The 57,671-nt window shown below is 64.5% G+C and carries 58 protein-coding genes (2 of these 58 running past the window's edge); 34 read left to right on the top strand and 24 right to left on the bottom strand.

Annotated features, from left to right (window positions below):
* Both M1247_RS23275 and M1247_RS23270 read right to left on the bottom strand, forming a co-directional pair.
* A protein-coding gene (locus M1247_RS23275) for an aromatic ring-hydroxylating oxygenase subunit alpha (RefSeq protein ID WP_317158752.1) crosses the window boundary here: on the bottom strand, positions 1–395 show its beginning. 910 nt of this gene lie to the left of the window's left edge; 395 of the gene's 1,305 nt are visible here — the first part of the coding sequence; the start codon lies at positions 393–395; the stop codon falls past the left edge of the window.
* Positions 396–399: 4 nt separating this feature from the next.
* Positions 400–966, bottom strand: coding sequence for a carboxymuconolactone decarboxylase family protein (locus tag M1247_RS23270; protein ID WP_317158751.1), 567 nt, complete (start codon positions 964–966; stop codon positions 400–402).
* Positions 967–1,223: 257 nt separating this feature from the next.
* Between M1247_RS23270 and M1247_RS23265 the strand changes: the two genes are divergently transcribed.
* The 8 genes from M1247_RS23265 (at position 1,224) to M1247_RS23230 (ending at position 9,335) form a co-directional block, all read left to right on the top strand.
* Entirely contained in the window at positions 1,224–2,519 is a 1,296-nt protein-coding gene (locus tag M1247_RS23265; protein WP_317158750.1) for an amidohydrolase family protein, read from the top strand.
* 33 nt (positions 2,520–2,552) lie between these two features.
* Positions 2,553–3,719 (top strand): acyl-CoA dehydrogenase family protein, encoded by a 1,167-nt coding sequence (locus tag M1247_RS23260; protein WP_317158867.1) that lies wholly within the window; start codon positions 2,553–2,555, stop codon positions 3,717–3,719.
* A gap of 16 nt (positions 3,720–3,735) precedes the next feature.
* Positions 3,736–4,494 carry an SDR family NAD(P)-dependent oxidoreductase gene (locus tag M1247_RS23255; RefSeq protein ID WP_317158749.1) on the top strand — a complete coding sequence of 253 codons (759 nt, stop codon included), beginning with the start codon at positions 3,736–3,738 and terminating at the stop codon, positions 4,492–4,494.
* A 5-nt stretch (positions 4,495–4,499) separates the two neighbouring features.
* Positions 4,500–5,732, top strand: a complete 1,233-nt coding sequence (locus M1247_RS23250; protein WP_317158748.1) for a CaiB/BaiF CoA transferase family protein — start codon at positions 4,500–4,502, stop codon at positions 5,730–5,732.
* A gap of 21 nt (positions 5,733–5,753) precedes the next feature.
* The gene (locus M1247_RS23245) at positions 5,754–6,902 is read left to right on the top strand and encodes a thiolase family protein (protein ID WP_317158747.1); all 1,149 of its coding nucleotides are present in this window, start codon (positions 5,754–5,756) and stop codon (positions 6,900–6,902) included.
* A 13-nt stretch (positions 6,903–6,915) separates the two neighbouring features.
* Positions 6,916–8,064: an acyl-CoA dehydrogenase family protein gene (locus M1247_RS23240; protein WP_317158746.1), complete on the top strand. Its 1,149-nt coding sequence runs from the start codon at positions 6,916–6,918 to the stop codon at positions 8,062–8,064.
* Positions 8,065–8,202: 138 nt separating this feature from the next.
* Positions 8,203–8,817: a TetR/AcrR family transcriptional regulator gene (locus M1247_RS23235; protein WP_317158745.1), complete on the top strand. Its 615-nt coding sequence runs from the start codon at positions 8,203–8,205 to the stop codon at positions 8,815–8,817.
* A gap of 14 nt (positions 8,818–8,831) precedes the next feature.
* Positions 8,832–9,335: a hypothetical protein gene (locus tag M1247_RS23230; protein ID WP_317158744.1), complete on the top strand. Its 504-nt coding sequence runs from the start codon at positions 8,832–8,834 to the stop codon at positions 9,333–9,335.
* Positions 9,336–9,458: 123 nt separating this feature from the next.
* On the opposite strand, the gene M1247_RS23225 is transcribed toward M1247_RS23230, so the two are convergent.
* A complete protein-coding gene (locus tag M1247_RS23225; protein ID WP_317158743.1) occupies positions 9,459–10,646 on the bottom strand; it encodes a cytochrome P450 in 1,188 nt (395 codons plus the stop codon).
* A gap of 276 nt (positions 10,647–10,922) precedes the next feature.
* Between M1247_RS23225 and M1247_RS23220 the strand changes: the two genes are divergently transcribed.
* The 9 genes from M1247_RS23220 to M1247_RS23180 all read left to right on the top strand — a co-directional run bounded on the left by M1247_RS23220 (position 10,923) and on the right by M1247_RS23180 (position 20,207).
* Positions 10,923–12,332 (top strand): amidohydrolase family protein, encoded by a 1,410-nt coding sequence (locus M1247_RS23220; RefSeq protein ID WP_317158742.1) that lies wholly within the window; start codon positions 10,923–10,925, stop codon positions 12,330–12,332.
* A gap of 57 nt (positions 12,333–12,389) precedes the next feature.
* Positions 12,390–13,244 carry a phytanoyl-CoA dioxygenase family protein gene (locus M1247_RS23215; protein ID WP_317158741.1) on the top strand — a complete coding sequence of 285 codons (855 nt, stop codon included), beginning with the start codon at positions 12,390–12,392 and terminating at the stop codon, positions 13,242–13,244.
* An 11-nt stretch (positions 13,245–13,255) separates the two neighbouring features.
* Positions 13,256–13,789: a VOC family protein gene (locus M1247_RS23210; RefSeq protein WP_317158740.1), complete on the top strand. Its 534-nt coding sequence runs from the start codon at positions 13,256–13,258 to the stop codon at positions 13,787–13,789.
* Positions 13,790–13,791: 2 nt separating this feature from the next.
* Positions 13,792–15,447, top strand: coding sequence for a class I adenylate-forming enzyme family protein (locus M1247_RS23205; protein WP_317158739.1), 1,656 nt, complete (start codon positions 13,792–13,794; stop codon positions 15,445–15,447).
* Between the two features lie 23 nt (positions 15,448–15,470).
* Positions 15,471–16,460, top strand: coding sequence for an enoyl-CoA hydratase/isomerase family protein (locus tag M1247_RS23200; protein ID WP_317158738.1), 990 nt, complete (start codon positions 15,471–15,473; stop codon positions 16,458–16,460).
* An 18-nt stretch (positions 16,461–16,478) separates the two neighbouring features.
* Positions 16,479–17,777 carry an amidohydrolase family protein gene (locus tag M1247_RS23195; RefSeq protein WP_317158737.1) on the top strand — a complete coding sequence of 433 codons (1,299 nt, stop codon included), beginning with the start codon at positions 16,479–16,481 and terminating at the stop codon, positions 17,775–17,777.
* Positions 17,778–17,804: 27 nt separating this feature from the next.
* Positions 17,805–18,557 (top strand): SDR family oxidoreductase, encoded by a 753-nt coding sequence (locus M1247_RS23190; RefSeq protein ID WP_317158736.1) that lies wholly within the window; start codon positions 17,805–17,807, stop codon positions 18,555–18,557.
* 23 nt (positions 18,558–18,580) lie between these two features.
* Positions 18,581–19,789: a cytochrome P450 gene (locus M1247_RS23185; protein WP_317158735.1), complete on the top strand. Its 1,209-nt coding sequence runs from the start codon at positions 18,581–18,583 to the stop codon at positions 19,787–19,789.
* Positions 19,790–19,850: 61 nt separating this feature from the next.
* On the top strand, positions 19,851–20,207 hold the full coding sequence (locus tag M1247_RS23180) for a limonene-1,2-epoxide hydrolase family protein (protein WP_317158734.1): 357 nt from the start codon (positions 19,851–19,853) through the stop codon (positions 20,205–20,207).
* Here M1247_RS23180 and M1247_RS23175 read toward each other — a convergent pair.
* The 4 genes from M1247_RS23175 to M1247_RS23160 are packed head-to-tail and all read right to left on the bottom strand — an operon-like array spanning position 20,204 to position 24,172.
* A complete protein-coding gene (locus tag M1247_RS23175; RefSeq protein WP_317158733.1) occupies positions 20,204–21,184 on the bottom strand; it encodes an NADPH:quinone oxidoreductase family protein in 981 nt (326 codons plus the stop codon). The genes M1247_RS23180 and M1247_RS23175 overlap by 4 nt on opposite strands.
* The gene (locus M1247_RS23170) at positions 21,181–22,164 is read right to left on the bottom strand and encodes a phosphotransferase family protein (RefSeq protein ID WP_317158866.1); all 984 of its coding nucleotides are present in this window, start codon (positions 22,162–22,164) and stop codon (positions 21,181–21,183) included. The genes M1247_RS23175 and M1247_RS23170 overlap by 4 nt, the downstream gene beginning before the upstream one ends.
* 32 nt (positions 22,165–22,196) lie before the next feature.
* Positions 22,197–23,498 (bottom strand): acyl-CoA dehydrogenase family protein, encoded by a 1,302-nt coding sequence (locus M1247_RS23165; protein WP_317158732.1) that lies wholly within the window; start codon positions 23,496–23,498, stop codon positions 22,197–22,199.
* Positions 23,499–23,515: 17 nt separating this feature from the next.
* Positions 23,516–24,172, bottom strand: coding sequence for a TetR/AcrR family transcriptional regulator (locus M1247_RS23160; protein WP_317158731.1), 657 nt, complete (start codon positions 24,170–24,172; stop codon positions 23,516–23,518).
* Positions 24,173–24,361: 189 nt separating this feature from the next.
* Between M1247_RS23160 and M1247_RS23155 the strand changes: the two genes are divergently transcribed.
* Genes M1247_RS23155 through M1247_RS23140 form a run of 4 tightly spaced genes read left to right on the top strand, consistent with a single transcriptional unit; the run spans position 24,362 to position 27,076 of the window.
* Positions 24,362–25,642, top strand: coding sequence for a cytochrome P450 (locus M1247_RS23155; RefSeq protein WP_317158730.1), 1,281 nt, complete (start codon positions 24,362–24,364; stop codon positions 25,640–25,642).
* Positions 25,642–25,836, top strand: coding sequence for a ferredoxin (locus tag M1247_RS23150; protein ID WP_317158729.1), 195 nt, complete (start codon positions 25,642–25,644; stop codon positions 25,834–25,836). The genes M1247_RS23155 and M1247_RS23150 overlap by 1 nt, the downstream gene beginning before the upstream one ends.
* Before the next feature lie 15 nt (positions 25,837–25,851).
* A complete protein-coding gene (locus tag M1247_RS23145) occupies positions 25,852–26,151 on the top strand; it encodes a DUF1330 domain-containing protein (RefSeq protein WP_317158728.1) in 300 nt (99 codons plus the stop codon).
* A gap of 4 nt (positions 26,152–26,155) precedes the next feature.
* Positions 26,156–27,076 (top strand): LLM class F420-dependent oxidoreductase, encoded by a 921-nt coding sequence (locus M1247_RS23140; protein ID WP_317158727.1) that lies wholly within the window; start codon positions 26,156–26,158, stop codon positions 27,074–27,076.
* Positions 27,077–27,169: 93 nt separating this feature from the next.
* On the opposite strand, the gene M1247_RS23135 is transcribed toward M1247_RS23140, so the two are convergent.
* From M1247_RS23135 to M1247_RS23100, 8 genes are all read right to left on the bottom strand, one after another.
* Positions 27,170–27,370 (bottom strand): ferredoxin, encoded by a 201-nt coding sequence (locus tag M1247_RS23135; RefSeq protein WP_317158726.1) that lies wholly within the window; start codon positions 27,368–27,370, stop codon positions 27,170–27,172.
* Between the two features lie 28 nt (positions 27,371–27,398).
* Entirely contained in the window at positions 27,399–28,601 is a 1,203-nt protein-coding gene (locus tag M1247_RS23130) for a cytochrome P450 (RefSeq protein WP_317158725.1), read from the bottom strand.
* A gap of 125 nt (positions 28,602–28,726) precedes the next feature.
* Complete coding sequence (locus M1247_RS23125) at positions 28,727–29,533, bottom strand: NAD(P)-dependent oxidoreductase (protein WP_317158724.1); 807 nt, start codon at positions 29,531–29,533, stop codon at positions 28,727–28,729.
* Positions 29,533–30,363, bottom strand: a complete 831-nt coding sequence (locus tag M1247_RS23120; protein WP_317158723.1) for an NAD(P)-dependent oxidoreductase — start codon at positions 30,361–30,363, stop codon at positions 29,533–29,535. Before M1247_RS23120 ends, M1247_RS23125 begins: the two co-directional genes overlap by 1 nt.
* Positions 30,363–31,235, bottom strand: a complete 873-nt coding sequence (locus M1247_RS23115; protein ID WP_317158722.1) for an alpha/beta fold hydrolase — start codon at positions 31,233–31,235, stop codon at positions 30,363–30,365. Before M1247_RS23115 ends, M1247_RS23120 begins: the two co-directional genes overlap by 1 nt.
* Positions 31,236–31,241: 6 nt before the next feature.
* The gene (locus M1247_RS23110) at positions 31,242–32,897 is read right to left on the bottom strand and encodes a thiolase C-terminal domain-containing protein (protein ID WP_317158721.1); all 1,656 of its coding nucleotides are present in this window, start codon (positions 32,895–32,897) and stop codon (positions 31,242–31,244) included.
* Between the two features lie 68 nt (positions 32,898–32,965).
* Complete coding sequence (locus M1247_RS23105) at positions 32,966–33,193, bottom strand: ferredoxin (protein ID WP_317158720.1); 228 nt, start codon at positions 33,191–33,193, stop codon at positions 32,966–32,968.
* Positions 33,190–34,473, bottom strand: coding sequence for an NADH-ubiquinone oxidoreductase-F iron-sulfur binding region domain-containing protein (locus M1247_RS23100; protein ID WP_317158719.1), 1,284 nt, complete (start codon positions 34,471–34,473; stop codon positions 33,190–33,192). The genes M1247_RS23105 and M1247_RS23100 overlap by 4 nt, the downstream gene beginning before the upstream one ends.
* Positions 34,474–34,506: 33 nt before the next feature.
* On the opposite strand from M1247_RS23100, the gene M1247_RS23095 reads away from it, so the two are divergent.
* Complete coding sequence (locus M1247_RS23095; protein ID WP_317158718.1) at positions 34,507–34,980, top strand: hypothetical protein; 474 nt, start codon at positions 34,507–34,509, stop codon at positions 34,978–34,980.
* Positions 34,981–35,000: 20 nt separating this feature from the next.
* Here the strand turns inward: M1247_RS23095 and M1247_RS23090 are convergent, their stop codons facing one another.
* The 4 genes from M1247_RS23090 to M1247_RS23075 are packed head-to-tail and all read right to left on the bottom strand — an operon-like array spanning position 35,001 to position 38,638.
* Positions 35,001–35,942: an alpha/beta fold hydrolase gene (locus M1247_RS23090; RefSeq protein WP_317158717.1), complete on the bottom strand. Its 942-nt coding sequence runs from the start codon at positions 35,940–35,942 to the stop codon at positions 35,001–35,003.
* Positions 35,939–36,367: a Rieske (2Fe-2S) protein gene (locus M1247_RS23085; protein ID WP_317158716.1), complete on the bottom strand. Its 429-nt coding sequence runs from the start codon at positions 36,365–36,367 to the stop codon at positions 35,939–35,941. The genes M1247_RS23090 and M1247_RS23085 overlap by 4 nt, the downstream gene beginning before the upstream one ends.
* On the bottom strand, positions 36,367–37,509 hold the full coding sequence (locus M1247_RS23080; protein ID WP_317158715.1) for an amidohydrolase family protein: 1,143 nt from the start codon (positions 37,507–37,509) through the stop codon (positions 36,367–36,369). The genes M1247_RS23085 and M1247_RS23080 overlap by 1 nt, the downstream gene beginning before the upstream one ends.
* A gap of 19 nt (positions 37,510–37,528) precedes the next feature.
* Complete coding sequence (locus M1247_RS23075) at positions 37,529–38,638, bottom strand: amidohydrolase family protein (protein ID WP_317158714.1); 1,110 nt, start codon at positions 38,636–38,638, stop codon at positions 37,529–37,531.
* A gap of 278 nt (positions 38,639–38,916) precedes the next feature.
* On the opposite strand from M1247_RS23075, the gene M1247_RS23070 reads away from it, so the two are divergent.
* Both M1247_RS23070 and M1247_RS23065 read left to right on the top strand, forming a co-directional pair.
* Complete coding sequence (locus M1247_RS23070; protein ID WP_317158713.1) at positions 38,917–39,921, top strand: acyl-CoA dehydrogenase family protein; 1,005 nt, start codon at positions 38,917–38,919, stop codon at positions 39,919–39,921.
* Positions 39,922–41,097, top strand: a complete 1,176-nt coding sequence (locus tag M1247_RS23065; RefSeq protein WP_317158712.1) for an acyl-CoA dehydrogenase family protein — start codon at positions 39,922–39,924, stop codon at positions 41,095–41,097.
* 15 nt (positions 41,098–41,112) lie between these two features.
* On the opposite strand, the gene M1247_RS23060 is transcribed toward M1247_RS23065, so the two are convergent.
* The 5 genes from M1247_RS23060 to M1247_RS23040 form a co-directional block, all read right to left on the bottom strand.
* A complete protein-coding gene (locus tag M1247_RS23060) occupies positions 41,113–41,451 on the bottom strand; it encodes a hemophore-related protein (protein ID WP_317158865.1) in 339 nt (112 codons plus the stop codon).
* 210 nt (positions 41,452–41,661) lie between these two features.
* Positions 41,662–43,026 (bottom strand): cytochrome P450, encoded by a 1,365-nt coding sequence (locus M1247_RS23055; RefSeq protein WP_410506928.1) that lies wholly within the window; start codon positions 43,024–43,026, stop codon positions 41,662–41,664.
* Between the two features lie 32 nt (positions 43,027–43,058).
* Positions 43,059–43,253, bottom strand: a complete 195-nt coding sequence (locus M1247_RS23050; protein ID WP_317158710.1) for a ferredoxin — start codon at positions 43,251–43,253, stop codon at positions 43,059–43,061.
* A 34-nt stretch (positions 43,254–43,287) separates the two neighbouring features.
* Positions 43,288–44,148, bottom strand: a complete 861-nt coding sequence (locus tag M1247_RS23045; protein ID WP_317158709.1) for a mycofactocin-coupled SDR family oxidoreductase — start codon at positions 44,146–44,148, stop codon at positions 43,288–43,290.
* 73 nt (positions 44,149–44,221) lie between these two features.
* Entirely contained in the window at positions 44,222–44,923 is a 702-nt protein-coding gene (locus tag M1247_RS23040; protein ID WP_317158708.1) for an SDR family NAD(P)-dependent oxidoreductase, read from the bottom strand.
* Positions 44,924–45,189: 266 nt separating this feature from the next.
* Between M1247_RS23040 and M1247_RS23035 the strand changes: the two genes are divergently transcribed.
* The 10 genes from M1247_RS23035 to M1247_RS22990 all read left to right on the top strand — a co-directional run.
* The gene (locus tag M1247_RS23035) at positions 45,190–46,662 is read left to right on the top strand and encodes an aldehyde dehydrogenase family protein (protein WP_317158707.1); all 1,473 of its coding nucleotides are present in this window, start codon (positions 45,190–45,192) and stop codon (positions 46,660–46,662) included.
* 28 nt (positions 46,663–46,690) lie between these two features.
* Positions 46,691–47,935, top strand: a complete 1,245-nt coding sequence (locus M1247_RS23030) for a CaiB/BaiF CoA transferase family protein (RefSeq protein ID WP_317158706.1) — start codon at positions 46,691–46,693, stop codon at positions 47,933–47,935.
* 692 nt (positions 47,936–48,627) lie between these two features.
* A complete protein-coding gene (locus M1247_RS23025; RefSeq protein WP_317158705.1) occupies positions 48,628–49,425 on the top strand; it encodes an MlaE family ABC transporter permease in 798 nt (265 codons plus the stop codon).
* A gap of 8 nt (positions 49,426–49,433) precedes the next feature.
* A complete protein-coding gene (locus M1247_RS23020) occupies positions 49,434–50,291 on the top strand; it encodes an MlaE family ABC transporter permease (protein ID WP_317158704.1) in 858 nt (285 codons plus the stop codon).
* 18 nt (positions 50,292–50,309) lie between these two features.
* Positions 50,310–51,584 carry an MCE family protein gene (locus M1247_RS23015; protein WP_410506925.1) on the top strand — a complete coding sequence of 425 codons (1,275 nt, stop codon included), beginning with the start codon at positions 50,310–50,312 and terminating at the stop codon, positions 51,582–51,584.
* Positions 51,581–52,606, top strand: coding sequence for an MCE family protein (locus M1247_RS23010; RefSeq protein WP_317158703.1), 1,026 nt, complete (start codon positions 51,581–51,583; stop codon positions 52,604–52,606). The genes M1247_RS23015 and M1247_RS23010 overlap by 4 nt, the downstream gene beginning before the upstream one ends.
* Positions 52,606–53,691, top strand: a complete 1,086-nt coding sequence (locus M1247_RS23005) for an MCE family protein (RefSeq protein ID WP_317158863.1) — start codon at positions 52,606–52,608, stop codon at positions 53,689–53,691. The genes M1247_RS23010 and M1247_RS23005 overlap by 1 nt, the downstream gene beginning before the upstream one ends.
* Positions 53,691–55,220: an MCE family protein gene (locus M1247_RS23000; RefSeq protein WP_317158702.1), complete on the top strand. Its 1,530-nt coding sequence runs from the start codon at positions 53,691–53,693 to the stop codon at positions 55,218–55,220. Before M1247_RS23005 ends, M1247_RS23000 begins: the two co-directional genes overlap by 1 nt.
* The gene (locus M1247_RS22995) at positions 55,217–56,590 is read left to right on the top strand and encodes an MCE family protein (RefSeq protein ID WP_317158701.1); all 1,374 of its coding nucleotides are present in this window, start codon (positions 55,217–55,219) and stop codon (positions 56,588–56,590) included. Before M1247_RS23000 ends, M1247_RS22995 begins: the two co-directional genes overlap by 4 nt.
* A protein-coding gene (locus M1247_RS22990; RefSeq protein ID WP_317158700.1) for an MCE family protein crosses the window boundary here: on the top strand, positions 56,591–57,671 show its 5' portion. Its footprint extends 659 nt past the window's final position; only the first 1,081 of its 1,740 coding nucleotides appear in the window; its start codon is at positions 56,591–56,593; its stop codon lies off the right edge, out of view.

The raw sequence follows: 57,671 nt of genomic DNA, 5'->3' as shown, positions 1-57,671 counted from the left end.
AGGTCGCCGTTGATTGCGTAGCGCCAGGCGTGGTACTTGCAGGTGAACTGGCGGCAGCTGCCCGAGACTTCCTCGTTGGGGTAGTCGTTCCAGACCAGTTTGTTGCCACGGTGGCGGCACATGTTGTAGAAGGCGCGGACCGTGCCTTCTTTGTCCTTGTTGACGATGATCGACGTGCCAGGACCGACCGACGGCATCTCCCTGGTGAAATAGCTTCCGGTCTTCGGCAGCCGCTCCACCCGCCCGACATGAAGCCAGGTCTTCCGGAAGATGGCCTGTTGCTCCAGTTTCCACTGTTCCGGATCGATCGAGTCGGTGTAATCGACTGGTGCGGTGCCCAGTTCCGGCCAAGACTCGGTCCAGCTGCCGACTGCTGGTTTCGGGAAGTGTCCCACTTGTCTACCTTCTTTCTCCAGGTTTCGAGCCTTCTTCAGGTTCCGTGCCGGCCTCCGGCTGGATACCAAAGGTGTTGTAGGCCATGGCCATCAGGCCGTATCCGCCGACCGTGAAGACCAGGTCCATGCGCTGGCGTTCGTCGAAGTGTCCACTCAGCGCCGCCCAGGTGTCATCAGAGATCCGCGACTGCTCGTCGAGTTCATCGACGGCATTCAGCACCATCTGGTCGACTGTGTTGTCGGCCTCGCCGCGCTGGATGCCTGCGATCTGGTCATCGGTCAGCCCCTCGGCTTTTCCGATGAAGGCGTGGTGTCCCCATTCGTATACACATTTGCGCCGATGCGCGATCCGCAGGATCGCCAGTTCGCGTGTCCGGGGATTCAGCGTCGAGCGGAACAGCAGGTGATTGCTGAACTTCAGAAACGCCTTCGTCAGGGCCGGGTGGCGGGCCAGTGTGGACAACGCGACACCCGCCCCCTCCGGGTTGAGGCGCTCCTGCGGCAGCATCACCGACAGCGCACGCAGCACCTCGTCATCCCACTCGTCGGCGGGTAATGGGGGCAGACGCACCTGCCGTTCTCCTCTCGGCGACTCTCTGAAGCGAGAATCATGTTCTCATTTCCGACTAACAGGTTTCCATCTTTTGTGGCGACGGTCAATGGGACCGGGCCTCGACTCCGTCTGACCTGGGCGATTGCGCCCGTCAATCGGGTCACACATTGATTCTCGTCAGATGAGAAGATAGTTTTCTCGTATAGAGAACCGAGACGATGCGACCGCATCGGTCAGCCCAGTCCAGGCTTCGATGGCTGAAATGGAGAACGGCGATGCACAACGACGACATGATTTTGATCAGTGTGGACGACCACATCATCGAGCCGCCGAACATGTTCAAGAACCACCTTCCGGCGAAGTACCGGGACGAGGCGCCCCGGCTGGTGCACAACCCGGACGGCTCCGACACCTGGCAGTTCCGTGACACCGTGATCCCGAATGTGGCGCTCAATGCCGTCGCGGGCCGGCCCAAAGAGGAGTACGGACTCGAACCGCAGGGCCTCGATGAGATCCGCAAGGGCTGCTATGACCCTGATGAGAGAGTCAAGGACATGAATGCCGGCGGCGTGCTGGCGACCATGAACTTTCCGTCGTTCCCCGGATTCGCGGCGCGGTTGTTCGCCACCGAGGACGCCGAGTTCTCACTGGCCCTGGTGCAGGCGTACAACGACTGGCACATCGATGAGTGGTGCGGATCGAACCCTGGACGGTTCATTCCGATGGCGATACCGGCGATTTGGGATCCGCAACTGGCCGCCGACGAAGTGCGTCGGGTGTCGGCGAAGGGCGTGCATTCGCTGACCTTCACCGAGAATCCGTCGACCCTGGGCTATCCGTCCTTCCACGATCTGGAGTACTGGAAGCCGTTGTGGGAAGCGCTCTGTGACACCGAGACGGTGATGAACGTGCACATCGGATCATCAGGAAAGCTGGCGATCACCGCACCCGATGCGCCGATGGACGTGATGATCACGCTGCAGCCGATGAACATCGTGCAGGCCGCCGCCGATCTGCTGTGGTCCGCGCCGATCAAGGCGTACCCGGAGCTGAAGATCGCCTTGAGCGAGGGCGGCACCGGGTGGATCCCGTACTTCCTGGACCGCGTGGACCGTACCTACGAGATGCACTCGACATGGACCAATCAGGACTTCGGCGGCAAGTTGCCCTCCGAGGTGTTCCGGGAGCATTTCATGACGTGTTTCATCTCAGATCCGATCGGCGTGAAGAACCGTCATGAGATCGGCGTGGACAACATCTGCTGGGAGATGGACTATCCGCACAGCGATTCCATGTGGCCGGGCGCTCCCGAGGAACTCGGCGCGGTGTTCGACACCTACGAGGTGCCCGACGACGAGATCAACAAGATCACCCACGAGAACGCCATGCGGCTCTACCACTTCGAGCCGTTCGCCCACGTTCCGAAAGATCAGGCCACCGTCGGCGCCCTGCGCAAGCAGGCCGAGGGCCATGACGTCGCCATCCGGGCCCTGAGCCACAAGGCCAAGACCGGCGTCAGCTACGCCGACTTCCAGACCAATGCCAAAGCCGTCTCCGGCGCCCAAGACTGACGACAGAACTAGGAGCACACAGTGTCGGGCGGAATGAACTTCGAGCTCACCGAGGACCAGCAGCTGATCCGCAAATCCGTTGCGGAGCTGGCGTCGAAGTTCGATGACCACTACTGGATGACCAAAGACCAGGAGCACGAATTCCCGCAGGAGTTCTACGATGCCATCGCCAAGGGCGGCTGGCTTGGTATGACGATCCCGGAGGAGTACGGCGGCCACGGGCTCGGCATCACCGAGGCCACCATTCTGGCCGAGGAGGTGGCTCGTTCGGGCGGCGCGATGAACGCCGCCAGCGCCATCCACCTGTCCATCTTCGGGATGCAGCCGGTGGTCGTCTACGGGTCCGACGAGATGAAGGCGGCGACCCTGCCCCGCATCGTCAACGGCGATCTGCACGTGTGCTTCGGTGTCACCGAACCCGGTGCAGGCCTGGACACCTCGCGGATCACCACCTTCGCCAAGCGCGACGGAGAGTCTTACGTCGTCAATGGCCGGAAGGTGTGGATCTCCAAGGCATTGGAATCCGAGAAGATCCTGTTGCTCACCCGCACCACGCCGTACGACGAGGTCACCAAGAAGACCGACGGCCTTTCACTGTTTCTGACCGACCTGGACCGCGACCACGTGGATATCCGGCCGATCAAGAAGATGGGCCGCAATGCCGTGTCATCCAACGAGCTCTTCATCGATGAGTTGCGGGTGCCCGTCGAGGATCGGATCGGGGAGGAAGGCAAGGGCTTTCAATACATCCTGCACGGCCTGAACCCTGAGCGGATGCTGATCGCCGCCGAGGCCTTGGGTATCGGCAGGGTTGCCCTGGACCGTGCGGTGAAGTACGCGAACGAACGCTATGTCTTCGACCGACCGATCGGCATGAATCAGGGCATCCAGTTCCCGCTCGCCGATTCGCTGGCACGGCTGGACGCCGCGGAGTTGATCTTGCGTAAGGCCACCTGGCTCTACGACAACGGCAAGCCGTGCGGCAGGGAAGCCAATATGGCCAAATACCTCTGTGCCGACGCCGGTTTCGGCGCGGCGGACCGCGCCCTGCAGACCCACGGTGGCATGGGCTATTCCGAGGAGTACAACATCTCCCGGTTCTTCCGCGAGTCCCGATTGATGAAAATCGCCCCGGTGAGCCAGGAGATGATCCTGAATTTCCTCGGCGCGAATGTTCTCGGCCTGCCCAAGAGCTACTGAGGAGATTTCTGGATCTATGAGGACCTATTTCGACCTTACCGGGCGTTCGGCGCTCGTGACCGGCGCCGGCGCAGGCATCGGGGCGGCGGTGTCCGAGGCGCTGGCCGCCGCGGGCGCGTCGGTGCTCGTCACCGATGTCAGCGGTGACGCCGCGGCCGGCGTCGCCGAACGAATCAACACCGCGGGTGGCAAGGCCGACAGTGCCGCGCTGAATGTCAGCGACCGCGACGCCGCAGTGGCGGCATCGGAGCGCGCCGCCGGGCTAGGTGAGGGCAACCTGCACATCGTGGTCAACAATGCGGGCGTCACCGCACCGGCGATGTTCGCCAAGCAGACCGACGAGACCTTCCGGCTGACGTTCGACATCCACGTCATGGGTACATTCCACGTCACCCAGGCCGCCCTGCCGCACATTCCGACCGACGGCACCGGTCGCGTCATCAACGTCACCTCCTCGGCAGGCATCACCGGAACCCTGGGTCAGGTCAACTACTCAGCGGCCAAGGCCGGCATCATCGGCATGACGAAATCGCTCGCGCGGGAGCTGGCCACCAAGAACATCATGGTCAATGCACTGGCGCCACTGGCCGCGACGCCGATGACCGAAACCATCCGTACCAACGAGAAGTTCGCGGCCAACATGATGAACCGCATTCCGCTCAAGCGCTGGGCCGAAGCCGACGAGGTGGCCGGCGCGTTCGTCTTCCTGGCGTCCGACGCCGCGTCGTACATCACCGGGCAGGTACTGCCGGTCGATGGCGGCATGGTTATGTGACGGGCATGCCGAACGACAGACCCCCTGGTACCGGGCCGCTGACCGGGATCACCATCGTCGCGCTGGAGCAGGCGGTGTCCGCACCGATGTGCACCCGGGTGCTGGCCGACTTCGGGGCACGGGTGATCAAGGTGGAGAACCCCAGGGGCGGCGACTTCGCCCGTGACTACGACGAGGTGGTGAACGGCCTTGCCGCCCATTTCGTCTGGGCCAACCGCGGCAAGGAGTCGATCACGCTCGACCTGAAGTCGGCTGCCGGAATCGACATCCTGCACCGCCTGCTCGAGCGCGCCGATGCGTTGGTGTCCAATCTCGCGCCAGGGGCCACCGCTCGCATGGGATTGTCGCCTGCCGAGTTGGCCGAACGTCATCCGCACCTGATCCCGGTCGAGATCGACGGATACGGCCCGGGCGGGCCGTTGTCGCACAAACGTGCGTACGACCTGCTGATCCAGGCCGAATCAGGAGCGTGCGCCGTCACGGGCTACCCGGATATGCCGGCAAAACCCGGGCCTCCGGTGGCCGACATCTCCACCGGACTCTATGCCGCGCTGTCGATCATGGCGCTGCTGATCGGGCGGGCGCAGCGCCCGGAGGGGACGGCGGCACCGGCGGTCGCGGTCAGTCTGTTCGACACCATGACCGACATCATGGGTTACCCGCTGACCTACACCCAGCACTCCGGTATCGACCAGCAGCCGCTGGGGATGAGCTCACCGGCCGTCGCGCCCTACGGTGCGTTTCCCACCCGGGACGGTCAGACCGTGGTGCTCGGCACCACCAACGACCGGGAGTGGCAGCGGCTGGCCCGCGAGATCATCAATCGACCCGACTTGGCGGACGATCCCCGTTTCGCCACCAACTCCGACCGCTGCGCCGGCCGCGATGTGCTCAACGAGGCGATTGGATCCTGGTGTGTCCGGCATGATCTCGCCGAGATCCAGCAGATCGCCGACGACGCAGGCATCGGTAATTCACGCTACAACCGGCCCAGTGAGGTCGTCGCGCATCAGCACCTCAAAGACCGCGACCGGTGGCGTCGGGTCGCCACCCCGAACGGGGAGATTCCGGCGCTGCTTCCGCCTCCGGTGATCGCCGGGTTCGAGCAGCCGATGGGCGCGGTTCCGGGCCTCGGCCAGCACACCGATGCCATCCTGGGCGATGTGGGTCTCACCGCAACACAGATCGCCACCCTGCGCGAGCAGGGTGCGATCGGCCCGACCTACCCGAAGCCCTAGTCCTCAGATCGGAGCAGTCCCATGCGTGAAACCGTGATCGTCGAAGCCGTACGCACCCCGGTGGGCAGGCGCAACGGCGGCCTGTCGGAGATGCACGCGGCCGACCTGTCCGCCCTGGTGCTCACCGCACTGGTGGAGCGGGCAGGCATCAGCCCCGACATCGTCGACGACGTCATCTGGGGTTGCGTGTCCCAGGTCGGTGATCAGTCCAGCAACATCGGCCGCTATGCGGTACTGGCCGCGGGCTGGCCCGAACACATCCCGGGGACCACGGTCAACCGGGCCTGTGGATCCAGCCAGCAGGCCCTGGATTTCGCCGTCCAGGCCGTCATGTCCGGCCAGCAGGATGTCGTGATCGCCGGCGGGGTGGAGGTGATGAGCCGGGTCCCGCTGGGAGCGGCGCGCTCCACCGGTACGCCTTACGGCCCGAAAGTGCTTGACCGGTACAAGGGTTTCTCGTTCAATCAGGGAATCTCTGCCGAGATGATCGCTCAGAAGTGGGGATTCAGCCGAACCAGGTTGGACGAGTATTCAGTGGCGTCGCACGAGCGAGCGGCGGCCGCCCAGGACAGCGGCGCCTTCGAGACGCAGATGATCACCGTGTTTCCCGGTGACGCCGATCCGGTGGTCGCCGACGAAGGTGTTCGGCGGGGGACCACCGTCGAAAAGCTCGCCGGTCTCAAACCGGCGTTCGCCGAAGACGGCGTGATCCACGCAGGAAACTCCTCGCAGATCTCCGACGGCGCTGCCGCACTCCTGGTGACGACTGCCGAAAACGCGGTGGCGATGGGCCTTTCGCCGATCGTGCGGTACCGGGCAGGCGCGGTGGCCGGTGCCGACCCGGTGCTGATGCTCACCGGCCCCATACCGGCCACCGAGAAAGTGCTGCGCAAGTCCGGTGTCCGTCTCGATGAGGTCGGTGTGTTCGAGGTCAACGAGGCGTTCGCGCCGGTGCCATTGGCCTGGCTGGCCGAAACCGGCGCTGATGAGGCCAAGGTCAATCCGCTCGGTGGTGCGATCGCCCTGGGTCACCCGCTGGGCGGGTCGGGGGCGGTGCTGATGACCAGAATGATCAATCACATGCGCGACAAGGGGATTCGTTACGGGCTGCAGACCATGTGCGAGGGCGGCGGCACCGCCAACGCCACTCTGGTCGAACTGCTCGCCTAGACAAGGACAGGTCATGCTGCGAAATCTGTTCACCGAAGATCATGAGGCATTCCGGGCGCTGGCACGGGATTTCGTCGAGAAGGAGGTCGTGCCGGCCTATCCGGAGTGGGAGAAGGCCGGGCGCATGCCGCGTGATGTCTTCAAGCAGATGGGCGCGCTGGGCATGCTCGGCATGGCGATCCCCGAGGAGTACGGGGGAGCGGGTGTCTCCGACTACCGGTACAACGTGGTGCTACAGGAGGAGGCAGCCAGGGCGCTGGTGACGCTGTCGACCGTGCGTACCCAGCTGGAAGTTATCCTGCCGTACTTCCTGCACTATGCGAACGACGAACAGCGGCGCCGCTGGTTCCCCGGACTGGCCGCGGGCACGCTGCTGACCGCGGTGGCGATGACCGAACCGGGCACCGGATCCGACCTGGCAGGCATGCGGACCACGGCCGTGCGGGATGGTGACGAGTACGTCCTCAACGGGGCCAAGACGTTCATCACGGGCGGCATTCAGGCCGACCTCGTCGTGGTCGTGGCCCGCACGTCGACCGATCCGGAGAACCGTCGCAAAGGCCTCACGCTGTTGGTCGTCGAAGACGGCATGCCGGGCTTCGAGCGCGGTCGCGAATTGGAGAAGATGGGCTGCAAGGTGCAGGACACCGCGGAGCTCTCGTTCACCGATGTCCGGGTTCCCACGGCAAACGTGCTGGGAACCGAAGGCGAAGCCTTCAGCTACCTTGGGCACAACCTGCCGCAGGAACGGTTGACCGTAGCGGTCGGCTCGGTGGCCCAGGCCCGCTCGGCGATCGCCGCGGCGATCGACTACACGAAAGATCGCAAGGCGTTCGGGACGCCGGTGGCCTCATTCCAGAACACCAAGTTCGAGCTTGCGGCGTGTTCAGCAGAGGTCGAGGCCGCGCAGGCAATGCTCGACCGGGCGGTGGCGCTACATGTCGACGGTGAACTCTCGGGAGCGGACGCCGCCCGCGTGAAACTGTTCTGCACCGAGATGCAGGCGCGGGTGATCGACCGTTGTCTGCAGCTTTTCGGCGGTTATGGCTACATGATGGAGTACCCCATTGCGCGGTTGTACACAGACGCTCGCGTGGCCCGGATCTACGCCGGGACCAGCGAGGTCATGAAGGTGATCATCGCCAAGTCCTTGGGTCTGTGACTGCTCGCAGGCAACGTCATCGACCGGTGCTGTGACGATCGTCGGGAAATAATCTCGCTGAGACCCTTGTCACAGGCCTCAAACCTACCTACTGTGTGTTCACTAGGTTGGTTCGACGCAGTTACAGCAAGGAGTTCGGTGACGGTGTCCCCGGGGCCGCGGCCCTATGAATCTCTTCTCGCCAAGGGCGAGGATCGCCGGCAGCGAATCCTCGCAGTGGCCGAGAAACTGCTGGCGCGAAACGGCTGGCGCAACACGTCACTGGCCCAGATCGCCCGCGAGGCCGGGGTCACGCCGGCCGGATTGTTGCACCACTTCGAATCCAAGGAGCAACTGCTCAATGCGGTGCTCGACGCGCGCGACTACGACGACGACGTCCACGCCGACCGGTCGGGAAATCTCGTCGACGAGATCACGAGGGTGGCCGAGCGGTTCGAGCGGGCACCCGAGTTGGTCGGCACCTTCACGGTGCTGCTGGTGGAGAACATTCAGCCCGACGCTCCACTGCACGACCGCCTGCTCAAACGTCAACAGGATGCCCGCGACATCGTCGCCGACATCATTTCGCGCGGCCAGGCCACTGGTCGCTACCGCACCGATTTCGACGCGGCCACCAAGGCCGTGGAGATACTCGCCTTCGTAAACGGAATGGAGACCTCGTGGTTACTCGATCCTTCACTGCCGCTGGTGGACGTGTTCAAGGGGTACGCCGAGATGCTGGCTCGAGAGATCGAGCCACCGGAAGGCCGGTGAGGAGGGAGGACGACATGCGGTATCGACTCGATGTGGTCGCCCCCTGTGTGGTCGATGCGGTCACGTTCGCCGGTGGCTGGCTGGTCGACCGGGTGATGGCCGGCTGGGATGTCACGGTGCTCATCGGAGCGGACGAGGACGTGCGTCCGCTGGAAATCCTCGGGGTGGAGACCATGGACCTGGAATCCGTGCTGGCGGCCTGGGATGACCGGCCGCACCCACAGACCGTGGCCGTTGCCGCTGAGCTGTTCAACAGCGACGAACGAGTGCGTCAAGGTGTCCTTGGTGCGCTGGAACAGGGGCACACCGAGGTGACGCTGTGGGGCGATGAGTGTCCGGGCGACTTGAGCGTCGACCCTGTGCGCCACGAACTATCCGCCGCCGCACGTGCTTTCAAGTCGCAGGCACTGGCCGCGGCCAATCATCCCGAAGCTGTCGTGGTCGGCAACACCGAGACATTCCGCTGCGGCACCATGATCAGCCGCTCGGTGCCGGCAGATCTCATTCCCGCCAGCTGACACACCCCCCGCGTTGACCCCTTTCGCCGAAACGGCATTCCAGCAGGGAAAGTTCGAGTAGCTCCCTGCTGGAATGCCGTTTCGGCGAGATTGGGTGGGCGAGATTGGGTGGGCGAGATCGGGTCAGGAGACGAAGGTGGGCATGGCGGCCCATCCGCGCACCGCAGCGGTCTCCGACGGTACCGCGTTGGACCAGTCGACCTCCCACTCCGGGAAGCGTTTGAGGATTTCCTCCAGCGCGATGCGGCCTTCCAGCCGGGCCAGCGCATTGCCCATGCAGAAATGCGTGCCCGCGCCAAAGGTCATGTGCGCGCGTTGTTCCCGGTGGATGTCGAAAACATCGCCGTCCGGCGGGAACCTGCGGTGGTCGCGGTTGGCCGCGCCCACGAGCATCAGCATTGCCGAACCCTCCGGCACGGTCTGGCCGTAGTATTCGACGTCGCGGGTGACGTAGCGGGCGATCTGCAACGCAGGCGGCTCCCACCGCAGGATCTCTTCGATGGCCTGGGGGATCAGCCCCGGGTTTTCGACCAGGTCCCGGCGCTGATCCGGATACTCGGCCAGCGTCTTACCAGCCCAGCCGATCAGCCGGGTGGTGGTCTCGGAGCCTGCGGTGGCGATGACCGTCAGATACAACAGCAGCTCGTCACGGCGCAGCGTGCGCACCACACCGGTCTCGTCTTCGAACTCGGCGTTCAGTAGGTCGGTCATGATGTCGTCGGACGGGTGTTCGGCGCGCCAGTCGATGAACTCGGCGAAAACCTCACCGGTGGCCAGGGAGTCGACCGTCTGCCCCTGCAGAATCTCCTCGCCGTGGTCGGTGATCTGCCGCTGCCGGTCCTCGGGGATGCCCAGCAGCATGCCGATGACGCGCATCGGCATCTGCTCGCCGAGGTCGTTGACGAAGTCGAACCGGTCCGAGCCGACCAGCGGATCAAGGCAGCGTGCGGTGAACTCGCGGATCTGCGGTTCGAGACCGAGGACCTTGCGTGGTGTGAACATCCGCGAGAGCAGGTTGCGGTGGATGTTGTGAATCGGCGGATCTTCGAAAATCAGAGTCCCCGGCGGGATTTCCATGCCGGACTTGATGATCTCCAGTACGGCTCCGCGCCCCGAGATGAACGTCTCGTGGTCGATCACCGCCTGATTGACGTCGTCGTAACGACTCAGTGCGTAGAAGTCGTGCTGTTCGTTGTAGTAGAGCGGGGCCTCTTCCCTGATCCGGGCGAACACCGAATAGGGATTCATGTTGAGGTCGATGCTGTACGGGTCGTAGTAGAGGCCCGGCTCGGCGGCGGTCGGCGTCGTCATCAGAGCATCACCGCTGCGGCGAACTTGAGCCTGGCGAAGTCGTTTTCGGGCAAGAGAGCCTCCTGAAGGCCTGGTTGTCTGAGCACTTGCTTAGCAGGTAAGTCGACGCACGGTCAAGGTTCCTGCGGCGATAGCCTTGCTGACGGTCGATTGCCACGGCGGGGCAAAAATATAACGTTGTTGCAAATGGCGATTGATGTTGATTAGCATCAGCCCAACGAACAGCGTGGAACGCGAATCGATCGGCTCACCCGGGCAAGGACCAAAGGGGAACACATGTCGCAAGATCAGTCCGGCTCGGTAGGCAAGGCAGCCGACGAGCAGCGCTATGTCACGGTATCGATCGACAGCCATGTGGGCCCGTCGGTCAAGGACCAACTGCGCCCGTATTGCGAGGCGAAATACCTTGGTGATTTCGACCGCTTCGTAACGGAAATGGAGGGCGCGGGGCTGTTGTCCTGGCGTTCCTCGGAAGCGAAAGACGGTGAGAAACAAAGTTGGTCGCTGGGTAAGTCCCAGGCCGAGCGCGGCAAGGCGCAAGCCGCAAAACTTGACGACGGCGAGGCCGAGAAGTTCGGGAAACAGGCGGGCATCCGCAACGCCGATCAGGTCGGCGCCCGGTTCCTGCAACGCAGCTACGAACACAGCCTCGCGCCCGGGTTGCAGGACCACGACGCGCGCATCGCGGACATGGACGAACAGGGTGTCGCGGCGGACGTGATCTTCCACGGCGGCCTGAACGGACAATCGATCCCGTTCTCGACCACCGGCTTGATCAGCTGGGGGGACTCGGCATACAACGACCTCGAACAGGTCGGGGTTCGCATCTACAACCGGTGGTTGGCGGACTTCGTCTCCCAGGCCCCGGAACGGCATGCCGGGATCGCCCACATCCCGATCTCCGATCTGAGTGCGTGTGCACGAGAGGTCGAGTGGGCCGCCGGGGCCGGTCTGAAGGGCATCAATCTGCCCGCGCCGCGCGGCGACTTCCCGATGCTGAACGACCCTGCCTGGGAACCTCTTTGGGCTGCCTGCAATGAGACCGGCATGTCGGTCAACACGCATGGTGGCGGAGGTGAGCACTACCCGTACACGGGGCAGGGCGCCCAGATGATGTACATGATGGAGACGCCGTTCCGAACCCGCCGTGGGCTCTGGGTGATGATCTTCAGCGGGGTGTTCGAGCGCTATCCGAACCTCAAACTGGTGCTCACCGAGCAGTGGATGGACTGGGCACCGGCAGCTATGGCGGACATGGACGGGCTCTACCACGGCCCGACCGGCGCCGCGATCCGCAGCGAGTTGCCCAAGCCTCCGTCAGAGTACTTCCGCCAGAACTGTTATATCGGGGCGAGTTTCATGTCCAACGGTGAGGCGAAACTGGCAATCGAGCACGACCTCACCGACAACGTCATGTGGGGAGATGACTACCCGCATGCGGAGGGCACCTGGCCCGATACCCGCGAGGCCATGCGCTTCACCTTCTCGGACATCGATCCGAAGCACACCCGCCGGTTCCTGGGGGATACCGCGATCGACCTGTACGGACTCGATCGCGACAAGCTCACGAAGGTGGCCGATCGGATCGGCCCGACGGTCGACGAGGTCGCCACGCCCTACACCGTGCCTGAAGACGCCGTGGTGGGTCTCTACGCGTTCCGGACCGGGCCGGGCATCTTCATCTGATCAGGACCCGGCACCGAGGACCCAATTCCCTTGTCTACGAGGAGATGATTGCCCCACATGGATGACACCACTGACCTCAAGTCGCCATGTCGCCTGGTCACCCCGGAGGAGGTCGAGCATCTCCACGAACACGGCTGGGTGAAGCTGAAACGCTTCGTCGATCCGGACGTGCTGGCCAGGATGCTGGACCTGGCTCGCGCGAAGATGGGCGATGACGCGGACAGCAATCCGGTGAAGGCAGGCATGACCCCGGTCGCCGAGGGCGAAGACCAAGGCGCACTGGCATATTTCAACGCCGAGCGTGGTGGTGGTCTGTCCAGCCCGGTGCTCCGGGGCCTCATCGACGAGATCGGCAAGAGTGCAACGCTGTTGTTAAGGCGCCGCACCGACGACGGTTCACCTGTCGGAATCAGGTACTACTCGGACTTCTTTGTGCCGAAACTACCGTCCACCACGTCTTCTCGGCACGGGGGCAACGGGCCTACGGCCTTCCACCAGGACTTCATCACGTTCGCCGTCGACCGCACCGGCGGCATGACATTCTGGATTCCGTTGGAGCAGTACGGACCCGAAGCCGGCACCATGTCGTTCGTCAACGGATCGCACCGGCTCGGGGTACTCGGTGACTACACCACCTATGGCGGCGGTGACGCACTCGGAGCCTTCCCGGAACTGCGCGACCTGGAGATGACCGAGCAGATGACCTACGAACTCGGCGACATCACGGTGCACACACATCTCACCATCCATGGTGCCGGGGCGAACATGATGGACCGGCCCCGGTGGGGATACCTGCTGGTCACCCAGCCGGCCGATGTCTGCTGGAACGGCTCGCCGTGCCCGAATTTCGACACCACGAACATGGTGCCGTGGGCCGCACTGAACGACGAGCGCTTCCCACTGATCGGCTGAAGGGAACTTTGTTGACAACCGCTCCGCATCTTCCCAATCGAAACTTCATGCAGGTCTGCTGGGTTGTGCCCGACCTCCACGTTGCCATCGAATCCTGGTCTCGCACTGCGGGAGTAGGGCCATTCTTCTGGTTCGACGGGGTGGACTGCACCGACGGCCGACATCGAGGTGCACCCGCCGACTTCCCGGCTGTGACGGCGGCCATTGCGTACGCGGGCGACCTCCAGATCGAACTGGTCTGCCAGGACAACGACCAGCCGGGGGTGTTCCGTGACATGTTCGACCAAGGGCAGTCGGGCCTGCACCACATGGCGCTGGTCTGTACCGACTACGAAGCCGAGCGTGACGCATACGTCGACGGGGGAGCGGAACTGGCTTTCGAAGCTCGTATCGGCGACAGCCGCACCTGCTGGGTCGACACCACGTCCACGCTCGGTTTCATGGTCGAGTTGCTCGAGCCGAGCCCGGTGCGGGAAAAGGGATTCGCCGCGATGCGTGCCGCAGCGGAATCGTGGGACGGCGCCGATCCCATCACCAGGTTCTGAGGATGGACGACGTGGCACCGGCTTCCACCTTCCCTGAGCTGTTCGCCGAGGTCGTCGCCACCCGCGGTGACCATGAGGCGCTCATCTTCGCCGGGGAGACGCTCACCTACCGGGAACTGGATCGGCACTCGGCCCGTATGGCGCGTGCGCTCTTGGCAATCGGTGCGGGAAAAGGCACCCGGATCGCCATCCTGGCTCCCGACAGCGCCGTGCTGCTCACCACGTTCTACGCCGCGCTGCGCATCGGCGCACTCGTCACGCCGATCAGCACCCTGACGACACCGAGCGAGTTGTCCCACATCGTCCGCACCAGTGACGCACAGATCCTGATCGGGGTTCGCCGGTTCCTGACTCGTGACTACGGCCAGAACCTGGAGGCCGCTCTGCCGGGCCTCCGCGCGGCTGGGCCGGACTCACTTCGCCTACCGGATGCACCGTATCTGCGGTCGGTGTGGCTCGACGACGTCGTCGGGTTGCCGTGGGCGCGGTCGATCGAGGATCTGCAGGCGCGGGCCGACGCACCCGAAGCGCCGGACGACACACTGCTCGGCGCGGTCGAACGGGAGGTCGTGCCCGGCGACGACGCATTCGTCGTCTACACCTCGGGCAGCACGGCCGCGCCGAAGGCTGTCGTGCACGGCCAATGGGCAGTGGCCCGCCAACCACCGGTGCTGGCCACCTATTTCGATGTCCAAAGAAGTGATCGCACACTGTCCCTGCTGCCGGCCTTCTGGATGGGCGGCATCTCGGCGGCGCTTCAGGTGCTCAGCACCGGAAGCACGTTGGTGTATTCCACCAGTCCGAACGTCGATGTGGTGCTCGACACCATCGAACGCCACGGCGTCACCAACATCGTCATCTGGCACATGCTGGCCAAGCTCGAGGCGGCGGCCAAGGTCCGCGGTATCAACCTCGACGCCATCAAGATCACCACCGGACCGACCCGTGATGAGAATGGCGACCCCATCCCGCGCCACCTCCAGACCCGCATGCTCGGGATGTCCGAGAGCTTCGCGCCGCACAGTGCAGAACCGGTCACCACGCGCCTACCCGAGTCGAAGGCAGGTGCGGCCGGCCGTGCCGTGAACGGGATCGAGCGCCGGGTGGTCGATCCCGAGACCGGCCTTGAGGTGGCGCCTGGCGAGGTCGGCGAGCTGCACCTGCGCGGGGGCGCGCTGATGACGGGTTTCTACAAGGTGCCCAGGAATGAGGTCTTCACCGCTGACGGCTTCTTCCCGACCAGCGATCTGGTCCGGATCGACGCCGACGGTTATGCGTTCTTCGTCGGCCGGACCAGTGACATGATCAAGACCAATTCCGCCAACGTCTCCCGCCTGGAGGTCGAGGCGGCACTGAATGCGCTGCCCGAGGTCGATCTGGCCGTCGTCGCGGGGCTGCCGGATCCAGAATTGGGTGAACTCGTAGCTGCCGCAGTCGTTCCCGCTGCCGGCAGCGACCCCACCGAGGACCAGCTACGGGCGAGCCTGCGCGAAACCCTGTCGAGCTTCAAGGTTCCGCGTCGGATCGTGTTCATCACCCACGACGACATACCGCGAACGCCGACCGGGAAGGTGCGGCTCTTCGAGTTGACCGAACTGGTCTCAACACATCTCGAGGCGCCGTCGCGCCCGGGTCACGTGAGTTCGGCTGCCGGCTGAACACCGACGAGGAGACGCCACACATGACTGAGCAGGCAGAGCGCGCAGAACGCGAGGACCGTCCATCGGCGGACGAGATCGTGCGCTACGAGAAGGACTCGAAGACCAAGATCGCCACGATCACTCTTGATCGCGCCGACGAACTGAACGCCATGACCATCGATGCCCAACATCGCTACGCCGACCTCGTCCACAACGCGAGCGTCGACGACGACGTGAAGGTGCTGGTGATCCGGGCGAACGGCCCGAACCTAGGCAGTGGGGCCGACCTTCCCGAATTGTTGGACATGATGGCAGGCCGGGGCGAGGGCTCGATGAACCATGCCGTCAGGGTGCCCGAGGACGCAGATGTCGTGTATCCACCGGAAGGGACGTACCGCCGCCGAGCCACGACCGTCCAGTACTACACCGATCCGAGCGCCGGGATGCGCAGCCTCCAGGACTTCAAGAAGATCAGCATCCTGGAAGTGCGCGGCTATTGCTACGGCTGGCACTTCTACCAGGCCGCCGACGCCGACATCGTGATCGCGTCCGAAGACTCGCTTTTCGGTCACGCGGCGTGGCGCTATGCAGGTTTTGCGGCACGGCAGTGGCAGTGGTGCAACACGATGGGTGCGCGAAAATTCATGGAGATGGTGTTCACCGGGCGGCCGTTCACCGCCAAGGAAATGTACGAGTGCAATTTCGTCAATGCAGTGGTGCCCTTCGAGGAGCTCGAAGCGATGACCGAGAAGTACGCGCGGGCCTGTTCTCGAAGCCGCCCCACTGACACGGTCTTCGCCCAGAAGACGTTCTTCGAGATCTACAAGCAGCACCAGGGTGAGTACATGGGCAGCATCGTTGCGGGCCTACTCGAATCGACGCTGGACCAGCTCCGGCCCGACCCTGACACCAATGGCATGGAACTCGACGAAGCAACCCTGGGTCGTCTGACCGCCACCGTCCGCGACAACGACGCGCAATTCCCCCCGGACTGGCGATTGAGCCGGCGGGGCCGGGCGGCCGGCACCTAGCGAACGGATGGGTCGACAATGCTGACAATCACCAATGCCAAGGTCTTCGACGGCCGAAAGATGCTGCCCGGCAAACATGCTGTCACGCTGGATGGAAACACGATCACAGCGATCGACGACCCGGCGGCGGAGTCCTCGGCAGACGCCATCGACGCCGCAGGCATGACATTGATGCCTGGTTTGATCACCAGCCATCTCCACTCGGACTTCTACAAGTTCAACATCGCCGACTCTGACCGGCTCGGTAAGGAACGCCCGCCCGGTGTGTTGATGGCGATCGGCGTCCGGACGTGCCGGGTCCTGCTGGAAAGCGGATTCACCGGTTACTCCGGGGCCTCGTGCTCGAACGATATCGACGCGCAGCTCAAGATGGCGATCGACGAAGACATCATCCCGGGGCCGCGAATTCGCGCGTGCGGGCACCATCTCGGGACCACCGGGGACATGAACAACGGCGGCCGATGGTGGAAGGCGTACCAGACGCCGGGCACCGACATGTGTGCCGACGGCCCGGATGCCCTGCGCAGGTTGGTGCGTGAGGAGATCAACCGCGGCACCGAGACCATCAAGATCTTCGCCAGTGCGGGCCACGGCCAGCCGAACCGCACCACCCGCAACATGTCCCGGGAAGAGATCGCCACGATCATCACTACCGCACATGAACGCGGTGCCAAAGTCCGTGCCCATGTTGCCGACAAGGCGATGATCATGGAGTGCATCGAGCTTGGTCTCGATGTCGTCGACCACGGTGACGAGGTTGACGACGAAGTCATCGCGGCCATGGTGGAGGCCGGTACTTTCTGGGTGCCGAGCCTCATATTCCTGCGCAGCGTGCTCGAGCTGGGTTATGGCGAGAGTATGGGTGTGCGGCGGGAGCAGTACGACCACGTCCGCGCAACGCTTCCGGCGGCGCAGGAAGCCGGGGTGCGCATCCTGATCGGCGACGATTACAGCGGGGTGTTTCGCGACATCATGGACGACGATCCGCTGGACCATCAGGTCGGGAACTACGGCCGCGAGTTCGCCTACTACGGCCAGATCGACGGACTCTCACCGGTGGACGTACTCGGTTGGGGCACATTCAATGCCGGTCAGCTACTGGTGGACCCGCCGGCTCGGGTGGGCGTGATCGAACCGGGCGCACTGGCGGATCTGATCATCCTCGACGGCGACCCTGTCGAGGACCTGTCGTTGCTCGCACGTCCCCAGTCCGCGTTGCGGGCCGTCATCCGAGACGGAGTGTCAGTCATCGACCGGTTGGGTGACAGCGCGGTCGAGAGACGGCATGCCGAACTCAGCAGCGTGTTGAGCCGATAGCAGCGACGTGTCAAGGAATGAGGAACAGTGCCCACAACACAACACCCGAAGGTCGTTTTCGTCACCGGTGCGGGTTCAGGTATCGGGCGGGCAGCCGCGGAGGCATTTGCGCGTCGTGGTTACACGGTGGCACTGGCCGATATCGACGAAGAAGCCGGCGCCAAGGTGGAGGCGGAACTCAGTCCCTGGGGCACATGCAGTTTCGTGCGCTGCGATGTCACCGATGATGCGAGCGTCGCCGACGCGGTCGCCGGCACCGTGGCGACCTACGGTCGCCTCGATGCGGCGTTCAACTCCGCGGGTATCGACGGCGAGCACGGCAAACCGACGGCCGAGTGCACCATGGAGAACTGGAACCGGGTGATCGCCGTCGATCTCACCGGGACGTGGTCGTGCATGCGATATCAGATCCCTGCGATCATCGCCGCCGGTGGCGGCGCGATCGTCAACTGCGCGTCGGTGGCAGGGCTGCGGGCCGCGCCCACCGTGCCTGCCTACACCGCCGCCAAACACGGTGTCGTCGGCCTCACCAGAGTCGCCGCGCGCGAATACGCGAGCCAAGGCCTGCGCGTCAACGCAATCTGCCCGGGCACCGTCGACACCCCGATGTTTCGCCAGTCGATGTCACCCGAAGTGATCGAAAGCCTGCTCGCGGCCACCCCGGTCGGCCGCCTCGCCGAGGCCGCCGAGATCGCCGACATCGCATTGTGGCTGTGCGATGACGCGCCGGGTTTTCTCACCGGGCAGGCGATCGCCGTGGACGGCGGTATGGGGGCGTGACCGACGAAGAAGGGAACGGCCAAGTGTCCACACAGCAGGTAGCGTCCGCAAACGACGTGTACTACGACCCGTACGACCTCGACATCAACCTCGATCCGTATCCGACGTTTCGCAGGCTGCGGGAAGAGGCGCCGCTGTACTACAACGAGCGGCACGACTTCTACGCGGTGAGCCGTCACGCAGACGTGGCGAAGGGCCTCTCCGATCGCGACACGTTCAAGTCGGGTCGGGGCAACATCCTCGAACTGATCAAATCGGGCATCGAGATGCCGCCCGGGTTGGTCATTTACGAAGATGCGCCGACCCACACCATCCATCGCAAGCTGGTCTCCAAGATGTTCACACCGAAGACGGTGGCATCGCTGGAGCCCAAGATCCGGGCATTCACTGCGGCCTGTCTGGATCCGCTGGTGGGGTCGAACCGATTCGACCTCATCGCTGAGTTCGCCGCCCAGATGCCGATGCGGGTCATCGGCATGTTGCTCGGAATTCCCGAAGCGGACCAGGAGCAGATTCGCGACCGCAGTGACGCAAACTTGCGGGTGGCCCCCGGAAAGGCCATGAAGTTCAAGCAGGACACGCTCGTTCGTGGCGGAGTGTTCGCCGAGTATCTCGACTGGCGGGTGGACAATCCGTCCGACGACATCATGAGCGAGTTGTTGCATCTGGAGTTCGTCGACGAGACCGCGACCTTGCGACGATTGACCCGCGACGAGATCCTTGCCTACGTCCAGGTCGTCGCTGGCGCGGGCAACGAGACCACCACTCGGCTGATCGGTTGGACGGCCAAGGTGCTCGCCGAACATCCCGACCAGCGTCGCGAACTCGTCGCAGACCGCTCGTTGCTCGGCAACGCGATCGAGGAGATCCTCCGGTATGAGACGCCGGCTCCGCACATCGGTCGCTACGTTGCGGCGGACGCGGAGTTTTATGACCGGACCGTTCCGGCCGGGAGCGCAATGCTTTTCGTGGCGGGCGCGGCAAATCGGGACGACCGGGTCTATCCCGACCCGGACCGCTTCGACATCCACCGCAAGGTTTCCTCGCCGCTGACCTTCGGGATGGGTGCACACTTCTGCCTCGGCGCGGCGCTGACCCGACTGGAGGGCCGAGTCGCGCTCGACGAACTGCTGACGCGTTTCCCGGAGTGGGAAGTCGACCTCGAGGCCGCGAGTCTGTCTCCCACATCCACTGTCCGGGGCTGGGAGCAGCTGCCCCTGGTCGTTCCTTGAGCAGTAATCACATAATTCGAGAGGATCGTCAATGTTGTCACAATCCGCCGATGGGAAAACCATGACCGCTGAGGAAATCGTGCGCGCCGAGATCGCCGCATGGGGTACCAACGACGTCGACGAAATCATGAGTCACTTCGCCGACAACGCCACGTTCGACATCGGGCCCGATTGGCCGAAGCTGGCTGGGCGCGAGGCGATCCACGAGATGATGAAGGTGTTCTTCGCCGGCGGCAAGTGTGTCGACCTCGAAATCTGCTACATCGCGGTCGACGGCGATGTCGTGTTGATGGAGCGCCGCGATCACTGGATCGTGGACGGAAAACAGATGAGCTGGCCGGTCATGGGCGCTTACGAGGTGAAAGACGGCAAGATCGCCGCCTGGCGCGAATACTTCTATCCGCCGAAGGATGCCTAGGCAGGCTCCGGTAGGGCGAGGTCGATGACGACCTTGCCGACCGCGCGCCCGTCGGCCACCTGCCGCAATGCCGCGGCGGCGTCGGCCAGGCCGTAAACGGCCCCGATGTGCGGCACGACGGCGCCGGAGGTGATCAAAGCCGTCAGTTCTGCTTCGTTACGGGTGAACTCGTCGGGCGCAATGTCCTGGAACTGGAATCCCATCACCTGAATCCCTTTCACCAGAACCAGGTTCAACGGGATACGGGGAATGATGCCCGAGGCATAACCGAGGGTGACGAAGCGGCCGCCGCGGCGCAGCGATCGCAGTGCAGGCTCCGACAAATCTCCGCCGACCGGATCGATGACCGCGTGGGCTCCGTCGGGCAGCGCTTGGCGCAGGGCTGCGCGCAGCTCGCCCTGAGTGTGGTTGACCAGCGAGGTGGCGCCGTAATCAGCTGCTGCAGCGAGCTTCTCCGCTGATGAGGCCACTGCGGTGACGCGTGCGCCCAGCGCCGTCGCGAGCTGTATGGCGGCCAGGCCCACACCTCCGCCTGCACCCAGCACGATCACCTGATCATCGGGCTGGACCCGGGCCACTGAACGCAGCGTGTGATAGGCGGTGCGGTGGGCCACCCCGAACGCCGCCGCCGTGCGATCGTCCACTCCGTCGGGGATCCGGGCCAGCGCGTCGACGTCAACGCAGACAACGTCGGCGAATGCCCCGTACATCCCCGTCCCCGTCACCCGCTCGCCGACCGCGAAACCACGGGTATCACCGGACAGTTCGGTGATCACGCCGGCGAATTCACTGCCGGGGACGAACGGCACCGGCACGCTGATCTGGTACTTGTCCGCGACCAGCAGAACATCGGGAAAGTTGACCGCCGCCGCGCGGACCCGGACCTGCACCTGACCGGCGCCCGGCGCGGGGGAGGGGAGCTCTTCGACCCGGAGCACTTCCGGTGCTCCGTACCGACTGCAGACCGCGGCTCTCACCGGTAGTCGGTCGAGGAGGCGAGTTCGGCGGCCGAAGCCATCAGGTCCGTCACCACCGGACCGAAGGCCAGCAGCTTCTCGTCTTCGCCGGCACGTTGGAAACCCTGCTCCAACACGATCGCGAGCTTCCACTTCGCCAGCACCAGGTAGTAGTCCAGATCGTCGACCTGCCGGCCCGATACTGCGGCGTAGTGCGCGACCACCTGATCGCGGGACGGCATTCCGCGCATGTCGACATAGTCCATTGCGGAGTCGCCCGTGTCGCTGGTGGGCCACGATTGCACCATCCACGCCAGGTCGAGCTTCGGGTCGCCGACGGTGCCCATCTCCCAGTCGACGATGGCCGCCAGCTCGGCTGGGGCGCCGTGCCGATACATGACGTTGGCGAACTGATAGTCGCCGTGCATCAGCCCGGGAATGAAGTCGAGCGGTTTGTGCGCGCGGAGCCAGTCGGTGGCCACGTCGAGCCCGGGCAGTTCGCGCTTCTTGATGCGTTCGAGGAAGCCGATCCAACGGTCGACCTGGCGCTCGTGAAAGCCGTCGGGTCGCCCGAGGTCCTGCAGTCCCCGAGCCTGCCAGTCGACCTTGGACAGCAGTGCGATGCCCTCGGCCAGTTGGTAACTCAGTCCGGGCCGGGTATCGAGGTTGCTGTTGAAGGGTTCGGGCCACTTGCCGTGCTGATCCATCGGGGACCAGCCGTCGATGAACCCCATGAGGTAGAATGGTCGACCGAGCACATCGGGATCGGCGCATACGCCGATCGCTTCGGTGTGCGGGACGTCGGAGCCGTCGAGGGCTTCGATGATGCGCCATTCGCGCAGGATGCCCTTGTCCCGGTCGGCCGGTGCACCCGGCGGTGGCATGCGGATGACGCACTGGTGCTCGCCGCGGCTGAGTTCGTAGATCACGTTCTGGGTGCCGCCGGACAGGAAGCGGGCCCGCAGCGGCTCACCCTTCCCCGGCAGTGCCGCACCGTCCATCCAATCGGCAAGGCGGTCGACATCGATCTCGGTCACAGATTGCCCACCTCGGCCTCGAGGTATTCGGCGAACTTGGCCCTTGCCGCCTGCCGCTTGCGCGGGAGCCACTCCGTGGGCCAGGTGTCCTCGGTGGGCTGGTAGTCGCGCAGCACCTGACGGGCCACCGTTGTCTTGTGCACCTCGGTGGGGCCGTCCGCCAATCCCATCACTGCTGCGCCGGTGACCATCCCCAAGAACGGCATCTCGTTGGTGACACCGAGGGCGCCGTGCACTTGCATTGCCCGCCAGGCGATATCGTGCAGTACGGTTGGCATCACCACTTTCACCGAGGCGATGTCCTTGCGAACCCGCTTGTAGTCGTTGTACTTGTCTATCTCCCACGCGGTGTAGAGCACCATCAGCCGGAACTGCAGCAGCTGTGCATACGAGTCGGCGATGTAGCCCTGTACGAACTGTTTGTCGGACAGCCGGCTGCCCTGGGTCTGGCGGCTCAGCGCCCGTTCGCACATCATGTCGATCGCTTTGCGGGCCAGGCCGATAGTCCGCATGGCGTGATGGATGCGGCCGCCGCCCAATCGGGTCTGGGCGATGACGAACGCCTGCCCTTCACCGCCCAGGAGGGCCTCGGCCGGTACCCGGACGTTGTCGTAGTGGATCAGCGCATGCGAACCCTCGTTGTCGCGCTCGCCGTACAACCCGACGTTACGGACGATCTTCACCCCTGGCGTGTCGGTGGGGACCAGGAACATCGACATGCCCCGGTAGGCGCTCACCTCGGGATTCGTCACCACCATGACGATCAGGAATGACGATGTTGCGGCATTGGAGGAGAAGAACTTCCAGCCATTGATGACCCAGTCGTCCCCGTCCCGCACCGCGCTGGTGGTGAACAGCGTCGGGTCCGCGCCAGCGTGCGGCTCGGTCATCGAGTAACAGGAGAACAACTCACCGTCGAGCAGCGGGCGCAGGTATTGCTCCTTCTGCGCGTCGGTGCCGTAGTGCGCGATGATCTCCGCGTTACCGGTGTCGGGTGCCTGACAACCGAATACGATCGGCGCCCATTGTGAACGACCCAGGATCTCGTTGAGCAATGCGAGTTTGAGCTGGCCGTAGCCTTGTCCGCCGAGTTCGGGTCCGAGGTGGGTGGCCCACAGCCCCTTCTTCTTGACTTCGGCTTTGAGTGGGTCGATCGCCTCACGGCGCTTGCCCTCCAACTGCGTGTACTGCAGATGTGGCCACACCAGATCGAGCGGTTCGACCTGCTCGCGCACGAACTCGTCGGCCCAATCCAGCACCTTCTGATATTCGGGGTCGGTCTCGAAATCCCATGCCATCGTGAGCTCCTTGCGATCTATTCGGTGATGGTGTTGAAGCCGGCGACGAGAGCGGCGATGTCGCGGGTCACCACATCGGTGAACGACCGCATGCCGTAGCTGCCGCCTGCCCAGTGCCGCACTCCCTCGCTGACCAGAATCTGCGCGAGACGGGACAGGCGGTCGACGTCGACGTGGGCGGCGATCTTGCCGTCGGCCTGCGCGCGGCCGAACAGCTCGCCGAACATGTCTGCGTCCGCCGCTTCCTCCGACACCTCGCCCGCCAGGATGCGGTGCTCGTGCCGGTAGCCCTCCAGGATGGTCTCGATGACCAACTCGGGTGGGTTGCGTGCCATCGACCGTTCCAGGCTGGCCAGGGCCTCGGCTATCACCGACATCAGTTCATAGTCCGTCTTGAGCAGTGTTTGCACGCGCTTCTGGGCGGATCGGGTGGACAGCACACCCACCTCGAACAGCACATCTTCCTTGGCGGGGAAATGGAAGTAGAACAGCGCACGCGATACGCCTGCGGCCCGGCAGATATCGGCGACGGTCGTCCGGGCGTAGCCATTGGTCCGCCACAACGCCATCGCGGCCTGTATCAGTCCGCGTTTGGTCTCGTGGGATCCAGCCCGTTGGTAAGACGCACGACGCTGACCACTGTCAGCACTGTTCGCCGCCGCTGGCTTGGGCATATTCGCACAGTAGCAGCGCTGTTGGATGATAGAAATAGTCGACGCATGTCTAACTAAGGATTTCTGTCGAACGTGTGGACCCTCACCAGGGGATCCGACATTGACGCGTCAGCGCCACTATGGAAATGTAATGTTCACAGATGAGAGGCACATTCTCATACGGTCCTGTATCGAACGGGGAGCTGCACAATGGCGATCGATCCAACCGGTATCGATTTCTTCCGCGATGAACGCTTGGTCGACGATCCGTACCCGTTCTTCCAGGCGCTGCGCGACAAGTGTCCGGTGACCCGCGAGGACCAGTACGGCGTGACGATGGTGACCGGTTGGGATGAAGCCGTGCAGGTCTACAACGACGAGCAGGCGTTCTCGTCGTGCATCTCGGTGACCGGCCCGTTCCCCGGGTTTCCCGTCCCGCTGCAGGGACGCAGTACCGAAGAGGTCACCGCGCTCATCGAAAAGCACCGCGACGAGCTGCCGTTCAGCGACCAACTGCCCACCCTTGACCCGCCGACTCATACCGACCACCGCTCACTGCTCATGCGGCTGATCACCCCGAAGCGCCTCAAGGAGAACGAGGATGCCATGTGGCAGCTCGCCGACGAGGTGCTCGACGACTACCTTGCCTCGGGGTCAGGCGATTTCATCAAGGGCTTCGCGAGCCCGTTCACACTGTTGGTCATCGCCGATCTGCTCGGTATCCCGGCCGATGACCGCGAAGCTTTCGTCAACGGCATCAAACAGAATTCAGGTGGCGGCGTCGGCAGCACCAGCAAGGAATCGCTGTCCCACAGCCCGCTGGAGTTCCTCTACGGCCAGTTCTCCGACTACGTGTCGGATCGCCGCGCCAACCCACGCGACGACGTCCTCACCGGGCTGGCCGAGGCCACCTTCCCCGACGGCAGCATCCCCGACGTCGGCGACGTGGCCCGCGTGGCGACCAACGTCTTCTCGGCGGGCCAGGAAACCACGGTGCGACTGTTGAGCACCGCACTGAAGGTGCTCGGGGAACGTCCTGACATCCAGCGGCGCTTGCGCGAAGACCGCAGTCTCATCCCGAATTTCATCGAAGAAGCGCTGCGTATCGAAAGTCCCGTCAAGGGTGACTTCCGGCTGTCGCGCTGTCCGGTCACCGTCGGTGAGTCCGAACTGAGCGCGGGCACCACGCTGATGGTGCTCAACGGGGCGGCCAACCGCGACCCGCGCCGATTCGTCGACCCCGACACCTTCGACCCGGCGCGCAAGAATGCCCGCCAGCACCTCGCATTCGGCCGCGGCATCCACAGTTGCCCCGGTGCGCCGCTCGCACGCGCGGAAACCCGGGTCGGGCTCGAGCGTCTACTCGACCGAACCAAAGACATCCGGATCTCCGAGGACAGGCACGGTTCGGCCGGCGACCGGCGCTACACCTACATCCCGACCTTCATCCTGCGCGGGTTGACCGAGTTGCATCTGGAGTTCGACACCTGATGAGAGTTGCTGTCGATGAGGACCGCTGCGCCGGCCACGGCATGTGCCTGACGCTGTGCCCCGAGGTGTTCACGATGTCAGATGACGGTTGGTCGGTCGCTGATCCCGATCCGGTGGCTGCCGAGCTCGAACAAGCCGCGCGCGAGGCCGTCGAGAACTGCCCGGAACGTGCGATCAGTGAAATTGACGATTAGAGACGGAGATTCGTAGTGACTCAAGGCGCCAAGGGATATGTCATCCTGACCGAGGACATCAAGGACCCGGCCGGTATGGCCGAGTACGGAAAGCTGGCGAAGCAGGCGATGGCGGGTGCCACGATCGTGGCAGTGGACCAGAAGCCCGAGGTGATCGAGGGAACCTGGCATGGCAGCCAGACCGTGGTACTCGAGTTCGAGTCGGTCGAAGCCGCTCGCGACTGGTATCACTCCGAGGCGTATCAAGCGGCTGCCAAGGTGCGCCAAGGGGCGGCAGACTGTAATGCCGTCATCCTTTCCGGCTTCCCCACCTGAGCCCGTGCGCTTCAGCATCACCCACCCCATGCACAGCCATCCGTACCATCCGGATCTGGTGAGCGGCAACGGGGTGACCGCGGTTGCGGCTGCTGCTGAAGCGGCGGGTTTCCACGGCTTCGGCTTCACCGATCACCCCGCGCCCTCGCAGCGGTGGCTCGATGCAGGTGGGCATGACGCGGTGGATCCCTTCGTGGCAATGGCTTTCGCCGCTGCGGGCACCACCACACTGCGGCTCGTGCCCAATATCGTGGTGCTGCCGTACCGTAACCCGTTCGTGGTGGCCAAATCGGGTGCCACCCTGGACCTGCTGTCGGGTGGACGGTTCACGCTCGCGGTCGGAGTCGGTTACCTCAAACGGGAATTCGCGGCTCTGGGCGTGGCGTACGACGAACGCACCGAACTGTTCGACGAAGCCCTTGAGGTGATCAGGGCCATCTGGACGACCGACGATGTGACGTTCGAGGGCAAGCATTTCAGCGCCCGCGGCATCACCGCGCATCCGCGACCGGTGAGCCGACCACATCCGCCGATCTGGATCGGTGGCAACACCGCTGCGGCCCGGGCGCGGGTGGTCAGGCACGGTGACGGATGGTGCCCGTTCGCCGCGCCGCCGGGCCTGGCCCAGACGGCAGGCACCGCGGCGCTGGACTCGATGGAGGCGGTGACCGCTGGTATCGAGGACCTGCGGGCACGGTTGACCGCGGCCGGTCGCGATCCGGGCGGCATCGACATCGTGTTCACCAATTTCGAGGGCGGCAATCCCGGCGACGACGACTTCAATGCCGACGCATACCTTGCCGGCGTCGAGAAGCTGGCCGCACTCGGAGTGACCTGGCTGCACGTGGCGTTGCCCGGCGACAGTCTGGCCCGCGCCCTCGAAGCGATTGACAGCTTCGGTAAATCGGTGATCGCCGCGGCCTGAACGCGCCGCTGCCGCACCGAGATCAACGAATTGGTCGATCTGCCGCGGTAACAGCGACCCGTTCGTTGATCTCGCGGAAGAAGATCCGCCGGGCTACTCGTCGGAGATCGCGATTGCCTGCCGCGGGCACTGCCGGACAGCTTCGAGGATCTGGGCCTCGTTGTCCGGGGTCACCTCTTCGGTCAGGACATGCAGGTAGTCCTGATCATCGAGGTCGAAAACCTCGGGGATGATGCCCATGCACACGCCGTTGCTTTCACACAGGCCGAAGTCGACGCGAATCTTCCTGGTCACTGTTGTCTCTTCTTCGCGCAAGCGTTCATCAGCGCATCACCTTCACCGGCACATGGGAATATCCCGCCACATTCTGCATGTGCACCCGCTGCAGGCCATCCCACTTCACCTCGTACCGCGGCATGAAATCGAGCAGTTTCTCCAAAGCGATCGTGCTCTCCATGCGGGCCAGTGCGGCGCCGAGGCAACTGTGGATGCCATAGCCCAGCCCGAGGTTCTGCGCCTCGGTGCGGTCTCGGTCGATGTCGAAAGAGTCTGCGTCGGTGAATGCTTCGGGATCCCGGTTGGCGGCGGCGCTGAGCAGGAACACCGGCTTGCCTGCCGGGATGGTGCCGCTGGGCACATGAGCTTCCTTGAGCGTATAGCGCACGTTGTACTGCACCGGGCCCTCGTAACGCAGCAGTTCCTCGACGGCGGCGGGGACTTTGTCACGGTCATCGAGCAACTTCTGCCACTGTTCGGGATTTCGGGCGAACAGCACCATCGCCGTGCCGACGAGCTTGGTGACGGTCTCGGCGCCGGCCCCGCCGAGCAGCGTGGCGAAGCCGGTGATCTCGATATCGTCGAGGCGGCGCAGCTGACCGTCCTCACCGGGGATCTCGGCGGCGATGAGCCGGCTGATCATGTCGTCCTGTGGGTTCTCGCGACGCTTCTGCACCAGCGAGTAGTAGTAGATCCCGGTGTCGATATTGGCCTGCATCCCCGCATCAGAGGTGCCGGCCTGCCCGGGTTCGCGGGAAAGGCTGGTGTCGATCCAGTGCCGCACCATCTGGCGGTAGTCCGGCTCGACTCCGGCCATCCGGGTGATGACCTCGACCGGGAACGGCCCGGAAAAGTCCTGCACGATGTCGAACTCATCGGAGTCGATCTGCCCGAGGAAGTAATCGATCTGTTCGATGATGGTGTCCCGCTGGGATTGCACCGCTCTGGGCGTGAACGCCTTGTTGAGCAGGCTGCGCATGTGCCTGTGGTCCGGTGGGTCCATGAAGATGATCGACTTCTGGGGCGGCTCGTCGCCCTGCACCATCGCCAGATCGCACCCGCGGGATGACGAGAACGCCTCGTGGTCCTTCAGGGCGGCCGCAACGTCGGCATGCCGTGTGAGGGCGAAGAAGTCCTGCTCCTCGCAGTAATACAACGGCGCGTCTACGCGCATCTGCCGGTAAATGTCGAAGGGGTTGTCGAAGTAGTCCTCGGAAAACGGATCGAAGATCACCTTGGGCTTGGTCATTGGCTCCTCCTCCACGGCGGGGCTGACGCCGGAAGCGCTACACGAAGCGTTACGTGAAACTGCTGAACTGTAACGGTAACAGTATCGGTTTTAGGCGCGGGTGGAAAGTGGCAACCATAGGGGAATCAGTCGCCGCGAGTGGGTTTCAGGCCTGCGTCGACCACGGCTTCCAACAGGCCAAGATCGCTGCCGAGGTCACCCGCGGTGCTGCGGACCACGGCCACATCCTTTCCGACGAATTCACCGACCCTGGCGATGAACGCATCGGCGGAACCGGTGGCGGCGATCAGGCTCAGTGCCCGACTGCCTGCGCTGCCGTGGGTGAGCGCTGACAGCAGCGTGGCCTCGTCGACTCCGAGTCGGCCGCCGAGGCGCACGCCTTCGGCCACCAGACCGATCTGCGCGGCGAACAGTGTGTTGTTGATCAGCTTCACCCGCTGCCCCGCGCCGAGGGGGCCGACATGCAACACCGGGTCGGCGTAACTTGCCAGCGCCGGACCCGCCCGCGCCACCGCGTCATCGGATCCGCCGACGAAGACCGTGACCGTTCCCGCAGCGATATCGTGCGGGCCACCGCTGAGGGGGGCGTCGAGTACCGAAACGCCGCGTTCGGCCGCGAGCGCCGCGACGGCCGTGGCGGTTCGGGGACTACCGGTGGTGTGCAGCACCAGAACCGAGTCCGTCGGCATCGCGGCGAGGAGCCCGTCCACGCACAGTTCGCGGACCTGCTCGTCGGTGAACACGCAGACGATCACCACCTCGGCGTCACGGACGGCGTCGACGGTGTCCGCCACCGGGCGTGCGCCCAATTGTGCTATTGCGTCCCGCTTTTCGACGGTCCGGCCGAGCACCAGGACTTCATGTCCGGCGGCGACCAGGCGACGCACCATCGGCGCGCCCATCCGGCCTGCACCGATGACACCGACCCGCATCAGCGGGCGTGGTTCATCAGGGTCAGAGCGGCATCTGCGGCTTGAAAAACAGAACGGGACACCGCGCCCTCAGGAACATCGGCGGTGTCGGCCAGGCTGGCCGCGTGGCGACAGTCCTTCTGCAGCAGCGCCCCGGCGATCGGCGCGAGATTGTCCAGCGTGCCGCTGAACATGGAGATACTGCTGAGCGCCTTGCTGGTGGCCGACCCGCGGGTGACCACCTCGCACAGGCGCTCACGTGGAACCCCCAGTGCCTCACCGAGTTCGAGCGTACTCATGGCGGCGCCGAGATTGGCGCTGAACAGCAGGTTGTTCAGTATCTTGGCGACCTGACCGCTGCCGACCCCGCCTAGGTGCACGATCGGGTCGGCGTAGGTGGCGAACACCGGCCGGACCCGCTCGATGACCTCGTCGTCCCCGCCGGCCATCACCAGCAATGTGCCTGCCTTGGCCGCGGGCTCGCCACCGCTCACCGGGGCGTCGATGACCGTGACGCCTGCGGCGGCCGCGGTCTCGGCGAGCTCACGGCACGTGTCGGGATGCACGGTGCTGTGGATGGCGATGATGCCCCCTGGTGCCAGTCCGGCGAGCACACCGGTCTCGCCGCCCAGCACCTGCCTGACATCGTCATCGCCCACCACGCACAGGCACACCAGGTCGCTGGCGGCGGCCAACGCGGCGGGGGAGTCGGCCACTTTCGCCGCGGTATCCGAGAACGGTTCGACCGAGGCCGGCCTGCGTGCCCACAGCGTGGTCTCGTAGCCGCCCTCGACAATCCGCCGGGCCATGGGCGCGCCCTGGCTGCCCAACCCGATAAATCCGACGCGCATCAACCCGCCTCCACTTCCATGTTGGTGGCCGCACGAGCGGCCACGCACTCTTCGACAAACGACAACACTCTGAGGTGATATGCGGCAGCGGTCAGTCCCACGCTGAGGTTGTGCCCACTTTCGGGTAACTCACCGACGTCTACCTGGGGTGCCGAACTGAACAACGCGGCGATACCGGCCAGCGCGTCCGCATCGGATTCCCACACACTTTCGTGGTCCCCCGCGGTGAACTGCACCGGGACCCTGACTTGTGCCGCCAACTCCGGAAAGTCGTGAGACGACCAGGTTTTGACGACATCGCCTTCGTAGGAGGTGCCTGCCGAAGACAATCCGGTGCCGAGTACATCGTCGGGATACAACCGGGCCGGCTCCCACAACAACTCTCGCAGCCCGCGCGGGCGACGGTCGATGGTGGCGTTCTTGAGGATCTCACCGGCCTCGGCGCGGTACCGGCGACCGGTGCCGGCCAGGGAGATGCCCAGCACGCCGATTTCGGACGAGGCCGCCATCCGCACCGCCAGTTCGCAGCCCATCGAATGGCCCAGGACGAATGGCACGCACGGCCCGGCGATCCGCGCGAGCGCACCGAAGGCCAGTGCGACCCGTTGATCGGGGTGGGCCATCGCGTCCGGATACGGGGCGGACGCGCCGTATCCGGGCCGGTCGAGTGCGATCACCGTGAACCCCTTGGCCACGCCGATACGCATCAGGGACAGTTCCGGGTGGCCGGGGCAGTCGAAGTACGCCGACGTGGTCGCTCCGCCGTGCAGCGCGACAATGACGGCACGCGGATCGGCGGCCTCGGCAACCAGCGCGGACATGGGGACGCCATCGACCATGACGATCCTCGGGTGCGGTTCGACCTTGCTCATTGCGGCTCAGTCGTCCGTCCGCAGCAGTAGCACCCCGCTGGGCGTCAGCCCACCCGAACTCGCCACGGCGACGGTCGCATTGGCGACCTGGCGCTCGCCCGCCTCGCCGCGCAGCTGGGTGACGGCTTCATGGATCAGGCCCATACCGTGGGTGCGGCCGTGCGAGAGCTGCCCGCCGTGGGTATTGAGCGGGATGATGCCGTCGCGGGCGATGTTGTGACCGCCGTCGAGGAAGTCCTTGGCCTCGCCGATGCCGCAGAAGCCCAACCCTTCGAGCCAGGACAGGCAGTTGAAGGTGAAGCCGTCGTAGAGTTCAGCCACGTCGACATCACTGGGGCGCAACGCGGTTCGTGACCACAGGTGGGCGCTCTGGCCGAGCACCTGCGGCTCATGGGTCAGGGTGGTCTGATCCCAGTCGAGCCGTTCGATGATCTGAGTGCCCACCGCCTCGAAGCGGATGGGCGGTTTGGCCAGATCCCGGGCCGCGTCGACGGCCGAGACGATGACGGCCACCGCGCCGTCGCACGGTACATCGCAGTCGTACAGCCCGAACGGGGTGGTGATCATCCGTGCCCCGAGATAGTCGTCCATGGTCATAGGGGCGCGGTAGATCGCGGTGGGGTTCAACGCGGCGTTGGCCCGTTGATTCAGCGCGATCCAGCCCAGGGTTTCGCGAGTGGTGCCGTAACGGTTGAAGTGCCGCCCGGCGTTCTGCGCCAGCGTGTGGGCGGCGGAGGTGGCGCCGAACGGTTGCTGCCAGCTGTTGGTGCGGCCACCCATGGGCGGAACCGCCTTGCCCTCCTTCACCAGCTGGCCGAACGTCGCCTCCCACAGGGTGCGGAAGCAGAGCACGTGGCGTGCCATACCCGTGGCGACGGCCATCATCGCCGCGATCACCGAGCCACCGGGGCCGAAGGTGTCCATGCCGCCGTTGATCCACGTCGGCCGCAGGCCGAGGGCGCCTTCCAATGCGGTCACGCCGCCCTCGCCCATGCCCGCGATGTCGAGACCGGGGTAGGTGGACAACCCGTCGATGTCTGCGAAGGTCAGCCCGGCGTCGGCGACGGCCTTCTCCGCGGCTTCGATCGTCAGCGACAGCGGCGGCACCATCAGGCGCCGGCCGATCGTCGACATCCCGATGCCGGTGATCGCCGAGTGGTCCTCGAATTTGTCCTTGGTCAGCATCGGCCGGACGTACTTGCCGATGTCCTCGAGTGCGATCTCGTCGACAGGCTGCGGGACAGGCGACGGATCGTCCGAGCATTTGAACACCGGCAGCCAGACATCCTCTAGGTGAAGGAAATCGACCTCCACCGGCTGGCCGAGCGCCAGCGTGTCGGGATCACACTCGACGATGTTGGTGGTCAACCGGACTCGCGGATCCTCGGCGATGGCCACCTCGGCCACCACATACGGTGGCGGCAGGTCGGGGAAGCCGAACCGGTGGTTGACGGTGTACCCGGCGAGCGACCCGCGGCCGGAAACGTCACGTACGCCCAGATTGTGGCCGCGGCAGTACCGGCAGACGGGCTGGGGCGGATGAATCAGTGCGCTGCAGTCCCGGCATTCCTGGAGTCGCAGTACACCGTCGGCCCCCGCTGTCCAGAAGTACTCGTTCAACGCGGTGACCGCCGGAAGCGGCCGGCCAGGTATCTGTGACAACTCGACTCCGCTGGTAAGGGGATTATTCGTCTTGGAGAATCACGTTATCAGTTGCGCGGACGGGCGATCTAGCCCGCGACACTGCCCGCTTGGCCACGTTGCTCGGGCAATTCGATGATGGCGTGCACCGGACAGTCCAAAAGAGCACGCCTGACTGCATCCTCGTCGGCTGCCGGCACGGTGCCGTTGCCCTGCAACGACGCATACCCCCAGTCGTCGAGCGGAAAGTACTCCGGTGCGTGCTTGGCGCACATCCCGAAGCCGTCGCACATCGTGCGATCCAGCTTGACCCTCATACCGTTACCACCCCGGATTCCACCTCGTACGGTCGTGCCGCGCTGAACAGGCCGGAACGGCATGTCTGGCAGTTATTTTCGAGATGACGTGCGACATGGTCCGGGAACTGGGCCAACAGGCTGGCGGCGACGTTGGCCGCTCCGTCGAGGGTGGCGCAGGCCCCTCGTCCGCGCAGCACCACCGACCAGCGTCGTAATCGGGCGAGGTCGTCCTCGGTGGCGGCACCGTCGCGCAGCGCCGAGGCCACCGCCGCCATTGCGGCCGTGCCGTTGAAGCAGGACCCGCACTGGCCTGCGTTCTCCCGGTCGAAGTACTCCAACACCGACGCCGCGACCGCCACGGGGCAGTCGTCGGTCAGGATGCCGATGGCACCGCAACCCAGTCCGCACCCCAGGCCACGCACTGTCTCGTGATCCAGAGTGGCACCGAGGAAGTCCCGGTTGAGCAAGCCTGCGAAGTAGCCGCCCATCAGCGCGCCGGTGACCTGCTCTGCGGCCACCCCGTGGACTGTCAACAGATCGGTGACAGCGAGGCCGTGCGGGAGCTCATAGAGGGCCGGGGGGCGACCTGCGCCGGTGATGGTCGCCAGGAACGTCCCGGGTGAACTGTCGGTGCCCACCGTTCGGAACTGCTCAGCACCGTGCTGATGCAGGTAGGCCAGCTGCGCCAACGTCTCCACGTTGCTCACCAGGGTGGGGCGGCCGCCCACACCCGCTTCGAACGGTCGCGGCGGTTTGTCAGTGGGCTTGGCCGGACCACCGTTGATCACCTGGACCGCCGCACTCTCTTCACCCGCGACGTACCCCGGTGTGACCGTGACCAATTCGATGGTCAGGGCACCCAGTTCGGCATCGCACTCGTCGAGTGCGCCGTCAATACGCTGTGCCGCCTGCGGATCGGAGACGTAGACGTAGACGCGTCGGGCACCGACGATCGCCGCGGCCAATCGCAACCCGTCGAGGATCGCGTGCGGGCGGTTCCGCAGCAGCCAGCGGTCTTTGATCGAGGCGGGCTCGCCTTCTTCACCGTTGGCGATGACCACGGTGCCACCCGCGGTTCTGCCGTTGTCATGCACGGTGCGCAGCTTGACCGCAAGCGGGAACGCCGCGCCACCGCGACCGAGCAGACCGCTGGCCTCGACCTCTGCGAGCAGTCGGTCCGGATCATCAAGGGCCGCATAGCCGCCGTCGTCGACATAGGCGGCCAACGATTCCGGCGCGGCGCGCAGCAGTCGGGGTGTGAGTCCGGGCCAGACCGCGACGGTGAGATCGGAGTTCATCGTCGCATCCCGTCCCCGGATAGGCTTACCGGCATGAGAACTGCTGTGGTGCGCGTCGGCGTCGACCCGGTCGGTGAACTCGGGCCCGACCGCCTAACCGACGGCATGACAACGCTCCGCGAATTGGTGCTCGGATGTGGTGGCGAGCTGTTGGACAACCAGCTCGCCGGCCTGCCCGCGCATCGGCGTGAAGTCGAGATCCTGATCGCAGGCGACGACCCGCAGGCGGTGCAGCGATTGGCGATCGACCTGTGTGCCAAAGCCTTCGGCACAGCGCCCACCGCTGGGGTGGTGACCTACGTCAGCCGCGGCACCGACGACGACGCGCAGGGCGTGCTGGCCGGGTTCGGCCTGACCGGCGATGTCACCAGGACCGCTGACCCCGAAGGCTGGGACGTGGTCTGGGTGACCTTGCGCAGGGCCGACCTCGTACGCGTCCCGGAAAGCCGCATCCACACCGCATTGGAGGCTTCGCTCAACTGCGAGGTGCACATTCGAGCGGTGTGAGCGGCTCATCGCGCAAGCGCTCATCGGAGAAATCCGAGAATCGCCGGTGCCGCCTGAACCCAGGTGTCGAACATGTTGAACTGCTTGGCCTTCCCTGACGCGCGGTCCTCCCCGGCGCGCTCCCAGGCGTCCTCGGGCCACGGTGGGTCGATCAGGGTCGAGCCCTTGATCAGGCAGCTCACCTCAAGAGAGGTGCGCTTGGGATGGTCCAGGTCGTTCTCCCCGCCGCGGATGATCAGCGTCGGTACCGTGATGTTGTCGAACATCTCGTCCTCGACGCCGGGGATGGTCTGTCCCGGCTTCGGCACGAAGGCGTTGAGCCAGCGCAACATCAGCTTGAGGAATCCGTCGGAATCCAGCGCGAGGATGCGGTCCCGGTTCGCCGGGTTGTCTACACTCAGCGTCTTCCACTCATCAATGCGGGCAACTGCTTTCATGCCTGCACCTCGTACGGCGAGAATGCTCGGCACAATGTAGTAGGAGCCCAGCACAAACGAGCCGTAGACACCGCCGACGATGTTCCACACCACGAGCTTCGTGACGATCTCGGGGTAGAGCATGGTGGTCAGCATCGAATCCCTGGCACCACCGGAACCGCCGGCGATGATGCAGGGGCCGATGTCGAGCGCGGTGATCAGCTTGTACAGCGTCTCGGCGCGCATGTGGGATTCGCTCTGGCCGTAGAATTGCACGTCGGAGCGGCCACAGTTGGGCCGGTCCCAGAGCAGCACCCGATATCCGCCCTCGACCAGGGCCTCGGCCAGCGGCCGCAGCCCGGGAATGTCCTTGCTGAACCGCCCGCCCGGTGTCAGGGCGATGTAATCGCCTGTTTCACCGAGGATTTCGTAGACGACGTTGCCGCCGTTGATCGTGATGACCTGCTCGCCGGGTTTGAGTTCGGGCGTACCGAGGATCTGGTCGACGGTGGTCGGGCCCACGATTCCCTCGCAAGCTTCGCTCATGCCATCACCAATACATCGTCGCCGACAACCCGCACCGGATAGGTGCGGATGCTCCACTCCGGTTTGACCGCAGTAGTGCCGGTGGCCAGCTCGAAACCCCATTGGTGCCAGGGGCAGTAGATGAACTCCAGATCCCGCACCATCACCGCGTCGCCGGGAGAGTTCTCGTCGACCACCGTGCGGCCGCGCGCACGGCCGGCACACAGCGGTCCGCCCTCGTGGGGGCAGTAATTCGCGATGGCATAGAACGTGCCGTTCACGTTGTACACACCCACACCGTGCCTTCCGATCGGTACCAGTTTGTGTGTCCCCGGCGGGATTTCGTCGACAGTGGCGACGATGTGCTCACGTCCCTGTGCGAGCCGGGGGCGCGTTTCGCGCTCTGTACTGTTCGGGGGCGTTTCACTGCTGCGGTCCGCTCCCACTAGAACACCCGCACCTGACCCTCGAGGACCGGAACGGTCTCGGGCAGTTTGTAGGTCTCGATTCCGTTGCGGAACATGATGGCCTCGCGTGCGTGTTCGGGCAGGTGCTTGACCAGCCAGCGTGGATCGTCGAACGTCCAGTGCGGGTAATCGCTGCTGTAGAGCAGGATCTTTTCGCACTCCATCCACTCGAATGCCCGGGTGAGCTCGGTCTTGTCCTCCGGATAATCCAGCGGTTGGGTACTGAATTTGATGTGCTCCTTGACGTATTCGCTCGGCTTGCGCTTGATGTCCATCCAGGACCTACGCTTCTCGTAGATGGCGTCCATCCGCCACATCAGCGGCAGGATCCAGGTGAACGCATGCTCGATGAAGATGATCCGCAACGTGGGGTGGCGGTCGAAGGTGCCGTCGAAGATCAGGCTCATCACCTGATTGGCGGCCAGCAGTGAATAGGTCACCATGAAGTCGTGGTTGTAGCTGGGCAGTCCCACCGGCGGAATCGGCAGGGTCTCGTACACGCCGCGTGAAAGGTGACAGCTCACCGGTATGTCGTACTTGGTGGCAGTGGCCCACACCTTGTCGTAGACCGGATCACCCCAGGACGGACGCGGTTCGGCCTTGATCAGGATCTGCGACATGAAGGGATGTTCAGCCCACTTCTCGATCTCGGCGATCGCGCCGGGCTGGTCCTCGATCGCCACGCAGATGGATCCGCGCCACCGCTCGTGCCAGTTGTTGTGGCTGTCCAGCCAGTGATCGGCCAGCCACGAGTTGGTCGCGGTGCAGTACGCCGAGGTGGCCTCGGCCAGTCTGGATTCGGTGTGCGTCGGCTCCAGGATGGCAATGTCTGAGCCGGCTTCCATGACGAGCTGCCGTAGCGCCATATCGGGGTCACTGCAGGCGAATTCACCGTCGGGTGGGAAGGCGTCGACGCGCATGGCGTAGGAGTGCGCATAGTCGGGTGCGTCGTAGTAGATCTGCTCGCCCACCTTGTGGTTGAGGAAGTACTTGCTGCGCCACGGTTCGGGGATGTACTCGACGAGTTCGCCGCGGCGTGGCATGGGATGGACGTCAGAATCGACACAGCGAACCGCGATGCGCTCGGCGGCCGGTACTCGTGGATTGGCGGTGGTGGTCATGTGGCCTCCTCGACTACCTCTACTGTGCCGCGATGGTGGACGTTGTGGCTGGAATCGCCGGTACGTCGATGCCGTACAACTCGGCAGCGTTGCGCCAGCAGAGTTTGTCGCGCTGCTCCGTCGAATACGTCGACGGAACGGTCAGCTGATTCGCGTCCCAGTGCGGGTAACTCGATCCGAACATCACCATGTCCTCCTTACCGGTGAAGGAAGCCCATTCGCCCGCGAAGTCGGTGTCGCCAGGTCCGTCCAGGCTGCCCTGGACGAAGTAGACGTGGCCGGGTAGGTAGTCGCTGGGCATCTTCGGCGCCCACGGGGTCTGCTCGAGATGGGGCCGCCCGAAGCAGTCCATCCGCCAGATGAACGGCGTCAGCATGTCCGCGGCGCCGTCGGCCCACACGAACTTCAGCGTCGGCGTCCGCTCGAACACGCCCTCGGCGATCATGTTCATCAGGTGGTACAGGTAATTCAGCGACATGAAGGACAGGTACTGCTCATAGGTGCGGGTTTTTCCCGATGGCGTAGGGGGGAACGCGATACCCGCTCCCACCTCGATGTGAACTGCCACCGGCAGATTCGCCTCCGCTGCGGCATCCCACAACGGCCAGAACTGGGGCTTGCCGTAGAGCTCCCGCGACTGCAGCGGAACGCCGATTTGCACCACGCCGGGATGGTCTTTGTACTTCTGGATTTCGCGCAGCGCACCCGCGACGTCATCGGGATCGACCCGGATGGTGCCCCGGAAACGGGCGCCGAACTCGCCGTCCAGCCAGCGGGTCACCATCATCTCGTTGTGCGCGGCCGCGATCGCGGTGCCCAGGTGCCGGTCCGGCATGATGCCGCGCGTCATCGGATGAAGCACCGCGATATCCACCCCCCGCCGCTCGAACAACTCCTCGGCGACCAGGCTCGGGTCGGATCCGGGGTACTGACGGTCGGGACCCCTTGCGCCCTTGAGGTATTCGCCGCCGGGTGCGCCGTACCAATCCATCTCATAGTCGGGAAAGCCGCGGCTCGCGAACGGTTCCCGCAGAAAATTCTGCCGCAGATCCTTGTTCGATCCGGCGAAGATGTGCACGCTCGCGTCGATGACGGGGGTGTGCGTTCCGTCGGGGTGCGCTAGAGCCAAGGCTGTCCTCCGATGCTCGTCCGGAAAACGTGATGGGCACGCTTCGTTGACGGTGTGCCAGCGACACCGGACTCCACCCTCAGTGTAGATCCTAATTCTTCATTCGCAAGAACATTGTTCTCGGCATGGACGTATGCTTCACCGCAGGTGGGCACCGCTGCTGGTCACTTGCACAGCGCCCGGATCGGGAGAACGGATACTTGATAGAGGAGAATGTCCGATCGATTCACGAGAATGCTATTCTCGTCGAGACGTGACAGCGCATCAGGAGGCGGCGGGTGCTACTCGAATTTGATGCAGATCAGCGACTGTGGCAGGAAACCGTGCGCGACGCGGTGGCCAAGCAGTGCCCGGCGACGCTGGTCCGTGAAGTGGCTGAACAGGATGCCGATCCGGCACCGCTGTGGACGAGCTACATCGACCAGGGTTGGACTGAACTGACCGATCCGGACAATGCGGTGGAATTGGCGATCGTGTTGGAGGAACTCGGCCGGGCCACCGACCTCACTCCTTATCTGGCGACGATGACGCAGTTCGCACCGCTGGCCGGGGAGCGTTTCGATCCCACCCGGGCCGGCACCGCTGTCTACGGTGGGGTGAGCGCGCACAGGGACGCCACCGGATGGGTGCTGTCCGGAACGGCGCACCATGTGCTCGACGGCGACCGTGCCGAGACACTTGCCGTCGTCACCGATGCCGGCGTGTTCCTGGTCGATGCGGGCAGCGCCATCATTCGTCGCACCCAGGTCTTCGACCCTGTGCTGCACGTGGCGGAGGTGGCCTTCGACGGGGTTCAGCTCGCCGATACCGAGCGGGTGCACACGGACACGGAGAAGGCTCATCACCTGGCCTTGACGGGGATCGCCGTGACGACCGTCGGCGCCTGCCAGCGGGTGCTCGACCTCGCGCTCGACCACATCAAGCAGCGTCAACAGTTCGGTGTGCCGATCGGGTCCTTTCAGGCGGTCCAGCACAAGGCCGTCGACATGCACATCGCGATCGAACGCGCCCGCGCGCTGTCCTACTTCGCCGCGCTGACGATCGCCGCCGACGACCCGCGCCGGCGACTGGCCGCGGCGATGGCGAAAGCCGCAGCGGGCGAATGCCAGGCCGTGGTGTTCCGTCACGGCCTGCAACTGTTCGGTGCGATGGGCTTCACGTGGGAGAACGACGTGCAGTTCGCATTGAAGCGGGCCAAGGCCGGAGAGCTGCTGTTGGGTGGCGCCGCCGAGCACCGGGCGCTGATCGCCGCCGAATACCGCATGACGTACAGGGGACTGTAAATGCAGCTGACATTCGATGCCGACGTCGAAGAATTCCGCGCCGAGTTCTCCGCGTTCCTCGACGCCAACCTGCCGTCGGAGGCGCAGACGCTGGAGCGCCCCCGGTCGGTGTCGCACATGCCGCAGTGGGCGCGCGACTGGCAGCGACTCCTGTTCGACAACGGTTGGCTGCTGCCGGCTCAACCGCCGGAGTTCGGTGGGCGCAATGCGACGGTGGTGCAGACCTTCGTCCACCTCGACGAACTGTGCCGTCGCCGGATCTATCACAGCTTCAACCCACAGGGCGTCAACATCATTGCGGCGTCGCTACTGACGTTCGGCACCGAGGAACAGAAGCAGCGCTGGGCCGTCCCGGTACTGCGCGGTGAGCGGACCGCATCACTGGGTATGAGCGAGCCCAGCGCGGGCTCCGATCTGGCCTCGTTGCGCACCCGCGCTGTTCCGGACGGCGACCATTTCGTGGTCAACGGCCAGAAGGTGTGGACCTCGGGCGCCCATGACGCCGACTTCCTGCTGACGTTCGTGCGCACCGATCCAGATGCGCCCAAGCACAAGGGAATCAGCGTGCTGATCATCCCGACCGACACCGCCGGTGTGGTGTGCCGGCCGTTCGCCGACATGACGGGCGAGGAGAATCTCGACTTCAACGAGGTCTTCTTCACCGATGCGCGGGTGCCTGTCGAGAACCTCGTCGGGCCCCTGAACGGCGGTTGGGGCGTGGCCAACGGCTCGCTCGGGCACGAGCGAACCATGATGTGGCTCGGCTTCGCCGACCGCATCGACAACATGCTGGCCGATTTCCACCCACGCACCGAGCTCGAACGTGACCAATACGCCACGACCGTCATGGATTATCAGGCGCTGCGTGCGATGGGCTCGGCGGCGTTGGCCAGGGCGTCGCGCGGTGAGGCGGACACCGCCTCGGTGTCGGTGCTCAAACTGTTCGGTTCCGAGGCCGAGCGCAACGCGTTCGAGAACGCGCTGACCGCGGCAGGCCCGGACGGGTTGGTGCATCCGTCGACCACCGGCCCCTACGCACACATGAACCTCGACCACTACTTCTCAAGCTGGTTCGAGCGTTACGCCAGGAGCTTCGGCGGCACCATCGCGGGCGGCACCTCCGAGATCCAGCGCAACATCATCGCCACCCAGGTCCTGAGCTTGCCCCGCCGCTGAGTTTCCGGGAACGGCTCAGTAGTTGTTGCAGCTACCGGCGATCGAGCTGATCGGCCCGAAGTACTGCTGTGCCATCGGGTGGCCCTGCAGCTGTGCCACCGTCTGCTGCCGCTGGTCGACGGGGGAGGCCAGGAAGTTCCTCAGTGCGCCCTGGGCGAACGGCGACGTGTTGAATTCCTGCGCGAGCTGTGGCTGTTCCGCGTTGAGCGCGGCGATCACCTGGTCGTAGGTGCACGTCGTATGGACGACGGGACCGAAGTCGGGCTGAGCGGACGCCACACCGACCGACAGCGGCACCGACAATGCCAGCCCACCGAGCGCGATCGCCAGATTCTTGCGTGACAGTTTGACCATGTTCTCCACCCCACGTTTCATCGCGCCCATCGGGCGGCGTGTTTGCTCAGATGTCGGCGCGAACCGACTTCAATCGAGGTTAACAGGCCGCACTCGCGGCCTGTGATCTTGATTTCGCGCAACCGGGCGCGACAGGGATGTTTCGGATTCGAGGTGCTTGTGCCGAGGATCGTCGTCAGTATGTGGCTGCAATCCTCGGCTCAGACGCAATTATTCGATGACCGCGGCTTCCTTACGTTCGGTGATGGGCCGGGCGAGTTCCTGCTCGTTGCAAATGCGCTGCAGCTTGTCCAGCGTCTCGTCCAGTCCCGGACCCATCCGCTTGCCGGGGGTGAACGTAGCGGGCAGATTGCGCATACCCTGGATCACCCCGATGCTGTCGTAGTGCACGGTGCCCGCGGGATCGCACACGTAATCCGGCATCCGATCGAGCACCGCGGTGAGCATCGATTTGAACACCGTGCGCGCGACGTTGGAACCCACGCACCGGTGCACGCCGATGCCGAAACTGAAATGCCGGTTGCCTTTTCGATCCATGACGATTTTGTTGGGATCCTCGAACACCGCGGGATCCCGATTGGCCATCGCCCATGAGATCCACAACCGCTCACCCTCTTTGAAGCTGGTTCCCTCGATCTCGACGTCCTCGGAGAAGGTGCGGCCGTCACCGGGTGCGGGGGTGAAGAAGCGCAGGAACTCCTCGGTGGCCGGGTTGAGCAGCGTGTCGCGTTCGCGGCTGAGCAGTTCGCGCTGATCGGGGTGCTCGCCCAACCACTCCAGCGCATGCGCGGTGAGTGCGGTGGTGGTGTCGAAGCCGCCGCCGATGATGAGTCCGAGGTTGCCCAGGATCTCCATATCGGGAGCGGGTTCGCCGTCGATCCGCAACTGCAGCAGGGCGTTGATCAGGCCCGGCCGTGGATTCTCCTTCATCGCGAACATGTTGGTGAGTAGGTCGATGCCCATTTCACGGTGCTGCTCGTTGATCTTCTCGCGGTCCGGCGAGTGCTCCGGGGTGTACACCGAGGCATGGGTGGGTTCGCTGTAGACGTTCCATTTCTTGAGGTCAAGGCCCATCATCGCCAGCGTGAGCACCGCGGGTACGACGTTGGCCAGGTCATCGACGAAGTCGATGCGTCCGGTCTCGATCTTCTCGTCGAGAGCCGCTCTGGTGATCTCGTCGACGAACGGCACCCACCGCTTGATCGCTGCCGGGGAGAGATACGGATTGAGTGCGCCGCGGTAGGTGCTGTGATCGGGCTCGTCCATTTCCAGGATTCCGCCACGCACCGTGGCGGCCCGGCTGGCCAACGGGATGCTGATGCCCTCGTAGCCGGTGCCCTCACCGGTGAGGTCGTGGTCGTTGGACACCGCGGGACAGCGGGCAAGTTCGAACACTTCCTTGCTGCCCGCGGCCACCCAGTGCCCGTTGTACACGTCGGTCCACGCCATCGGACACCGGGCGTGCATCTCCTCGGTGATCTTCTCGAACTGCAACCGGTACTCCGGCGTATGCCGGTCGAAGTGGTAACTGTTCTTCTTACGGTCGTCGTCTGTCGTGGGCTCATCGCTGTCGATGCTCACGGCGTTGTCTCCCTTGATATTCAGCTCTAGTCCTCGAGGAGGATGGCCTGCTCCGGGCATGAGTGGGCGGCTTCGCGAACCAGATCCTCCTGGTCGACGGGCACGATGTCGGACACCGGTGAGGAATGACCGTCGACATCGTCCAGTTCGAATGAGTCAGGGGCGATCATCGCGCACAGGGTATGGCCCTGGCAGCGACTTCCGTCAACCGAAACTTTCACTGCGCCAACTCCTTCCGCGTTGATGGATGTCGCATTAGACGTGGTAGTCGTACCACTTGAGATAGCCACCCGCATCGACCCGCAACTGCATGCCGGTGACGTACCGGGACTCGTCCGACGCCAGCCACAACACGGCGTTGCTGATGTCCTCGGGCTCGATGAAGTTCACCTTCATCGCCTGCTGGATGCCGAAGACCGGCTCGGCATCGGCGCGGGTGGGATTCTCCAGATCCGGCCGGAACGAGCGGTACATCGGCTCGCTCTGCAACATGTTGGTGTTGCAGTTCGTCGGGTGGATGACGTTGGCCCTGATGCCGCGGACGGCAAGTTCGGTGGCGAGGTAGTGCACGTACTCGGAGATCATCTTCTTCGAGACCATGTACCCCATGCCGCCCGGATCCGCGCCCGGGTTGGGCTTGTTGCTCGCATCCATCAACGCGGCGGCCGAGGCGGTCGCGATGATCGAGGCACCCTCGGCAAGGTGGGGCAGCGCGACCTGAATGGCGTTGATGGTGCCGATCAGGTTGGTGTTGATGCCGTCGGTCCAGGCCTGCATCGGAGGCTGGCCCTTCATGGCCGCGACGCCGGCCTGTGCCACCACGATGTCGACCTTGCCGAACTCGGCCAGGCCCGCCTCGAGGGCGGCCTTGAGTTGGCTGGCCTCGCGAACGTCGGCCTTGGCGGTGACGATCCGGCGGCCGGTCTTCTCGACGAACTTCGCGGTTTCCTCGAGGTCCTCGGGAGTCGCCATCGCGTAACCGATGGTCTCGACGTTCTCGCAGAGGTCCACCGCGATGATGTCGGCACCCTCTTCGGCCAGTCGCACGGCGTGGCTGCGGCCCTGACCGCGTGCGGCGCCGGTGATGAATGCGACCTTGCCCTCAACACGTCCCACAGAACTGTCCTTTCAGTGTGCTTCGCAGCTGTTTGGCTGGTGCCTGGATCAACGGTTTGCTCCTCGCGTCCGCCTAGGTATTGCGTCCGCCGTTGACCCCGAGGATCTGCCCGGTGATGTAGCCGGCTTCCTCGGAGACGAAGAAGGCGCACGCGGCCGCGATGTCCTCGGGCCTGCCGATCCGTCGTACCGGCGTCTGGGCGATCTGCTGCTCGACGTCACCGAGGAATCCGCGCTCCCCGGCCTTGCGCAGCATCGGGGTGTCGATGAAGCCGGGGGGCACGGCATTGACGGTGATTCCCAGCGGGCCATATTCCAGAGCCAGGGATTTCGTGAGCCCGTTGATCGCGGACTTGGCCGCCACGTAGGGCGCCATGAAGGGCTGTCCAGAATGCGTGCTGGAGGAGGAGATGTTGACGATGCGGCCCCAGCCGGCCTCGATCATCTCGGGCAGCACGGCCTGGATGCAGTGGAACGTTCCGTTGAGGTTGACGTCGATCACGCGCTGCCACCGGTCGAAGGAAATGTCGGTGAAGCGTTTGAAGCAGTCGAGCCCGGCCGCGTTGACGAGCACCGAGACCGGACCGAGCTGTGCCCGGATGGCATCGAGTGCGTTGTCGACGGCGGCACGGTCGGTCACGTCGGCGACGTGGGCGAAATCGTCGTCAGAGGGCTGCAGATCCAGTGTCGCCACGTTGAGGCCATCGGCACGCAACCGCGCAGCGATGGCGGCACCGATGCCGGAACCGCCACCGGTGACGACTGCATTCTTCACGACAGGTCTCCGGGTACCAGGTGGGACTCGGGTGGCTCAAGCATCAAGAATCATCCTTCCGATTATGAGAACCGTACTCTCGGAGGTGTACATCTCGCAAGATCTGACCACATCCCCAATGCGACGCGCGTAGGGCTTGCGGCGGGTCTGCATACCCTATGACTAGCCAATCTAGGTTTCCCTTGAGTTCTCATGTTGCGAATGTATGATTCGCCGGTGATGAGAATGAAGTTTCCATCACACTGTGTAAATCGCTGAGGAGGATGATGCAGGAAACGCCGACGATCGCGGACGTGAATCAGGCAGACCGGAAGATGTTGATCGGCGGCGAACTGCGTGAAACCCCGCGGACGTTTCCTTCCGTCAACCCTGCAACGGGCGACGTGCTGGGATACGCACCCGATGCCACCGTTGCCGACGCCGAGGCTGCCGTCGCCGCGGCGCGTGACGCTTTCGACAACACGGAATGGGCGACCAACACCGAACTGCGCGTGCATTGCCTGGAGCAGTTCCACCAAGCGCTCATCGACCACCGGGACGAGCTGGCCGCAATGACTACTGCGGAAGTCGGCGCCACCGCGGCGTTGTGCGCAGGCGCGCAGCTCGATCAGCCGATCGACATCGTGCGGTACTACGCCGAGCTGCTGGCGACCTACCCGTTGACCGAGGACCTCGGGAACATCGAGAGCCGCGGCATGCAGCACCACCGGTGGGTCGAGAAGGAAGCCGGCGGCGTGGTGGCCGCGATCATCGCCTACAACTATCCCAACCAGCTCGCCCTGGCCAAGCTCGCACCTGCGCTGGCCGCCGGCTGCACCGTGGTGCTCAAGGCTGCGCCCGACACCCCGCTCATCACGCTGGCACTCGGTGAGCTGATCGCCAACCACACCGACATCCCGGCAGGCGTCGTCAACATCCTGTCCGGAGCGGATCCCGAAGTCGGTGCGGTGCTCACCACGAGCCCGGACGTCGACATGGTGACGTTCACCGGGTCGACGCCGACGGGGCGGCGCATCATGGCCGCCGCGAGCGAGACCCTCAAGAAGGTGTTCCTCGAACTGGGCGGCAAGTCCGCCGCGATCGTGCTCGACGATGCCGACTTCGGCACTGCGGCATTGTTCTCGGCGTTCAGCATGGTCACGCATGCCGGTCAGGGCTGCGCGCTGACCTCGCGGCTGCTGGTGCCCGCCAAGCACAAAGACGAGATCGTCGAGCTCGTCAAGAACAACTTCGGGCACGTGCGGTTTGGAAACCCAGCGGATCCGTCGAATTACATGGGGCCACTGATCAGCGAGCGTCAGCGCGACAAGGTCGACGGCATGGTCAAACGCGCCGTCGAGGCCGGGGCCACCCTGGTGACCGGCGGCGAGAAGGTGGAGCCCGGCTATTTCTATACGCCCACCCTGCTGGCGGATGTGGATCCCGACAGCGAAATCGCACAGGAAGAGGTCTTCGGACCTGTTCTGGCGGTCATCGCCTACGAAGACGACGACGATGCGGTGCGCATCGCGAACAACTCGATCTACGGGCTGTCGGGCGCGGTGTTCGGCAGCGAGGACCGCGCGCTGGCGGTGGCCCGCCGGATCAGGACCGGGACGTTCTCCATCAACGGCGGCAACTACTTCAGTCCGGACAGTCCGTTCGGGGGCTACAAGCAGTCGGGTATCGGCCGCGAGATGGGCACCGCGGGACTTGAGGAGTTTCTGGAGTCCAAGACGTTCGCCCGCGTGGTGAGCTGATGAGCGCTTGCGCGAAGAGGAGAGAGCTATGACCGGCGGGCAGGAGCGAAGCGCACCGGGGAACGAGTCCGGGCCCTTGGCAGGCATCCGTGTCCTCGAGGTGGCGATGTACGGCTTCGTACCGTCAGCCGGGGCCGTGCTGGGGGAGTGGGGCGCCGACGTCATCAAGGTCGAGCACGCCGTGACCGGCGATCCGCAGCGCGGGTTGCGTCAGACCGGGCCGTTGCGCGTCGAGGGTGACCCCAACCCGAACATCGAGCATGCCAACCGCGGCAAGCGCAGCATCGGGCTGGACATGTCGGTGCCGGAGGGCCGGGAGGTTCTGTTGGAACTGGCGCGGCGCGCCGACGTGTTCCTGACGAGCTTCCTGCCCGGGCACCGGCAGAAGTTCGGCATCGATGTCGACGACATCCGCGCGGTCAACCCCGACATCATCTATGCCCGCGGCAGCGCGCTGGGTCCCCGGGGCGAGGAATCGGGCAAGGGCGGTTATGACATGACCGCGTTCTGGTGTCGGGCCGGTACGGCGGCGACGATCACCCCGCCAGGAACCGACGGAATGATCGCGCCGCCAGGGCCTGCCTACGGCGACACCATCTCGGGCACCAACCTGGCCGGGGGCATCGCCGCGGCACTACTCAAACGGGAACGCACCGGCGAGCCGTCCGTGGTCGACGTCTCGCTGCTGGGCAGCGGGCTGTGGTCGATGGGCCACACCGTTGCTCTGACCCAACACCTGAACCAGCTGATGGTGACCCCGCCGCCCGGGATCCACGGCTCGCCGATCAATCCGCTCGTGGGCCTGTACGCGACCGCGGACGACCGCTACATCTCGTTCGTGATGATGCAGCCGACCAAGTTCTGGGCCGACGTGTGCCGCCACATGGAACTCGACCACTACATCGACGATGAGAGGTTCGCGACGGCCGAGTCGTTCGCAGAGAACACGGCCGCGGCGGTGGAGATTCTCACCGAGGCGATGAAGAAGCGGCCCCTTCCCGAGTGGAGTGAACGCTTCACGACGCTGGCCGGTCCATGGGCCCCGGTGCAGGACACCCTGCAAGCCGCCGCCGACGCCCAGGTCCGGGCCAACGAATACATCCTGCAGGCAGGCGAGCTCGAACTGGTGACCAACCCGGTGCAGTTCGACGTCGGCGCGCCCAGCACAGGTCCGGCGCCGGGCTTCGCCGAACAGACCGACGACATCCTGGTCGAGTTGGGTTTGGACTGGGACCGGATCATCGAGCTCAAAACGGCCGGCGCCGTTACCTAGGCCGAGCTCATATGCCCTCTATCGCGTCCATCGGGACCTTCCTGCCGTGCCGGGGAAGCCGGCATCGCAGAACGGTCGGCGACGACGAAGACCTCGGCGTCGACATCGGGCCTGCCGCCGCGTGGCCGGACACCCCGGTACTTGTGACGGGGGTAGACCATGACAAAGTGGGGGCGCTGTGTACAGGCGAGCCGCCTCAATTGCCAACCACCGGAGCAAGTTCTAGCTTGTTTGCCCTCGCGGCACCGGCAGAGTCCGATACCATCGGCCCCTTGGTTGCGGTTGAGCAGGCAAGTTTGTCAGGTATCACTGTGACGAGCGGGGAGGCTCAGGTGATCCGGTGCGAACGAGGGGCGCGGCCGTTCCCCCCAGGGACGGTGATTCCTGGTACCGACGTGCAGATTTCGCGTGCTGCGGACATGCGCGCCTTTGATGCGAAAGTATGTTGGGAGGCAGGAAAATTCGCGGACAGTGGGGACCCGGACGGTGTTGCCGTACGGGTACCGTTCAAGGTAACTGGCCCGGAACTCCGGATCCCACAGCGGTACGCCACTCCCGAGTACGGCAACGCCTGTGAACCGGTGGTCGCGGCATGAGGAGGGTAGCCCTCGACGGCGCCCGAATCGGCCTGGCGCACAATAGCTGCGGCTCGACCACGGTGTCGGCGGTCACCGGCCGGGACGGGAGTTCTCATGGCGGATAGATGGTCGACCGGCGTTCCCCTGGTACGCAATCTGTCAGGGCCGATGCAGGCTGTCGGCGCATTGTTCTCAATGTCGCTGGATGCGATCAAGTTTGCGTTCCGCCGGCCGTTTCAGGGTCGGGAGTTTCTGGAGCAGTGCTGGTTTGTGGCTCGGGTGTCGATGGCGCCGACGCTCTTGGTGGCGATCCCGTTCACGGTGTTGGTGAGTTTCACCCTCAACATCTTGTTGCGGGAGTTGGGTGCTGCCGACCTGTCCGGTGCCGGTGCGGCGTTCGGTGCCGTGACCCAGCTGGGTCCGATGGTGACGGTGCTGATCGTTGCAGGCGCGGGTGCGACCGCGATGTGTGCGGACCTGGGGTCGCGCACCATCCGCGAGGAGATCGACGCCATGGAGGTGCTGGGCATCAACCCGGTGCAGCGGTTGGTGACGCCCAGGATCCTTGCCTCGGGTCTCGTCGCGTTGTTGCTCAACAGTCTGGTGGTGATCATCGGCATCCTGGGCGGTTACGTGTTCTCGGTGTTCATCCAGGACGTGAATCCCGGTGCGTTCGCGGCGGGCATCACGTTGCTGACCGGGGTACCGGAGGTGGCGATTTCGTGTGTGAAGGCGGCGTTGTTCGGGCTGATCGCCGGGATGGTGGCGTGTTACCGCGGGTTGACGATCACCGGTGGCGGTGCGAAGGCGGTGGGCAATGCGGTCAATGAGACCGTGGTGTACGCGTTCATGGCGTTGTTCGTGATCAACGTGGTGGTCACCGCCATCGGTATCCGGATGACGACGGGTTAGGCGCAGCCATGGGAACCATGACGATTCTGCGGTCGACATACCCGCGGTTGACCCGCCAGTTCAACAAGCCGGTGTCGACGTTGGGCCGTATCGGCGATCACACACTGTTCTACGTCAAGGCCCTGGGAGGCACGCCGCACGCGGCGCTGCACTACCGCAAGGAACTTGTCCGGTTGATCGCCGAGATCTCCATGGGTGCGGGCACGTTGGCAATGATCGGCGGCACCGTGGTGATCGTCGGGTTCTTGACCCTGGCCACCGGCGGGGTGTTGGCGATCCAGGGTTACTCCTCGTTGGGCAACATCGGTATCGAGGCGTTGACCGGATTCTTGTCGGCGTTCATCAACGTGCGCATCGCCGCGCCGGTGGTCGCGGGTATCGGCCTGGCCGCCACCTTCGGTGCCGGGGTGACCGCCCAGTTGGGTGCGATGCGCATCAACGAGGAGATCGACGCCCTGGAGGCGATGGCCATCCGACCGGTGGAGTATCTGGTGTCGACGCGCATCGTGGCCGGCATGATCGCGATCACGCCGCTGTATGCGATTGCGGTGATCCTGTCGTTTCTGGCATCGCAGTTCACCACGGTGGTGTTGCTCGGACAGTCCGGTGGTCTGTACAGCCACTACTTCGACACGTTCCTGAACCCGATCGACCTGCTGTGGTCGTTTCTGCAGGCCGTGCTGATGGCGCTCACCATTCTCCTGATCCACACGTACTTCGGGTATTTCGCGAGCGGCGGCCCGTCGGGGGTGGGGGTCGCGGTCGGTAATGCAGTGCGGACCTCGTTGATCGTGGTGGTATCGGTGACGCTGCTGGTGTCACTTTCGGTGTACGGCTCCAACGGAAACTTCAACCTGAGTGGCTAGCGGTCGGGGAGAGACACAGTGACACGTAACGTCGGCCCGGGCCCAGCCCACCGGTCCGAAACCACCAGCGCGGCAAGGCCGGTGGCAGCCCGTGCCGGACGCAGCTTCGGCGCCGGCGGCTACGCCCGCCCGTTGGCAGGTTTGACGACCGTGGTCGTGGTCGGCCTGATCGTTGCGCTGGCGGTCGCGCTGTTCCGCGGCAGCTTCACCAAAACGGTTCCCCTGACCGTGATTTCCGAGCGTGCCGGCCTGGTGATGAACCCGGACGCCAAAGTCAAGATGCGCGGTGTCCAGGTGGGCAAGGTCGGGACGATCGAATCGCTACCCGACGGCAGAGCCGCGTTGCACCTGGAAATGGATCCGTCCCAGCTGCGGCTGATCCCCGGCAACGCAACGGCCGATATCGCGTCGTCGACGGTGTTCGGCGCGAAGTTCGTCAACCTGGTCCCGCCGGAGAATCCGGAGGGCACCATGCCCGCCGGATCGGTGCTGACCGGCGACCACGTGACCGTCGAGATCAACACGGTCTTCCAGCAACTCACCCAGGTCCTGGACAAGATCGACCCGGTCAAGCTGAACGAAACCCTGGGCGCGATGTCGGCCGCGTTCTCGGGACGGGGTGAGAAGATGGGACAGACGCTGACCGACTTCGAGGCGCTGCTGGCCAAACTGGAACCGAGCCTGCCCAACCTGTCGCATGACATCGAGGCGATGTCCGCGGTGTCGAACGCCTATGGCGATGCCGCACCGGATCTACTGCGCACTCTCGACAACACCAACCGGATCAGCGACACCATCGTCGCGGAGCAGAACAACCTCGATGCCTTCCTGGTGAGCGCGATCGGCCTGGCCGACGTCGGCAACGATGTGGTCGGCAGCAACCGGCAGGCACTCAGCACCACGCTGAGTCTGTTGGCGCCGACGACCGATCTGCTCAATGAGTACTCACCGGCGCTCAAGTGCGCGCTGCAGGGCATGGTCACGGTGAAGAACCAGCCTCCGGCGATGGATCCGGGCATCGTCGTGCAGTTGGCGTTCACACTGGGCATCGAGCGCTACCGGTATCCCCAGAACCTGCCCAAGGTCGCGGCCAAGGGTGGACCGCACTGTATGGGGCTGCCCAACGTCGGTTTCGGAAACCGTGCGAAATACCTTGTCACCGATACCAATGCCAATCCGTGGCAGTACGGGAACCAGGGGATTCTGCTCAATTCCGACGGCCTCAAGCAGATGTTGTTCGGGCCGTTGGACGGACCGCCGCGCAACACCGCACAGATCGGACAGCCCGGATGACCCGCGGCAAGAGCACGTTCTTCAAGTTCGGGGCATTCGCGGTCGTGATGGCGGTGCTCACCGCATTCCTGTTCATGACGTTCTCCGAATACCGGGGTGGCAGTTACTCCCGCTATTCGGCGGTGTTCGGTGACGCTTCACGGCTGGAGTCCGGTGATTCGGTGCGGGTCGCCGGTGTGCGAGTCGGCACGGTCAAAAGCGTTTCACTGCAACCGGACAAGTCGGTGCTGGTCGATTTCGACGCCGATCGCAGTATCGCTCTGACCACCGGCACCAAGGCCGCGGTCCGTTATCTGAACCTTGTCGGTGACCGGTATCTCGAACTGCTCGACAGCCCCGGGTCGACCAGGCTGCTGCCGTCCGGCTCGCGGATTCCCAAGGAGCGCACCGAAAGTGCGCTTGACCTCGATCTGCTGCTGGGTGGTTTGCGCCCGGTCATCCAGGGGCTGAACCCCAAGGACGTCAATGCCCTGACCTCCTCGCTGATCCAGATCTTCCAGGGGCAGGGTGACACCCTCGATTCGCTGATGAGCAAGACCTCGTCGTTCTCCAACACACTGGGCGACAACAACGAGGTCATCCAGCAGCTCATCGACAACCTGAACGTCGTGGTCGGCACGCTGGCCAAGGACGGTGACAAGTTCTCCGGAACCGTCGACCGGCTCGAGCAGTTGGTGAGTGGTCTGTCGCAGGACCGCGACCCGATCGGCACGGCCATCACGTCGCTGGACAACGGCACCGCATCCCTGGCGAGCCTGCTGACCGAGGCGCGCCCGCCGCTGGCCGGGACTGTTGATCAGCTCAACCGGCTGGCACCGCTGCTCGACGACAACAAGGCTGTCCTCGACCGCGGGCTGCAGAAGGGCCCGGACAACTATCGCAAGATGGCTCGGCTCGGGTCCTACGGCAGCTGGATCATGTACTACGTCTGCGGACTCAACCTGCGCGTTACCGATCTTCAGGGCCGAACCGCGGTCTTCCCCTGGATCAAACAAGAAGGCGGGAGGTGCGCGGAGCCCTGATGCTCAAGTACCGCGATTCGAAACTGATCAAGGCCGGCTTCATCGGCACCGTGTTGATGATTCTGGTGATAGCGGTCGGGCTGCAACCGGAACGGTTGATGCAGTGGGCCAGCTCGGTGCGCCACGAGGCGCTGTTCACCGAGGCCGGCGGTATCGCTGTCGGAAACGATGTCACGCTGTCGGGCATCAAGATCGGGTCGGTCACCGATGTTTCGCTGCAGAACGGCGATGCACGGGTCACCTTCACGACCGAGGGCAAGCAGTCACTGGGCGCGTTGACCTCGGCGCACATCCGGACCGGGTCGCTGCTCGGCGAGCGTGTGCTGACACTGGAGTCCGACGGCAGCGGCACCTTGCGGTCGACCGATGTGATCCCGACGTCGCGGACGTCGTCGCCGTACTCACTGACTGATGCAGTCGGTGACTTGACCACCAGCACGGCGGGCACCGATACCGCATCGCTGAACCAGTCGTTGGACACCCTGTCGGCGACAATTGACCAGCTGGCACCGAAACTCGGCCCTACGTTCGACGGTCTGAGCCGGTTGTCCAAGTCGATCAACGGCCGCAACGAGAGTCTGGCCGGCCTGCTGAAGAGTGCCGCCGATACGACGCAGGTCCTTTCACAGCGCAGTCAGCAGCTGAACACGTTGATTCTCAACGCGAATGATCTTCTGGGGGTCCTCAACGACCGCAGGCAGGCCATCGTGGACCTGCTGGCCAACACTTCGGCGGTATCCCAACAACTCAGCGGCCTGGTGGCCGACAACGAGAAAGAGTTGGCGCCGACACTGGAGCGACTCAACCGGGTGACCGAAATCCTGGAGAAGAACCGCGACAACATCAACAAGATGCTTCCCGACATGAAGAAATTCTGGTTGGCCCAGGCCGAAACCCTGGCCAACGGTCCGTACTACAACGCATTCGTACCGAACCTGTTGGTGAGCCAGGCCGCACTGCAGCCATTCATGGACTACGCCTTCGGGTTCCGGCGCGGCAACAACGCCGGACAACCCCCCGACAATGCGGGCCCGCGGGCCGAGTTCCCGTTCCCGTACAACGGAATTCCCGGAGGATCCCGCTGATGAACCGCAAGCGTTTGATCACCGGTTTGTCGGTGGTGCTGGCGGCGCTACTCGTCGCAGGCGCAGGGGTCCTGGTGCGCCAGGCGTTCTTTGCGCCGAAAACCATCTCGGCGTATTTCACCTCGGCCACCGGTATCTATCCCGGCGACGAGGTTCGGGTGTCTGGTGTGAAAGTCGGCACCATCGATTCGATCAAACCGGAGGGTACCCAGACCCGGGTGGTACTGAAGGTCGACCGCGCGGTGCCGATACCGGATGGCGCGAAAGCAATCATCGTGGCGCAGAACCTGGTTGCGGCACGTTATGTGCAGCTGACGCCGGCCTACCGGTCGAGCGGTCCGACGCTGCCCGACAACGCCGTAATCGGTGTCGAGCACACCGCGGTACCGGTCGAATGGGATGAGGTGAAAGAGCAGCTGATGCGGCTGTCCACCGAACTCGGACCCAAGAACGGGGTGGACGGCACCTCAGTGTCGCGGTTCATCGACAGTGCCGCCAACGCCTTGGACGGCAACGGAGAAAAGCTGCGCGAGACCATCACCCAGCTGTCCGGGGTGGCCCGCGTCCTCGCCGAGGGCAGTGGCAACATCGTCGATGTCATCAAGAACCTGCAGACCTTCGTCACCGCACTCCGGGACAGCAATGTGCAGGTGGTGTCCTTCCAGAATCGGCTGGCAACGTTGACCAGCGTCATCGACGGCAGCCGGTCGGACCTGGATGCAGCGTTGACGGATTTGTCGACCGCGGCCGTCGAGGTGCGGCGTTTCATCGCAGGTTCGCGCGACCAGACCTCCGAGCAGGTTCAGCGGCTGGCCAACGTCACCCAGATTCTGGTCGACAACAAGGTGAACGTGGAGAACCTGCTACACATCACCCCCAACGCCCTGGTCAACGCCTACAACATCTACAACCCCGACACCGGCAGTCCGGTAGGCCAATTCGTATTGCACGGGTTCTCCAACCCGGTCCAGTTCATCTGCGGTGCCATCGGCGCGGTCGAGAACACAACGGCTCCGGAGACGGCGAAACTGTGTGCGCAATACCTCGGCCCGGCCATGCGGCTGTTGAGCGTCAACAACATGCCGTTCCCGGTCCAGCCGTACCTCGCACCGTCTGCGAATCCGGAGAACATCGTCTACTCCGAACCGGGCCTGGCGCCAGGGGGCGGTGGCGGCTCACCTGAGACGCCGGACATCCCGATCCCGCCGTCGCAGTCCGCCTATGTACCGGGCCCCCCACCGCCGGCGCCGTTCACCGGCCGCCCGCCGGGGGTCCCGGGACCGGGAGCGCAGGAGATGCTCCCGGGCGCTCCACCGGTGGTGCCGCCGAACGTGCCGTCCTCGGTACGGGACATGCTCAATCCGGCGGATACGCCCCCGGCGCCTCCCCCCGGTCCATTACCGGCCGAGGCTCCACTGGACCCCGCGGCTGGTCCGGCTCCGGGACCGGCCCCCGGCCCTGATGCGGGGCCCGCCCCGGTCGACGTTCCTGCACCGCCATCACCGCCAGAAGGGATGCCCCCCGCATGATCAGCGGAAAACGGCTCCGATTGTCGCTGGCCGCCGGGTCCTGCGTCGCCTTGACGGCCAGTGGTTGTGCCTTTCAGGGGGTCAACTCACTGCCGTTGCCCGGCGCGGTAGGCCGTGGCGCGGAATCCAGCGTCTACCACGTCGAGATCGGCAATGTCGCGACGTTGGAACCGAATTCACCGGTGATGATGAACGACGTCGTCGTCGGCAGCGTGCGCCGCATGTCGGTCAGGGACTGGCATGCCGAAGTCGAATTCTCGGTGAAGCCCGACGTGGTGATCCCGGCCAATGTGGTTGCCAGCATCGGTCAGACCAGCCTGCTGGGTTCGATGCACCTGGCCGTCAATCCGCCGGTCGGCAAACCGGCTGAGGGCGCATTGCCGCCGGGCTCGACCATCCCACTGAACGACGCATCGACCTACCCGACGACCGAGCAGACGTTGTCCTCGTTGGCCGCCGTGGTCAATGGCGGCGGGCTCGGCCAGATCGGCGATGTCATCCACAATTTCAGCACCGCGGTCAACGGTCGGGAAGATGACTTCCGCAATCTGCTCACCCGGTTGGATACCTTCGTCGGGACGCTGGATGCCCAACGTGACAACATCGTGGCCTCGATCCAGTCACTGAACCGGTTGGCTGCGACTTTCGCCGGCCAGCGCGATGTCATCACCCGTGCGCTGGAGAAAATACCTCCGGCGATGGACGTGCTGATCAAAGAACGCCCCCGGCTGACCACCGCGCTGCAGAAGCTCGGCACATTCAGTGATACCGCCAACCAGCTGGCGAACGACTCCCAGGCTGACCTCGTGCGCAATCTACGGAACCTGGAACCCGCCCTCGCGGCGTTGGCTGATGTCGGACCGGAACTGCCCAGCGTCCTGGAGTTCGCCGCGCACTACCCGTTCACCCAAGGCTTCATCGACCGTGATATCCGAGGCGACTACTTCAACCTGTTCGCCACCATCGACCTCACCATTCCGCGGCTCAAGCGCAGCTTCATGCTGGGGACCCGCTGGGAGCAGGAGGGCGCCCAACTGGTGCCGGCACCCGGCGATCCGGCCCACCTCAACTACACCTACGACCCGCTCAAGACAGGCGCGACCCCGCCGCCGCCCGGCGCGTTCCCGCCGGAGCCGGCATCGGCGCCGGTCGACACGTCGTCCGAAGCGGCCGTACCGCCGCCGGTGTATGCGGGTCCGGTGCTCCCGGTGATCCCGCAGCAACCGTTCGCAGGGATGGGCGATGCACCGCCGCCACCCGCCCCCGACGGGCCGGCGCAGATCTTCGCCGGACCCTACGGCGCCCAATCCAATTCGCCGGGACCGGCTCCTGCAGCCCCACCAGCTCCGACGACAGGGGGTGGTGGATAGATGCTCACGCGGTTTATCCGGACTCAGCTGATTCTGTTCACCGTCGCCTCGATCGTCGGTGTGGCCGTCATGCTGTTCGCCTATATGCAGATTCCGACCCTGCTGGGGGTCGGCCGGATCACGGTGAAGCTCGAACTGCCCGCGACCGGTGGGCTGTACCAGTTCAGCAACGTGACCTACCGGGGCTCGCAGATCGGGAAGGTCACCTCGGTTGCGTTGACCGAGAAAGGCGCCGAGGCAACGCTTTCGCTGGATCGTTCCCCGAAGGTGCCCGCCGATCTGCAGGCCCAGGTCCGCAGCATGTCGGCGGTCGGCGAGCAGTACGTAGATCTGCTGCCGCGCACCGACGCGGCGCCCTACCTGCAGAACGGGTCGGTGATCGCGATGTCGAACACCACGATTCCGCAGCAGGTGGGCCCGATGCTCGATCAGCTCAGCGCTTTGGTGAACACCATTCCGAAGGACAAGCTGAGCCAGCTGCTCGACGAGTCGTACAACGCGTTCAACGGCACCGGTTACGACTTCGGCTCACTGTTGGACTCGGCGTCGACGATCACTAATGACGCCAATGCGATCTCGGACCAGACCAGACAGCTGGTCGACGACTCCGGTCCGTTCCTCGATGCGCAGGCACAGACGAGCGATTCGATCCGGACCTGGGCGGCCAGTCTGGCCGGCATCACCGGTCAGATGGTCGAGAGTGATCCCCAGTTCCGGTCGGTTCTCAAGAACGGTCCCGGCTTTGCGCAGGAGACCTCGCGTCTGCTGGAGCAGGTGAAGCCCACCCTGCCCGTGCTGTTGGCGAATATGACCACCTTGGGTCAGGTCCTGGTGACCTACCACCCGTCGATCGAGCAGGTGCTGGTGCTCTTCCCACCCTATGTCGCCCAGACACAGACCTACCTGCCTGCCAACAACCCGACGGGTATGCCCAACGGTGAATTCTCGCTCGGGCTCGGCGATCCGAACTCGTGTACCGTGGGGTTCCTGCCGCCGTCGGCGTGGCGTTCCCCGTCCGACACGTCGGTGGTCGACACGCCGGACAACATCTACTGCAAGCTGCCGCAGGATTCTCCGATCG

This window comes from Mycobacterium appelbergii (genome assembly GCF_032883035.1).
Lineage (GTDB): Bacteria > Actinomycetota > Actinomycetes > Mycobacteriales > Mycobacteriaceae > Mycobacterium > Mycobacterium appelbergii.
This window is presented reverse-complemented; position numbering and strand designations above follow the sequence as displayed.

Bases quoted from the DNA above. Each gene is read 5' to 3' on its own strand.
- M1247_RS23060 (WP_317158865.1), bottom strand. From the start codon at position 41,451: ATGGTCAAACTGTCACGCAAGAATCTGGCGATCGCGCTCGGTGGGCTG.
- M1247_RS23225 (WP_317158743.1), bottom strand. From the start codon at position 10,646: ATGACGACGCCGACCGCCGCCGAGCCGGGCCTCTACTACGACCCGTAC.
- M1247_RS23010 (WP_317158703.1), top strand. From the start codon at position 51,581: ATGACCCGCGGCAAGAGCACGTTCTTCAAGTTCGGGGCATTCGCGGTC.
- M1247_RS23080 (WP_317158715.1), bottom strand. From the start codon at position 37,509: ATGACCACCACCGCCAATCCACGAGTACCGGCCGCCGAGCGCATCGCG.
- M1247_RS23195 (WP_317158737.1), top strand. From the start codon at position 16,479: ATGCTGACAATCACCAATGCCAAGGTCTTCGACGGCCGAAAGATGCTG.
- M1247_RS23125 (WP_317158724.1), bottom strand. From the start codon at position 29,533: ATGCGGGTCGGTGTCATCGGTGCAGGCCGGATGGGCGCGCCGATGGTG.
- M1247_RS23170 (WP_317158866.1), bottom strand. From the start codon at position 22,164: ATGGACGGTGCGGCACTGCCGGGGAAGGGTGAGCCGCTGCGGGCCCGC.
- M1247_RS23240 (WP_317158746.1), top strand. From the start codon at position 6,916: ATGCTGCGAAATCTGTTCACCGAAGATCATGAGGCATTCCGGGCGCTG.
- M1247_RS23180 (WP_317158734.1), top strand. From the start codon at position 19,851: ATGACCGCTGAGGAAATCGTGCGCGCCGAGATCGCCGCATGGGGTACC.
- M1247_RS23020 (WP_317158704.1), top strand. From the start codon at position 49,434: ATGGGAACCATGACGATTCTGCGGTCGACATACCCGCGGTTGACCCGC.
- M1247_RS23155 (WP_317158730.1), top strand. From the start codon at position 24,362: ATGGCGATCGATCCAACCGGTATCGATTTCTTCCGCGATGAACGCTTG.
- M1247_RS23100 (WP_317158719.1), bottom strand. From the start codon at position 34,473: ATGAACTCCGATCTCACCGTCGCGGTCTGGCCCGGACTCACACCCCGA.
- M1247_RS23160 (WP_317158731.1), bottom strand. From the start codon at position 24,172: ATGCCCAAGCCAGCGGCGGCGAACAGTGCTGACAGTGGTCAGCGTCGT.
- M1247_RS22995 (WP_317158701.1), top strand. From the start codon at position 55,217: ATGATCAGCGGAAAACGGCTCCGATTGTCGCTGGCCGCCGGGTCCTGC.
- M1247_RS23005 (WP_317158863.1), top strand. From the start codon at position 52,606: ATGCTCAAGTACCGCGATTCGAAACTGATCAAGGCCGGCTTCATCGGC.
- M1247_RS23200 (WP_317158738.1), top strand. From the start codon at position 15,471: ATGACTGAGCAGGCAGAGCGCGCAGAACGCGAGGACCGTCCATCGGCG.
- M1247_RS23215 (WP_317158741.1), top strand. From the start codon at position 12,390: ATGGATGACACCACTGACCTCAAGTCGCCATGTCGCCTGGTCACCCCG.
- M1247_RS23260 (WP_317158867.1), top strand. From the start codon at position 2,553: ATGAACTTCGAGCTCACCGAGGACCAGCAGCTGATCCGCAAATCCGTT.
- M1247_RS23250 (WP_317158748.1), top strand. From the start codon at position 4,500: ATGCCGAACGACAGACCCCCTGGTACCGGGCCGCTGACCGGGATCACC.
- M1247_RS23025 (WP_317158705.1), top strand. From the start codon at position 48,628: ATGGCGGATAGATGGTCGACCGGCGTTCCCCTGGTACGCAATCTGTCA.
- M1247_RS23090 (WP_317158717.1), bottom strand. From the start codon at position 35,942: ATGAGCGAAGCTTGCGAGGGAATCGTGGGCCCGACCACCGTCGACCAG.
- M1247_RS23120 (WP_317158723.1), bottom strand. From the start codon at position 30,363: ATGCGCGTCGGATTTATCGGGTTGGGCAGCCAGGGCGCGCCCATGGCC.
- M1247_RS23035 (WP_317158707.1), top strand. From the start codon at position 45,190: ATGCAGGAAACGCCGACGATCGCGGACGTGAATCAGGCAGACCGGAAG.
- M1247_RS23095 (WP_317158718.1), top strand. From the start codon at position 34,507: ATGAGAACTGCTGTGGTGCGCGTCGGCGTCGACCCGGTCGGTGAACTC.
- M1247_RS23105 (WP_317158720.1), bottom strand. From the start codon at position 33,193: ATGAGGGTCAAGCTGGATCGCACGATGTGCGACGGCTTCGGGATGTGC.
- M1247_RS23255 (WP_317158749.1), top strand. From the start codon at position 3,736: ATGAGGACCTATTTCGACCTTACCGGGCGTTCGGCGCTCGTGACCGGC.
- M1247_RS23265 (WP_317158750.1), top strand. From the start codon at position 1,224: ATGCACAACGACGACATGATTTTGATCAGTGTGGACGACCACATCATC.
- M1247_RS23230 (WP_317158744.1), top strand. From the start codon at position 8,832: ATGCGGTATCGACTCGATGTGGTCGCCCCCTGTGTGGTCGATGCGGTC.
- M1247_RS23150 (WP_317158729.1), top strand. From the start codon at position 25,642: ATGAGAGTTGCTGTCGATGAGGACCGCTGCGCCGGCCACGGCATGTGC.
- M1247_RS23030 (WP_317158706.1), top strand. From the start codon at position 46,691: ATGACCGGCGGGCAGGAGCGAAGCGCACCGGGGAACGAGTCCGGGCCC.
- M1247_RS23165 (WP_317158732.1), bottom strand. From the start codon at position 23,498: ATGGCATGGGATTTCGAGACCGACCCCGAATATCAGAAGGTGCTGGAT.
- M1247_RS23115 (WP_317158722.1), bottom strand. From the start codon at position 31,235: ATGAGCAAGGTCGAACCGCACCCGAGGATCGTCATGGTCGATGGCGTC.
- M1247_RS23065 (WP_317158712.1), top strand. From the start codon at position 39,922: ATGCAGCTGACATTCGATGCCGACGTCGAAGAATTCCGCGCCGAGTTC.
- M1247_RS23130 (WP_317158725.1), bottom strand. From the start codon at position 28,601: ATGACCAAGCCCAAGGTGATCTTCGATCCGTTTTCCGAGGACTACTTC.
- M1247_RS23205 (WP_317158739.1), top strand. From the start codon at position 13,792: ATGGACGACGTGGCACCGGCTTCCACCTTCCCTGAGCTGTTCGCCGAG.
- M1247_RS23220 (WP_317158742.1), top strand. From the start codon at position 10,923: ATGTCGCAAGATCAGTCCGGCTCGGTAGGCAAGGCAGCCGACGAGCAG.
- M1247_RS23000 (WP_317158702.1), top strand. From the start codon at position 53,691: ATGAACCGCAAGCGTTTGATCACCGGTTTGTCGGTGGTGCTGGCGGCG.
- M1247_RS23245 (WP_317158747.1), top strand. From the start codon at position 5,754: ATGCGTGAAACCGTGATCGTCGAAGCCGTACGCACCCCGGTGGGCAGG.